Here is a 41,306-nt window from a genome sequence, read left to right on the forward strand (position 1 = left end):
GAGCGGGAATTTCTCCGGCTTCAACACTCTGTTGCGCTTTGAGTAATGCCGCCAGTAAATCGTTACCTTCACCATTTTGTTGTGTTACCACAGTGTCGTTTGGCTTTAGCACCTTGCTGGCAGCTGACAACGATTTTTGACTGACTTGAGATCCATTGTAGGGCATAGCCCTTGCAACAGGCAGCGCGACTTTACCTGCAAGTGTTACGCTGGTGTCATTCGCCTGAAACTGATCATTCGACGCTGGTTGACGATTTAGCTGCGAACTCCCTTCGCGCAGTTCAGGTGCCACTGCCTGCTTTGAGTTAGCCAAGTTTTGTTGCATCAGCATTTGGCTCAACAACCAAGCCACAGCAACTGTTAATAATAACAATAGCGTGAATATTGCGGCACGTTTAGCGACTTTATGTTCATGACTAACAGTCTGATACTGTGCGCGAGGTGTCAATACAACATCATGTTGTATACCTTGTGATTGCTGTTTACCTCGTGTCACGGCATCGAGTAAAATTGACATTAATATAACCTCTTAGATTGACCCAAACGCGGCCCAACATCACTTAAGTAGAGATTTAATTGCACCAGTGTTTGTGCGCCAGCTATCCCGTCTGCAGTTAACCCATGTTGACGCTGAAATGCCTTTAAATTTTTCTCTAACTGGCTGTCAAACTCATACACTAATCGAGGTGATGACTCAGTCACTATGGCTAAACTATTTTCCAACCACTGCAGTTGCGCTTGATTGGCCGATTTTCCAATTTCACTCACTTGATTGTTAGGCGCTTGCCACAGTATTTCAAAGGTTCCGCTAAAATGTCGAGTAAACCAATCACGCTTAACCCATAGCTGCTGCTCATTAAGTTGCAGTAGCATCTGCTCACCTTGTCTTGCGACCACGGTGCCATAAAATGCTTGTTGCTGACCGTCCACAAGATAAACCACCGCAGGAAAGTTTAACCTTACGATAGAGTTCCAATTACCTTGCTGCTGATAACACGCTAAGCCTTGTTGTTTCGCTGATTGGCAGGCTGACAAGCCGATATAAGGTGTTTTATCCCAAAGCCCTAAGATACTGGCATAAGCGCTATCGATGTCGCGACTTTGCGCAATCGCGTTTCTCAGTACTTGCTGGCTGCTGTTCAATTTAGCTGCCGCGGTATTCACCGGCTTCATGTCGTCATTTGCACTTCTATCAGCCACAGCTGCAACCGTTTGGCTGTTAATAGCTGAATTCGTTGGTTCGCCAGATTGCTGGCTAAAAAGGTAAAGCGCTGCCGAAAAGGTCAATAGGATTGATGCTGCTAAGCCCATTGGCAGCCAGATGTTTTTCTTTTCTGCTTCTTCGCCGAACACTTCCCGTGACGCCATATTGATCATCTTGCTATCAATAGGCACTTTAGATTGTGCGTAACTGGCCATTAAGGCACGCTCGCACAACAGGTTAATCAGCCTTGGAATGCCATCACTGTACTTATGTAACGCCTTAATGGCACTTTTATCGAATAAAGGTTCATGTCGACCTGCCACTTGCAGTCGATGCTGAACATAGAGTACGACCTCTTCGCGTGTTAGCGGTAATAGATGGTAACGTGCCGTTATTCGCTGCGCTAACTGACGTAACTCTTGACGTCTAAGGAGCTGCTGTAACTCTGGCTGACCAATTAAAATCACCTGCAATAACTTCTTGGTATCGGTTTCTAAATTTGTCAGCAACCTCAACTGTTCCAGCACTTCAGCTCTAAGGTGCTGCGCCTCATCAATAATCAGTACCGTATTGCGGCCATTACTATGATTAGTTAGTAGAAATGAACTAATCCGATCCGTCAATTGTTTAAGGCTGGGTGATTCACCGTAAGTTATTGCTAACTCATCACATAAGGTCGCCAGCAACTCTAACTCAGTCAAAGACGGGTTGAGAATAAAAGCGGTGTCGGTGTTATCTGGCAGTTGATTAAGTAAGCAACGGGACACCGTGGTTTTCCCGGTACCCACCTCACCCGTCAGCAACACAAACCCCCCCGTTTCGCCTAATCCATAGGTTAGATGTGCTAACGCTTCTCTATGGCGATCGCTTAGAAACAGGTAATGTGGGTTTGGCGCTATAGAGAAAGGGTTATCATTCAACCCAAAAAAAGCCTTATACATGCTGCTTTTAATCCTTGTTAGAAGGGCTTAACAGCCTATTGAGCTATTATTCACCCTGCTATTTAGTAAACGTATGAATGACTGAAACATCGCAGCTTGAGTGCAGCTAACCTATCAGTTTAACGCTCTACGTTTTGACAAAAATCTAGAAATTACACTCACGTTAAAGCCAAGCTGATCAGTTGTCAAAACTTGCTACAATTTAAACCGCTAAAGTAAGAGGTCTAACGGCTTAATTCCTTGTGATTTTTGGCCGTAAACATCGATTTATCCATGCTAAACTAGTACGAATGTCCATAAGTGAGCTTTGTTGTGAAAATCTACCTCGTTGGCGGCGCTGTCCGCGATAATTTACTCAACCTACCGATAAAAGATCGTGACTATATGGTTGTAGGTTCCACGCCGGAGCAGATGCTAGCCCAAGGTTACAAGCAAGTCGGCAAGGACTTTCCAGTATTTCTGCATCCACGCACACAACAAGAGTACGCCCTTGCTCGAACCGAGCGAAAAACGGCGGCGGGATATGGCGGCTTTAGCGTCGATGCTGCGCCTAATGTAACGTTAGAACAAGACTTACTGCGCCGAGATCTGACCATAAATGCAATCGCCCAAGATGATGATGGCAAGTTATATGATCCGTATTTGGGTATTGCCGATATTAATAGTCGGCTCCTAAGGCATGTGTCTGAGGCATTTGTAGAAGATCCACTGCGCGTACTACGGGTTGCCCGCTTCGCCGCTCGTTTTCATGCTCTGGGTTTTACCATTGCAGAGGAGACTCTGGCGTTAATGGCTGAAATAAGCCAAAGTGGTGAACTCGAAGCCTTAACACCAGAGCGAGTCTATATAGAGCTAGATAAAGCGTTATCGAGCGATGCTCCGCAGGTATTTTTTAGCGTGCTAAAAGAGTGCGGAGCTCTAAGGATACTGTTTCCAGAGATTGATGCGCTGTTTGGTGTGCCCCAACCTAAGCAGTGGCACCCTGAAATCGACACAGGCATCCATACGTTAATGGTACTTGAGCAAGCGGCCAAGTTGTCTAATGACAATGCCGTAAGGTTTGCTGCGCTGGTACATGATTTAGGTAAGGCGTTAAGCCCTAAAGAGTCGTTACCGAAACATCATGGTCACGGCCAAAAAGGCTTGCCTCTAATCAAAGCGCTCTGTCATCGCTTTAGAGTGCCAAATGACTACCGGGATTTGGCACTACTGGTTAGCGACCAACATCAAAACATCCACAATGCGATGGAGCTACGGGCTGACACCATTGTTAAGTTGTTCGACAAAGCTGACTTTTGGCGTAAACCGCAACGCATAGAGCAGTTATTGCTCAGTTGTGAAGCTGATGCCCGAGGTCGTACAGGTCTTGAGCTAAATGACTACCCTCAGGCGAACTACATACTGCAGTGCTTTAATGCCGCATCAACTGTCGCGGTAAAGGCCATAATTGATGACGGTTTTACAGGCGCAGAGATTAGAGAACAGCTGACAATTAAACGCATTGCAGCAGTGCAAAATATTAAAAATAGTCGCCAAAGTTAAGCTGAAACTCAAAAACTAATCGTTGATTTGTATATCCCCAGCTTACCTGAATTCTGCATCTTCAGGTAAGCTGGGGATAACTAGTCTAATATTAAATTTGTGCTACATAGCATTAAAATTGTACTTAGCTTGCAATTGAGCAAATATTCGCTAAGGTATTCAGACCTTAGCGTTAAAATGCGTAGCAAATTTTTTTGTCTATGACATAATTAACTTGTTCAGTTGTCCTGTGCAGCTGTGCTGACTAAATCCAACCTATATAAAGGGAATTCCCGATGAATAAAAAAGTACTTTTGATTGCTGGTGTAGCAATGACTGCCCTTCTAGGTGGTTGTGCAAACACTACTGCTCTTGAAGAAAGCGTTGCAAACCTAGGTAACAAAGTTGACCAGCTTTCTGCTGAAGTTAGCTCTCTAAAATCAGATCACGGCAAAATATCTGCTGACATCAATGATGCAAAAGCAGCAGCTATGGACGCACAAGCAGAAGCTAAGCGTGCTAACGACCGTATCGACAACGTAGCCTCTTCTTACAAGAAGTAATTACGTTTAGGCATTAGCTTAGTCATTAAGCTGATCCCCAAGGCTTGGTTTCAAGGTAACTTGACCAAGCCTTAAATTTATCTGCGCTAAACTACTGTCTCTCAATAGTCTTAATCTCATTTAATCTTTCACTTTTTAGCAACCATAAAAAAGCGCCCAACATGGACGCCTTAATCAATGAGCTAACTTTTTATCGTTAACGCTAGATTTGAATATTCGTTGGAATGCCACTTTGAGTCAGTAACGCATCATTGGCTTTGCTGTAATCGACATCACCTTGACCAATAAACTCTACCAACTCACGATTCATCTCAATCAATCGACTGCTTTGCTCTTCAGATTCAGACAATGGCGAGTGAACTTCAATTAATTGTTGTCCGTCAGGTTCAGCTGAGGTTTTGACGGTTTGGTTAATGATAGTGACAGCTTCACCATACTTAACTTTATTAAATAACCATTCAATATCATCCGGATTAAGGCGAATACAGCCAGCACTCACACGCATGCCAACGCCGAAGTCTTTATTGGTACCGTGAATAAGATAGCTTCCGTCACCATAAGACAGCTGAATCGCAAATTTGCCTAGCGGATTATCAGGACCTGCAAGAACCACTCTTGGTAACTCTTCGCCGCGCTCTTCTAAATGCTCTTTTCGAATGCTTGCTGGCGGCGTCCAGCTTGGATTTGGGATGCGAGATTTAATCTTGGTCACCATCTCCGGTGTCTCTCGACCAATCCTTCCTATTCCTACCGGAAAAACATGGACTTCCTGACCGTTTTTTGGAAAGTAATACAGTCTCAGTTCTGCCAAATTAATCACCACCCCTTTATGAGGTACATCCGGTAGCAACATTTGCGTAGGGATCAATAAGCGGCTTCCAGGCGTTGGTAAGAAAGGGTCAACACCAGGGTTAGATTCCATTAACTCCAAAATACCAATGTTGTACTGTTTAGAGATAGTTTGGAAATAGTCGCCTTTTTTAACCAAATGCTCTTGTAAGTCACCAACCAAACGACTGCCGCCTTGAGGGATTTGATAAACATTAGCAAATGAAAATAGCGGCGAAGCAGCTAAGATGAACAACAGCAATATACGCATCATCAGTATTTAGAGTTCCATTGGAGTGAATATACCCATCTTACCTGAAGATGCACTATTTTCTAGTCATCAAGTTAATCACAAAGTCTATCTCTAGTGAGTCAAACTTGGCATTTTGGATATGATGCCGCACATTGTCATTTGCGCGCCAGGCATAGGGCGTCATCTCAAGCAGTGCGATGGCTTGCTCTCCTGAGACATTAACACTGACCGATAGGCGTTCGCTGTTTAATAGCTCAAGCTCTTTCGGTAGATTATGACTGACAGGCTTCTCACTGAGATCTGGGTAGATAAACTCTCTTATCTGCCATAAGTGTCTAGGGCCTGCTGCAACCTGCAACAAAATCCCCTCCTGCTTAAGCACCCGAGTAAGCTCCTTTCCCTTAAGAGGCTTGTCGATTAAGGTGATAAGATCAAAGCTTTCATCCTTTATCGGCAGATGTTTTAAATTTGAAACGATATAAGTTGGGCCGGTTTGTGACTTTGCTGCCGCGAAGATGGCATTTTCCGCCTCTGAGATCCCTGTTTGCTCCAGAGCTGTTTCAGGTCGTTGCTCGGCTAAGATATCCTTAACCGTTCTTAAAAAATAACCTTCACCACAATCATAATCTAACTGCGATAATGTAGCTTCTGCAGCAAATTGAGGCAGGTTAGCAATCATCTCAGCCAGCTTCTCTGCCAGCGACACATAGATACCTGACTCAAGCACGTAGCGCTTAGCACGCATAACCGCTCGAGAGTCTATTTTTGGTTTTTTTACCTGCCCAAAGAGCCAATAGCCTTGCTCATTTTTGTCAAAGTGGTGCTTGTTTTCACAATGCAGGCCTTTTGACTCTTCGTGCACCATTAACGGTGATTGGCAAGTTGGACAAAGATAAATACTGTTCATGACACGCTCGCTGTTAACATATATAAGTAATTCGAATTCACTTTAAAAGAAGATAAAGCCACACAACACCGCCCCTAACACTAGACGGTAAATAACAAACGGCGTCATGCCCATTTTGCTGATGATTTTCAAAAAATAGTGGATGCAAACATAGGCTGCGGCAAATGACACTATAATGCCTAACCCTAGTGCTTGATAGTCGATAGCCTGGCCACTGGAAATAAGATCCTTAGTCACTAAAATTGCCGCACCTAGGCTCACCGGTACCGACATTAAAAATGAAAATCTTGCCGCAGCTTCTCGGCTTAAACCAAGCATCAACGCTGCCGTAATAGTGGCACCTGATCGTGATGTACCAGGGATCAGCGCCATCGCCTGTGCTACACCAATAATAAGTGCTTTCTTCCAACCCACTTGAAACTCATTAAAGCCTTGGCGCTGCATTTTATCAGCCCACCAAAGTAGTAAACCAAAAATGATCGTCGTTGCCGCTATCACTTCGATATTACGCAGATGAGTTGCAATAAAGTCTTTTGCCGTAAAGCCAACAATCACCGCAGGAATGGTGGCTAAGATAATCCACCAAGACAACTTACTCTCTTCGGTTTGCTTGCCGCTGACAATACTGCCAATCCACGCCTTAAACATGGAAAGTAGCTCTTTACGAAAATACATAACCACAGCCAGCAGCGAGCCGGTATTGACTGCGACATCAAACGACAAGCCTTGATCTTGCCAATCCAACAATTGAGCAGGCAAAATTAGGTGTGCTGAGCTTGAAATGGGTAAAAACTCGGTGAGGCCCTGGATCAGCGCCAATATAATCACCTGAAAAGTGTCCATAACTATCCTATATCTAACAGCGCTTTATGCTGACCAGTCGAACTCAATAGGCCATAAATTTTGTTGAGTCTTGTCATAACTATCCCAGAGGGTTTGATATGACTCGTTTGTCACCGGGTGAGTTAGCTGCGGAGCAATTTCAGCCAGCGGCCAAAGCACAAATGCGTTGTACAGAATCTCTGCACGTGGCAAGGCTATTGGTGCCTGACAAACCACATCATCATAAAGCAGCAAGTCGAGATCTAATGTTCTCGCGGCAAATTTCTTAGCCCCTTTAACACGGCCATGGTCTTGTTCGATCTGCTTAAACCTCGCAACAACAGCCTCGATTGGCAACGTCGTGTTAGCTGCCACCACCATATTAAGAAAATTAGTACCGTCAAAGCCTACCGCTTCGCTTTCAAAAACTGACGAAAGTAGCAGCTCATCGAAATGGCAATCCAGATCAATTAAGGCCGCCTTAAGATAACGAATAGGCTCAATGTTGCTGCCTAGACTAATGTAAACCCTAGCCATCTATGCATGACCTCTTTCGATTTCAACACCCACGGCTACCGCCGTAGGTACCGCGCCAGGCTTCATCACTTTCACTTTCACCCACAGCACGTTAAATTCTGTCATAACGCAATGTGCGACGCGCTCAGCAACCGTCTCAATAAGCTCGATGGGCTTTTCCGTGATCAAAGCTGTGAGCCGATTCGACACGGTTTCATAGCACAACGCATTTTCATAAGCGTCACTCGCAGCGGCTAAGCGATTATCCCAAGCCATATCTAAATCCAGTAACAAGGTTTGATGGATCTGCTTTTCCCACTCATAGATCCCAATGACGGTTTCTATTTTAAGTCCTCTAATCAGTACTTTATCCATGATTCCTCCAAAACCTTAATATTTGCCACTGAGGTCTGATAAGCTAAAGCGAACAAAAAGGATATAATCCGTCGCAAAGCTAAGATATTACTCTATGGCTCTTTCGAACGAGAGAAAATCCAAGTAGGATAATTTCCCGTAAACAAAGAATTTATTAAAACAGCAGCTTTATATGCAAGGTAGCGAATAAAGCGTTCAGAAGCTGTTTTTTGTGCTCCAATTAGCTCACAAATATACAAGCCAGTGAGCTGAGTCTAAAGAGCATTTTTTTGTGTGGCGCGATAATACCCTAAGACGGATAAGGAAACCAATTTGACCACAACAGTACTAACAATAATGATGATAGTGGGTGCCTATTTGGCAGGCTCAATATCGAGTGCTGTACTCGTGTGTAAAATGCGCGGTTTGCCAGACCCCAGAACCGCAGGTTCAGGTAACCCCGGCGCCACCAATGTACTGCGCATCGGCGGCGCCAGTTCAGCCATACTGGTACTTTTCTTCGACATGCTTAAAGGCGCGCTTCCTGCTTATCTCGCGTTTAGATTAGGGGTAGATCCTATCGCGCTCGGGCTTATCGCTATTGCTGCCTGCCTAGGTCACATCTTTCCCATCTTTTTCGGATTTAAAGGCGGCAAAGGTGTTGCGACGGCATTTGGCGCTATGGCCCCCATTGGTCACTTTCTTGCACTTTCCTTGATGCTGACATGGGCGGTAATAGTGCTAATCACCCGCTACTCCTCTTTTGCGGCTATTTGCACAGCATTACTCGCGCCAATATACACCTGGTGGCTCGACGATAGATTTACCATTCCTGTGGCGATGCTATCGACACTGATCGTTATCCGTCATAAAGACAATATTAAACGCTTACTAAAAGGTGAAGAATCTAAAGTGTCACGCAAGCGCCGCAATAAAACCTCTTAAGCGAGGCATAACTTTACATAAGCCAGCACTAAAAAAGACATAAAAAACGGCGCTTAAAAGCGCCGTCATTATCAACCAAGCGAGATCAATCGACAGGCTCTAAGGTGTCTAAAGGCCATCTAGGTTGACCTTTAACGCTTAAGTCGTCAGTTTGACCCGCCTTTAAACGCTGTAAGCCCGCATATGCGATCATCGCGCCATTATCAGTACAGAACTCACCCCGAGGGTAATACACCCTACCACCGAGGTTCTGCATCATCTCAGCGAGGGAGGCACGCAAGCGAGTATTCGCGCTAACACCACCCGCTATCACCAAACGTTGGTAACCCGTTTGCTTTAATGCACGCTTACATTTAATCGCCAAGGTGTCGACAACGGCTTCTTCGAAGGCGCAGGCGATATTGGCACGGGTTTGGTCATCTTTGGGCTCTGCTGCAATCGTATTAGCGGCAAATGTTTTCAGACCAGAAAAACTAAAATTAAGCCCAGGTTTATCAGTCATCGGTCTTGGAAAGCGATAGCTCTTTGCAATGCCTTTAGCGGCCAGTTTTGCCAATCTAGGCCCACCGGGATAGTCGAGCCCTAACAGTTTGGCTGTTTTGTCGAATGCTTCACCTGCAGCGTCATCAACAGACTCGCCTAATACCTCGTAGCGACCAATGCCTTCAACACCAACCAGCATCGAGTGTCCACCGGAAACCAACAACGCAAGGAAGGGGAATTCTGGCACGTCATCTTCTAACATCGGCGCTAATAAGTGCCCCTCCATGTGATGCACCCCAATGGCAGGTTTATCCCAAGAGAAAGCTAACGCACGACCAACACACGCCCCAACCAGCAGAGCGCCAATAAGCCCAGGGCCTTTGGTATAAGCGATACCGTCGATATCTTCAATCGTCATATCGGCATCAGCCAATGCTTGGCGAATTAACGGTACGATTTTACGAACATGGTCCCGAGACGCCAACTCAGGCACGACGCCGCCGTAGTCTGCATGCAGTTTCACCTGACTATAAAGGGTATGTGACAGTAGCCCTTTCTCATCATCATAAACTGCTATTCCTGTTTCATCACAAGATGTCTCTATTCCTAAAACCCGCATTTTATCTCATCTTTACTTCATACAATTGCCGCCAATTCTACCTGCTGTGCTTTAATTACTCCATAGCCCGATAACGTTCTAAGTGCATTATTGCCAATTAGACCTCATTCTGTTCGCTATAAGGGGTTTACAACTGGGGCCGAGTCGGTATAGAATTCCGCACCATTTTTAAATTATCTGAGTCAAGTAATTGTCTCAATGCAACCGACACCTAAGGGGTGATGGCTAATGCCAATTATTAAAGTACGTGAAAACGAACCATTCGACGTAGCTCTACGTCGTTTCAAGCGCTCTTGTGAAAAAGCTGGTATCTTAGCTGACGTTCGTGCTCGTGAGTTCTACGAGAAGCCAACGACTGCACGTAAACGTGCTAAAGCCGCTGCTATCAAGCGTCTTGCTAAGAAGCTTTCTCGCGAAAACGCACGTCGCGTACGTTTATACTAATCTCATTATGAGCCTAATTGATCAGCTAAAAGAACAGATGAAAGACGCCATGCGTGCCAAACTAAAGGTACGCTTGGGGACTATTCGTATGGCACTAGCCGCCGTCAAACAAATTGAAGTGGATACCCGCGAATCTTTGAATGACGACCAAGCTATAGCGGTCTTAACCAAAATGGTTAAACAGCGTCGTGATTCTCTTGCTCAATATGAAGCAGCAGGCCGTGACGATCTAGCGCAAAAAGAAGCAGAAGAGATTCAAGTACTTGAAGACTTCCTGCCTCAGCCTCTTACTGAAGAGGAAATTGTTGCGTTAGTTGATGCAAGCATCTCAGAGATGAGCGCATCCTCCATGGCGGACATGGGTAAAGTGATGGGATCATTAAAACCGAAGGTAATGGGCAGAGCAGATATGGCGGCAATTGGCGCTATGATCCGTGCAAAACTCAAGTAGTTTTAGTTTTAATGATGAATGAGCCGTGCTTTTGCGCGGCTTGTTTGTTTTCGTTTTTCTCTATTTTAACTTCACGTAATTAAAGGTGGCATTTAACAACACTAATGGCGATACCTCGTGATTTTATCAATGAGCTAGTAGCTCGCACCGACATTGTCGACTTAATCGACCCTAAAGTGCCCCTAAAGAAGGCGGGTAAAAATCACTCTGCCTGTTGTCCTTTTCATAGCGAAAAATCTCCCTCTTTCACCGTTAGCAGAGACAAGCAGTTTTATCATTGTTTTGGCTGCGGCGCACACGGAAATGTTATTGATTTTGTCATGGAATATGACCGACTCGACTTCGTGGATGCGATTGAAGAACTCGCCGGACAGTTAGGGCTTGAAGTTCCTCAGGAACAAGGTACTGGTAAGCCTCGCGATCAAGAGTTAAGTCGCGATTTATACCAACTGATGGAGGAATCGAGTTTATTCTTCCAAAGTCAGCTAAGACAACACAATGACAAACAAAAAGTGCTCGATTATTTATCCCATCGAGGACTTTCAAAAGACGTGGTCGAACACTTTAATATTGGCTTTGCTCCCGATGGTTGGGATGGCCTATTAAGCCGCTATCGTCAGAATCAAGATTCACAGAACAAACTGCTTACTGCCGGTATGGTCATTGAAAATGACAGTGGTAAGCGATATGACCGATTCCGCGACCGATTAATGTTCCCCATCAGGGATAGACGCGGACGAGTCATCGGCTTTGGTGGCCGAGTTTTAGGAGAAGGTACGCCAAAGTACTTGAATTCTCCTGAAACGCCCATATTTCATAAGGGCAATGAGCTCTATGGATTATATGAGCTAAAGCAGCGTCACCGTGATCCACAACAAGTACTCATTGTTGAAGGCTATATGGACGTGGTCGCACTGGCGCAATTTGACGTTGATTATGCCGTAGCCTCATTGGGCACGTCGACAACAGCGGAACAATTTCAGTTATTGTTGCGTAGTGCAAAAGAAGTGATCTGTTGTTACGACGGCGATAAAGCGGGTAAAGAGGCGGCTTGGCGTGCGCTTGAAACGGCTTTACCACTATTGAAACCTGGTAATAAGGTTCGCTTCATGTTCCTGCCTGAAGGCGAAGATCCTGACACGCTAATCAGACAAATTGGTAAAGAACAGTTCGAAGAAAATATTGGTCAAGCCATGGCACTGCCCGAGTTTATGTTTGAAAACTTGGCGAAAAAATTTGGCAAAGAAGACAAAAGTGTTTTGGCTAAAAATGCCATTACACTTATCGAAAAAGTGCAAGACACAGTATTACAAAGTCTACTGCTTGAAGATTTGGCACACAAGCTGAGAATGAACGGTGCTGACGAGCTTAGACGGAAATTTAACTTTTCGACTAAGACGGCCGATAAACCTAAACAGCACAAAGCGTTGAAAGGACGTGGCACCCCAATGAGATTAGCCATCGCATTGTTGGTACAACATCCACGCTTAGGTGAGAAATTACCAGAGCAACCAGCGCTAAAACATATACAAATGGCTGGCATTGACTTGCTAACCCTTGTATTAGATTTAACTCGCGGCAAAGTCATGAGCAGCGCACAACTACTTGAACAGTTCAGGGGCGATAATAAATTCAGCACCCTAAGAAAACTGACCCAATGGGAACATCAAGTGGCGGACGAAAACTTGCTCCGAGAGTTAAAAGGTACACTCGTGTGGCTAAATAACCAGTATATTGAGCAACGTTATCAACAGCTGAGTTTAAAGCAGAACCACACGAAAGAAGAACGGTTGCAGCTTAAAAAGCTAATCGCAGTGATCCAAAAGCAAGCTTAAAGGCGATTTTCGCCTCAAAAGTAAACACTTGGACTAGCACAGCGTAGAACCGAAGGCTATAATTAACGACTTGCGTGGCTGTTTTTTGCCCGTCGTTTTAACTGTTTCCCAACTTGGATGATATCTATGGATCATACTCCGCAGTCGCAACTTAAATTGTTGCTTGCCAAAGGTAAAGAGCAAGGTTATTTAACCTATGCAGAAGTGAACGATCACCTACCTGCTGACATGGTCGACGCAGACCAGATCGAAGATATTATCCAGATGATCAATGACATGGGTATTCGAGTCTATGAACAGGCTCCGGATGCTGATGAAATCATGATGTCTGAAGACAGCACCGATGATGATGCTGCCGAAGAAGCTGCTGCCGCACTGGCAACAGTAGAAGCTGAATTAGGTCGTACTACCGATCCAGTACGTATGTACATGCGTGAAATGGGTACTGTTGAACTACTGACCCGTGAAGGCGAGATTGTAATCGCTAAGCGTATTGAAGAGGGGATCAACACGGTTCAGGCGTCGGTCGCCGAATACCCGCAAGCCATTTCGATGATCCTTGATCAATTTGATCGTTATGAAGCGGAAGAAGTTAGACTCTCTGACATCATATCTGGTTTTATCGATCCAAACGCTGTAGATGTTGCTCCAGCAGCAACTCACGTCGGTTCAGCTCTGTCTCAAACAGAATTAGAAAATGCTGATAACAAAGACGACGAAGATGAAGAAGAGGAAGGTCCAAAAGGTCCCGATCCTGAAGAAGCTAAAGAGAAATTCACCACGCTTCGTCTAGCTCATGAAAGAGCATTAGAGATCATCTCGATAAAAGGTCGTAGCCACCCAGAGTCGACTGTCGCACTATTTGAAATCGGTGAAATCTTTAAAGAATTCCGCTTAATGCCTAAGCAGTTTGACCGCTTAGTGAAAAGCATGCGTGCAATGATGGACAAAGTCCGTGTTCAAGAACGTTTGATCATGAAGCTTTGTGTTGAACAAGCAAAAATGCCAAAGAAAAACTTCGTTAAGGCTTATACCAGCAACGAAAGCAGCATTGAGTGGTTCAACGAAGAGCTCGCATCTGGCAAGTCATATGCTGAAGGCTTAAAAGTCGTCTCGTTTGACGTGCAACGTTGTCGTTCAAAGCTTGATGCCATTGAGAAAGAAACGGGTCTGGCTATTGGTGCGATAAAAGATATTAACCGTCGTATGTCAATCGGTGAAGCGAAAGCTCGTCGTGCGAAGAAAGAGATGGTTGAAGCGAACTTACGTCTAGTGATCTCCATCGCTAAGAAGTACACCAACCGTGGTCTACAGTTCTTGGATCTTATTCAAGAAGGTAATATCGGTTTGATGAAAGCGGTTGATAAGTTTGAATACCGTCGTGGTTATAAGTTCTCAACTTATGCAACATGGTGGATCCGTCAGGCTATTACTCGCTCAATTGCTGACCAAGCAAGAACCATCCGTATTCCTGTACATATGATTGAGACGATCAACAAGCTAAACCGTATCTCTCGTCAAATGCTACAAGAGATGGGTCGTGAGCCTTCTCCTGAGGAGCTTGCTGAGCGCATGTTAATGCCTGAAGATAAGATCCGTAAGGTACTTAAGATTGCTAAAGAGCCTATCTCCATGGAAACACCGATTGGTGACGATGAAGATTCGCACTTAGGTGACTTTATTGAGGATACGACTCTTGAGTTGCCATTGGACTCAGCCACAGGTGAAAGCCTGCGTAATGCAACACACGAAGTACTTGCTGGCCTAACGGCTCGTGAAGCTAAAGTACTGCGTATGCGTTTCGGTATCGACATGAACACCGACCACACGTTGGAAGAAGTGGGTAAGCAGTTTGATGTAACCCGTGAACGTATTCGTCAGATTGAAGCGAAAGCGCTACGAAAGTTGCGTCACCCTTCTCGTTCAGAGATTTTGAAGTCGTTCTTAGACGAGTAGCCTTAAGCTAAGGACTAATAGTCTTAAACTTAGGACGAGTAGCCTTAAGCTAAAGATTCAAAGCCTGATTAAAAAGCTGCCAATTGGCAGCTTTTTTTGTATCAATTCAATCGAATCGGCTGGATATTGATTAACAGATAAGCAGTTGAACGATTAGAGGTGAATTCTACGAAAAACTCAGGTGACAAGCGCTTTTAAACCTCGTATACTTCTTTTCGCTTTCGGTAGTGACGACTATCTTAAGTCGGCCCCTTAGCTCAGTTGGTTAGAGCATACGACTCATAATCGTCAGGTCCCCAGTTCGAGTCTGGGAGGGGCCACCAATTTTGATAAGCCGCTTGAATTTATTCAAGCGGCTTTTTCATGTCTGGAATTCCTAGCGACGTTAACGCAGTTAAGCCAAAGAACATAATCGTCATCAACTCATGCAGTTCGAGTCCTAGACAAACCACCAATTAAAACAAAAAAGCCTACCTTGTGTAGGCTTTTTTGTGCCTCAAATTTAATACTTATAATTGTCTCAGCTCCTAAGTGATAGGTGAACATAATTGTCATCAATTCTCATAGTTCGAGTCTGGGAGGGGCTACTAACTTTGATAGGCAGCTTAAAGACATTCAAGTGGCTTTTTCATGTCTATAATTTAGAGGTTTATAATTTAGAGACCTGTAAACCCTAAAACCAATTCGAACTGATTTCTGAACTTTCGCCCACCATTCCTGTCTTCAGGAATGGCGATCTTAGTAAGATTAAAGCGAGGAGACCGAATGTTTAAATCCCCCCAGAGATAATGCGGCTATATGCCCTATTTTCAGCCCCTTACCTTAACATTCAATTTAAATGCAGCTTAGCTGATGACCCAGTTCACAAAACAGGGCTAAGCAGGATGCGATAAGCTATTTTTAAAGTAACATCAAAGCAATAGATAAGCTTTAACGAATATTCAGCTTGACGATGTAACAACGCCAAGTTATTTCTACTAACGTAATTCATGGCTAAAATTAGTTGGCACTTCAAGCTTACGACGGCAAACACTAACCAATTACATATAATGAGGTAACACCCGATGCACATATTCAATAAAGTACTACTCGCTGCAACTTTTAGCATGGTAGCGGTGACAGGTATGGCACAGGCAAGTGATCTAAAATGCAAGGTAACCGGTGGTGACAACATCACCATGACTAATATTGAAATTCTACGTTCAAATGAGTCGATAGTTAAGATTGATGGCGGCTACAAGTCGGCTGTTCTAAGTAACATCTATCGCATCGATGGGGTTGATGGTAAGGACATTAGCGAAACGCCTACCTATCTATATTACAGCCAGTACCCGTTAGCCGACCATGCATTACGTGCAACGGTACAAGTTTACGGCGAGCCAGCGGTTGTAGGCCTTTGTACTGTTACTGATGAAATGTAAACGGTAACCTTATTGGTTAGATTCATATCGCCACGTAAGGCAAACAAGATTTATTGGCGTATTATGAGTGAGTAAGGCATCAAACTTCATTTGATGTTTTACGGCTCAACACAAGATGATGTTATGCCGAGTATCTCTAGCTGCCGAGCTTTCTCCTAGAGCCATGTTTTATACCATTCATATAGGCGTGATCCGCTATTGCTAACATGGCCAGATCTTCGTCAGTATCTCCGTAGGCAAAAACCTCAGCATAATCGCTTAATGTAAACTGGTTTTGCACCTTGGTTGCTTTCATCTCACAGCTACAATCACCGGAGATATAAAACCCGCTGTAGCGTCCCCTCTTAACCGACATCTCACTGCAGATTAGCGTTATTCCCATTGATTCACACCAAGGTCGTAGATAGAGATCTAACGAGGCCGATACCAATACCACATCAGCACCCTCGGCTTGGTGCCGTTTTAGCGCAGCGATCATTTCAGGGCGGATAGAGAGCGGAATAACATTGAGTGCGTACTGTTTACCAAGAGTGGTTATAACCGCTTTATCTCTGCCCACAAAAGCACAATAGCTCACTAATGGTCTTAGCTTTCTCGCGGGGATGATCCGTAACCGATAAAGTGCATACAAAGGAGAAAGGAAAATAGAACCGAGTACCAGACGCACAGGGCTAGCTGAGTAAAGGATAAAACGCGTGTACATGTCATGGCGGGTTAGCGTGCCATCAAAATCAAATAGGGCAAGTTTCAAGCAGTACTCCTTTCATATACAGTCCGCGTTGCAAGAGTTCTACATGTTAACAGCAGAAGCCAGTTTAAGGGTTAGTATAAGAGGTAATAAAAAGGGCTGCCATGGCAGCCCTTTATCACATAGAGGTTGCGCTATGACTCGGCGGCAACTTTACGTTTTTGGTGGGCTAAAAACAGTCCAATAAGACAGATCACGCCCACGGCAATACCCGCTGGCTGACTCATCGATTGAGGCAAGCCTAAACCAATCCCTGCCGTCATAATGTATGACACCGTGATACTCGTTCCCACAGTCGCTGGTAAGCTCACGATCCAGTGGAATGTTCCGCGGTCAAACAAATACTTAGTCGCTAACCACAGCACACTGGTAGATAGCAGCATATTGGAGAATGCGAAATAGCGCCAAATCAGTGAGAAATCAATTTTAGTCATAAAATATGCAATGATTAAAATTGGAATCGCTAAAAGCAGACGGTTACGCATACTTTGTGGGATCTTAAATGCATCTGTAATGGTTAAACGTAATGAACGGAATGCGGTATCACCCGAAGTAATTGGGAATATCGCCACCGCAATAATCGCCATAATACCACCTGCTGCACCGAGGTAAGTTGTAGCCACTTGATTCACCACAAGACCAGGGCCACCAGCATCAAGAATACTCTTAAGCTCTACATAGCCACCTGGGAACGCCGCGATACCCGCCAACGCCCAAACACAAGCCACAATACCTTCAGACATCATCGCACCATAGTAAACCGGGCGAACATACTTCTCATTGGTTAAACAGCGCGCCATGATCGGGGCTTGGGTTGAATGAAAGCCACTAATTGCACCACAAGTAATCGTCACAAATAGCAGCGGCCACACAGGTAAACCATCAGGATTAGGCGCTAATAGATCATTGTTATAATGGCTATGGTCGAAGTAAGCAAAAATATCACCGATCTCAGGTAGCTGCGGCGCACTCATTAACAGTGCCACGGCAATAGAGAGAGTCATCACAATCATCAATAAACCGAAGAATGGATAGAGCTTGGTGATGATTTTATCGATAGGTAGCATAGTCGCCAAAAAGTAGTAACCTAAAATGGCCAACACCCAAAAGGTATTATTGGCAAGAATAGTCCCTTCAAAGTAATCCAAACTACTTAACAGCCCTGCCGGGCTCATGATAAATACAACACCAACAAAGAATAACAGCATAGCGGTAAAGACGAGCATGACGCCTTTGAAGTAAATATTAAAATAATGCCCTGCAATTTCAGGAAGACTTTTACCGTCCTCTTTAATGCTTAAAACACCAGAGAAATAGTCATGTACAGCACCGCCAATGATATTACCCAGTACTATCCATACCAGTGCTATCGGTCCATACAATGCGCCTAAGATAGGCCCAAATATGGGTCCTACACCGGCAACATTCAGGAATTGAATAAGGTAAGCTTTAACAGGGTGAACTTTGACGTAATCCACTCCATCGTCAAAACGAGCTTGAGGCGTTTGAGCTTTAGGGTCTATCCCTGCTTGGCGCTCTACAAACGGGCTGTAGAACTTGTAAGCGAGCACTAACAGCGCAATACAAATAAAGAAAATAAGCATTTTTTATTAATCCATTTTTTGTAGGGTAATTATTGTGATTAAAGTGTCAGGCACATCCTATAGTGCGGTCAAGTAACAAAGTGTTATACCTAGGTCGGGTTCGCATTTTCCATTTTTTAACATAGAATATTAAATTTGCTATTTAGATAATGAAATACCTAAATCTAAAAATAATCACACTCGCCATTTAATTACAGGCGTTAAATAAGTGATTATCTCTGAGGTAAAAAGACTCAATCGATAAAATTTCACATCACATTAAGCAAATCATTCCTACGCTCGTCTAAATAGGATAGATTTAGACAACAAATCTAACTAGATAATGAGCAAGCACATGAAACAAAAGAGCATATTAGTAAAGAGCTACTTTGCAAAAATCGAGACTGATAAGCGTGAAGAGATGTGGGCTGCTAAACCTAAAACCTCTGAATGGGAATACTCAAACTGCAAGATCGACTCAGAAAGGTTGAATAACGACCTGCAACAAGCGATTGAAAGCCTAAATCAACAGGGTTATCGCGTTATGCAAATCACCTCGATAACCTCAGGTGATTATCACTTTAGCGATCACGTCAGTGATAACCATCTGCTTGGCAGTGGTGTCACGACCGAAGGTGGTTATGGTTATGGGTTTTCCTATACCGACAGCTTGGTTATTTTAGCTGAACAAACACAGCAACAGCCATCACAGGAAACGGAGCCTGAGTTAGATCAAATCGTAATATCTGACGCGGTCATTATTGTGGACTAATGACAATCAAGATCCCGCTACGGCTATACATTGTTGAATAAAATCTCTAACGTTAAGGTGATTATCACCTGATTAATACGTTCAGACTCTGCATTTTCTTTACTCCAGTTATATTCCGGTGTCACTGAAAAAAATAGCCAATCTCGGGCAAAATTCTGTCTGTAAGTTAGTCCGACATTGGCGTTCTTGATGTAGTAATAGGATTCATCGACACTGTGTATTGCCCCTTGATAACTGATCGCCTGCTTGCTGCTGATATATTGATAAAGCTGGACGCTCGATCCTAGCTCCCAGCCAATACCACGAGATTCGTATTGAGCGGCGCCACTGCAGCGGATTAAGAAAGTTTCATTAAATGAATGTTCTATATCCAGTTCACTAGACTCTCCGGTGACCTTTTTATCTTGATATAGCTTTTGGGTGAAACGAGTAATGGTGCTTGCTGATAATGGATAGGTGTAGCGCCAGCGAGCCTCAATTTTAGGATTAAAGCTAGCTTGAATATTAAAGCTGCTACGTCCTTTAGCATACCAGTCATAACGAAGGCCCACTTCCGCTTCTCTTTCTGTATTTGGCCCCTTAGAGGGAGCAAATGGATCGTCTTCATCCGACGTTTCTAATACCAATTTGAGACGTTTATTGACACCGGGTAAGTTTAAACGTGCACTAAAATTGGCTCGGTAACTAAAGTCCTCCTTCTGGTAAAAAGAGAAGTCATTAAACCAGCGAATAATGGTGCCGGCTCTCGCATCATCTTCAACTCTTTCATCGACAAAAAAACTATCAAACCAAATTGCGGGCTGGCAAAACTTAGTGTTGAGGTAATCAAAGGCGCGATCAATAGCATGATCATTTTGCGATAGGCTAAAACAGCGATCTTGTTGAGCGGCGCTCGTACTGCTGTCTATAGCACTCTCAGCAGTCGAGCTTTGTGTTATATCCGAGGCCTCGGTTTTACTGTTAGCTTTTACGGACGTGTCATACTCTAACAATGGTTTATCAGCAGCAAAAACGGGAGCTAATAAGATAAAGCTCGTAATAGAGAGAAGAGGGATTGAATTAAACTTCAATGACAAACACCATTCAACAATACTCTCAATAAAAACACCTGTATCAATAGTAACCTGCTTACAACTTGGCTACACTAATTCAACTCCTTGTAGCGGCATCGACTCTCTGATATTGAATATTTAATCCTATAAACCTTGCAGCTTAATTTGGCTGTGCTCCAACAATACATTGCAACTTTAAAGCAACGAAAAAAAGCAGGAACAAAATAACCATCCTGCTCTGAAGGGAGCACAAGCAGCTAACTAGATTGATCCTATACCCATCCTACTTGAAGATGGGTATATACCTCAGTATGGAAATACTAGCAGCTGCAAATCTATTACTTATTAATATTTAGCCTGCAGAGTTAACCAGAGCTTGTCGGTATCATTTGAAAAGCCATATCCTGCATCTGCGCCACTAAAGCTAGCGTACTTAACACCAACACTATAATGCTTCGCAAACGGATAAGTAGCGGCTACGCCCCACTCTTTACCCATGTCGATATCGCCAAAGTCTGAATCAAACTTATGATATTTAGCTAGTAGTTTTAAACCTGCAACTTTTGCCGTTAAAATAACATGGGCATCAACAAGACCATTTTCCCAGTTACCTTTACCGCCGAATAGGAACTTATCAGTCCAACCGTTAAAAGCATGTAGGGTCGCTAACGGTGTGATGAAACCAGCCTTGCCGTCGTCAGAACCAAGTACTTCGTAGCCCGCTTTAAAACCGAAGCTCGCTAAATTAATACCCGCGGCTAATTTATAGTAAGAAGCACTATAACTAACAGTGTTGTCGGCAGCTTCAGATTGCTGTGCAAACTCCGCTTCATAAGTTAATTTAAGTGCGTCCAGTTTCACATCACCCGTTGCACGAATACCATAGGTATCGGTGGAGAACGCTGCAACGTCTTGATTATCAATTAAATAGCCATAACCGCTGATTTTTGCAAAGTCTAAGCCTGAGTAATTAATGTTTACCAGGTTGGTTTCATTCTCATGATCCTCCTTACCAGAGCCTTCTGGGAAGATACGGTTAACGGTAGCAACATAAGCGTAGTAAGCCGTTAGCCCTTCAATTGCGGTATTTTTTACTGAAAATGCATCATAAGTTTGCTCATTCTGACGGAAACCTACACCACCGACAAAACGCTGATTATCGAGAAGAATACGTTGACGGCCAAACTTAGCCAGTGTTTCGGCTGGACCTTTGTAACCGATAAACCCTTGGTTTATCTGTGTGTAAGCATAATCGGCAATAAGTGACTCATTATCCGTAGAACGAACATCATCAATCTCAGCAACCGCAAACAGGTTATAGATATCGCCAGTTTGGTAGTTTAATCGTGTACGTAAGGTGGTTTGATTCTGTTGGTCAATGTTGGCAACATCAACGTCTTCAAATCGAAGACGGAACTGAACTTTAACTTTTGAGTCATCAATAAAGGCTTTTTTTAGTGGGTCAACCGTGTCGGCTGTGGCGGCGGTAGAAGCTAAACTTGCAAGTACGGCTAATGCTAGGGCATTGACTTTCATTTATTTTAATCCTTTAGTTTCATCATTCTCAAGAGACGTTATAAAACTGATATCAATTTGAAAACGTGATCCAGAACAATGTTACTAAATGATTGCATAATTGCGTTGGTAATTGTGAGCAAGATCATCACCACATACTAATTTAGGGGTACCTATAAGTAGGTATAATCTTTATTTACCTAAATTTATATGACTAATAAAAATAAATATTATGGCAAATAAAAACTAGCTCCCATATAAAAACACAGCGTAAAGTATGCCTGCACTCATTAAAAACAGCCATGCTGTGTAAGTCATTTTCGATTATAAATTACCGAACTTACCATTGCCGCAGAGGAACATAAACTAGAGCGTCAACGCCTAGAAGCACTGCGAGCTGTAAACACTGCTGACGCAAAAGCAAAAGCACTTAAAAATAACCCACTGATTGTAAAGTTAACCGAAACGCAAGCGTGAGTTGGCAAACTGCCAAGTACCGTGATGAGTAACGGTGTAATGCCCATTATGGATATTAGAGACCAAGCTAAATCTTCTGCTTTAGCTATCCTCAAGTAATACTCATTTTTAGCTTAAAATGGCTTTGGTTGCGATTAAACACATTATCAATTTTTCATTGATAATAATTCAAAACTTAAGCTGTTTTTATTTTTAATGGTTAGCGTTAATATGCAGCCCATAGAAAGCACGCATCGAATGCGCAGCCGAAAACAAAAGTTTAGCTTTGAACACAGGAGTTCAGCATGGCCAATCTCACTATCGTCGCTAACATCATCGCCAAAGTAGACAGCATTGAATTAGTCAAAGCCGAGTTAATCAAGCTTATTGACATTACCCGCGCTGAAGCAGGCTGCATCAACTATGACTTGCACCAAGATAATGAAAACCCAGCCCACTTTGTGTTTTATGAAAACTGGCAATCATCTGAACAATTAACAGCACATCTGGCAAATAGTCATTTAGCTGATTACATCGCTGCCACAGAGGGCTGTATCGAGCTATTTAGCATAAATGAAATGACAGAAATTGGCTGATATATCCATCCAACCTGAAGATGCAGGATGGGTATATACGTTTTTAATCCCAACTTACAAACAATTTTAATGGGCTAGTTCAATACCACTAGCGCCATAAGGAAACTGACATGACTCACCCTATCATTACCGATTTAGCAAACCGTTACACAGCCAAAAAATACGATAGCTCAAAGAGCGTTCCACAAACTGATCTTGATGTTATTTATGAAGCAATGCGTTTATCAGCCTCTTCAATTAACTCTCAACCATGGAAGTTCATCGTTATTGAAACGGATGCAGCAAAGCAGCGCATGCATGACACCTTTGCCAATAAATTTCAGTTTAACCAACCCCATATAAAGTCAGCGTCACACATCATCTTATTCGCACACAACCCAAGCTACACCCGTGAAGACTACGCTAAAGTGGTTGATAAGGGGATTGAAGATGGTCGCACCAAACCTGAAGAGAGAGAGCAGGCGTTTGGCGGTTTTGCCTTTGTATCACTCAACACTGACGACCAGGGCAACAATGCGGCTTGGACAAAATCACAAACCTACTTAGCATTAGGTAACACACTGCATGTTCTCGCTCGTCTTGGTATAGATTCAACAACAATGGAAGGTGTTGATAGCGAACTTATCGGTGAAATATTCAAAGATGAATTAGGTGGTTTTGTCTGTGAAGTGGCCTTAGCCATCGGTTATCACCATACAGATGAAGACTATAATGCTAACTTGCCAAAATCACGCCTAAGCCCAGCAGCTGTGATGACGGTGATTTAAGCTCTACAAGAGCGCCCCATGACCCAAAAATAACACCGCTGCTGATTACTATTAGCAGCGGTTTTTTACGCCTAAAAAACAACTTTCTGCAGCAAAGCTCTCTGATATCAATCCCCTCTTCAATATTAGACATTCAAACTGCTAGCGACATCACGCGCCTTTACACTTCTTTAATTGAACTTACTAGTGAGATTGATTACCATTCGCACCTTTAAAGTTTGCTTGCTTTTTTGGTACACAAATCAGATATAAATCAATCTGTTCCTAATAACCAAAGGTAAGCTGATAGCCATAGATGTCTTGAGCGTATTGTTTGCTCAGACCGATTTGAGAGCACAATAATGAATGTCGTTTCAGCGTTAAAATGGTTCCACAATTGGATTGGTTTTTTGATTAGTATCACGATGCTAATTGTATTAACAACTGGTGTTTATCTTGGCAGTATGGATATGCTTAAACGCCTCGATAGTAAAGGCCAGCAGTATGCTCCTTTATCCATTGAGCAAAAAGCGCAGGTCACAGCCAGCTTATTTGAACGCTATCCAGAGATAAGCACCGTTCGCTTCCCAACAGAACATACTCCGTATATTCAAGCAGCGGCCAGAGGCACTAGTATCGCGCTAGATCCTGAGTTAAATGAACTTTCAGTACGCAAATTCTCTGAACTACCTATGTACAGTACTATTTTTTGGCTGCATAGAAACTTCCTACTCGGTGACTTTGGTAAATACCTTAATGCCTGGGCCTCATTGATTGGCGCCGCTATTACTCTAGTGGGTATTTACCTCTGGTGGCGCGTGCGTAAAGGATTTCGCTTAAAACACAGCATTCCCAAAAATAGTCGCTCAAGCAGCTTACTTAAGAGCCATATTCAACTTGGTCTGTTTATATCCATTCCACTGTTCATCTTGTGCCTGAGTGGTTTCTTAATCACTTATAAGAGCTTATGGACTGGCGCATTAAAATCTGCACCGCAAACAGCAATGAGCTTCCCACTGGGTCAAGCAAGAGATTGGCAAAGTCAGTTACAAACCGCGCAAACACTATGGCCAGACTCACAATTGGTCGCCATTAGTAAAGCTCGTGGCAAAAAGCCCAAAGCAGGTGAGCAACCAGCAGCAGTTAACTATAGCTATCGGTTTGATAGCCATACTGATGTGTGGTTACGAGAAGCAGATCGTATGACGATGAACTTTGAAAACGGCACCATTAAAGACGCGTTAAAGCATAGCGACAGACCACTTTCTGCCAGGGTGGCCAGCTTTGTGAGACCACTGCACGATGCGCTAAATATGCCCTTTAGTTATGTCGTCTTCATCACGTCTATATCGATCATTGGCAGCATGGCATTAATGTTTAGTGCGCTCACATTCTACCGCCGTATATTTCGTAAGTAGGCGCTAGAGTATTCATTATTCGCACAGGGCGGCTAATTCAGCTTCCCTGCTGCGGAACATCTGCCTTTGCAAACCGCTAGCCACTAAACGCTCTCCTCCACCAGTCCTCTCACTCTAAACTTTGCTAACAATTACATGGTTGACATTTTATGCCACTGCTAGAAGATGGATCCGTTAAAAAATTATAATAACTTCAGCAAGGAAGAGCATAAAATAATGAAAAAATCACTCATTGCTATTGCCCTAGCCACTGCCTTTTTGGGCGGCTGCGGCACTTCGGATGTTAACAACAGCAACGACACTACAGTCACTAAAACCGCAACAGCCCAAGCCGAACTCGGCAGCTTTGGCGTTGATTTATCTGCGCGAAATGAAGCCGTTAAACCCGGTGATGACTTCTTCATGTACGCCAGCGGCACTTGGTATGACAACTATATAATGCCCGCAGACAAGACCCGTTATGGTGCATTCACCGGTCTTGCTGAGCGCAGTGAAACACAAGTGAAAGAGATCATCGATGATATTGCCAGTCGTAGCGATCTAAATGCTGAAGAGCAATTAATTGCCGACTTTTACCAGTCATACATGGATACAGATACCATCAACAAGTTGGGCATCACCCCAATTCAAGGCACTCTTGATCAGATCTCAGCGATCAAAACAACAGATGATCTTACCAAGGTGTTTGGTCAAGCATGGCTTACAGGGGCGACCTCTCCTATCTCAGGTGGGATGTGGTTTAACCGCCTCGACCCAAATCAATATGAGATGTCTCTTGGTGCTGGCGGCCTAGGTTTACCCGACCGTTCATATTACCTTGAAGACAGCGAGCGTTTTGTCAAAATCCGTAGTGCCTACGTTAAACACATAGTAGAGATGCTGGCATTTGCAGGCGTTAAAGATGGCGAAGCGCGTGCACAAGCCATTGTTGCACTTGAGACTAAGATGGCTGAAGGCCAATGGCCACGAGAAAAGCGTCGTAACCGCGATCTCACCTTAAACCAAGTTAAGCGCAGTGACTTAACCACACAATACCCTGGCTTTGATTGGGATCTGTACTTTAGCCAAACCGGTTATGGCGTTCCTCAGTTAAATATCTCACAGCCTGAGCCGGTAAAAACCATGATCGACTTAGTCAATAGTGAGTCACTCAAGGTTTGGCAAGATTACCTAACCTTGCACACCATAAGCAATAACGCTGATGTCTTGTCAGAAGATATTTATGCCGCTAACTTTGCCTTTTATGGCAAAGAGTTAAGCGGACAGGAAGAGCCTCGTCCTCGTTGGAAACGCGCGGTATCAGAGATGTCTGGCACACAGTCATTGGGCTTTGCCATCGGCAAGGTGTATGTGAAGCGCTACTTCCCTGAATCATCTAAGCAAAAGATGTCAGTACTTGTTGAGAACTTGCGTACCGCTATGGGCCAACGTATTGATGATCTCGACTGGATGGGCGCAGAAACGAAAGTCAACGCTCATGCAAAACTGGCCGCTTTTAACCCTAAAATTGGTTACCCTGATGTTTGGCAAGAGTTTGATGGTTTAGCGCTCACAAAGACCGATCTCGTGGGTAATCTTCACAACCTACGCCAGTACTTTAAAGCCGACAGTGTGGCTAAAGAGTTGAAGAAAACCGATCGTAATCGCTGGGGCATGACACCCCAACGCGTTAACGCCTATTACAATAGCTCGTTTAACGAAATTGTATTTCCAGCCGCGATTCTACAACCACCCTTTTTCGATCCTAATGCCGATGCTGCGGTAAACTATGGCGGTATTGGTGCGGTTATCGGCCATGAAATGGGCCACGGTTTTGATGATCAAGGCTCAAAATCTGACGCTAACGGTATTCAGCGAAACTGGTGGACTGATGCTGATCGCGCCGCATTTGACGCTAAAGCCGATCAGCTAGCAGCTCAGTACAATAAGTACGAGCCGATCCCTGAAAACTTCGTTAACGGTCGCAACAGCCTAGGTGAAAACATTGGTGATGTGGGGGGTCTATCGATGGCTTACCATGCATACAAGCTCAGCCTTAACGGTAAAGAAGCACCTGTGATTGATGGCGTTACTGGCGATCAACGTTTCTTCCTTGCCTGGGCACAAGTCTGGAAAGAGAAACGCACCGAGCAAAGCATGCTCAATCAGCTTCGTGCAGGAACACATGCTCCGGGCCGTTACCGTGCCCAAGCACCGCGTAACCACGATGCTTGGTACAAGGCCTTTGATGTTAAACCAGGTGATGCGCTTTATTTAGCAGAAGATGAGCGGGTACGTATTTGGTAACGTTACCAAATAGCTAACGCAGTTTAAGCTACTTTACATTAATGCAGGTCAGTTCTGACCTGCATTTTTTATAAACGTTTTAAAAGCGGGAAGCGTTTAATGCTTACCTTTTACGCCAGTGCGAACCATCTCTTTTCCCGTTGCGAAAATTTCATCCGTTATCCAGCGCGCATGCAGTAATTTTTGGTTACTATCAAAAACGGCAACAAAGTGACGACCGTCTGCGTTGTTGGTGGCCATTCCGATCCCTTCTACCCCCACTAAACCTAATCCACCATTTTCTACTGACAGCAAAAACTGCTCTAGTTTAGCTAAGCTATCGATAACATTCTGTTCTTCACTCATCTTTATACTCTCTTGATTTTTGCGCAGACAACGGAGCTCAATATCCATATATACACTGCAATATTGTGACTATTTTAGCGCTACTAACACTGAATTTGAACTGAGTTAGCTAAGAATGGCGACTGAGTTTGAAGTAAAGCTGCCGAGCTACTTGATTTTATTCCGATTTAGAGCTTTAGTTTCTTCACAAACTAGTGTTTTTACCTGTTATTTTTAGCTGCTTTTTTTGTTTAACTGAACGTCTATAAAACTAAAGGGTTACGTTATGAAACTTCAATCTCTATCTTTGCTTGTTATGCTAGCACTCTCCTCTGCTCCAGCTTTAGCGTTGAGTTGCCAGTCAAATGACGATGTCCTAACCTCATGGGCACAAAGCGAGCGTCGCAGCGCAATTGAAGCTTTTGTAAAGGAGGTCACTAACCCGAAGAGCTCGCAGTATGTCGCCGCAAAAGATCGCATTGCGGTATTTGATAACGACGGTACCTTATGGTCAGAGAAACCTATGTATTACCAGTTGGTATTTACCATTGAACAGGTTAAAGGGCTGGCAAAAAATCATCCTGAATGGAAGACCCAAACGCCTTTTAAATGGGTACTCGAAGACGATATGGAGTCACTAATGAAAGCTGACCACCATGCATTACTCGAGCTACTGCAGGCGACCCATTCAGGGGTCACTGTTGAGGCGTTTCAACAGATAGTGCACACCTGGGTAACCAAGAGTAAAGATCAGCGCTTTAACCGTAACTACATTGATTTGACCTACCAACCGATGAAAGAGATGTTGGCTTACTTAAAAGAAAATGGTTTTAGCAACTATATCGTTTCCGGAGGCGGTACTGATTTCATGCGGGCATGGACAGAGCAAGCTTATGGCATACCTCCAGAGAATGTCATTGGCAGTAGCTTTGGCTATGACATGGTAAAACTCGACGGTAATACCCTGCTAGTGAAAAATGGCACGCTAGTGTCTAGCAATGATAAGCAGGTAAAGGTCGAAAATATTCAGCGTATTATTGGTAAAAAGCCAATACTCGCGGTTGGTAACTCCGACGGAGACCATGCCATGTTGCAGTGGAGTACCAGCCAAAATAACCCGAGTATGGCGATGATAGTGCATCATACCGATAGCGAACGTGAATGGCAGTATGACCGGGACTCATCGGTCGGCCGTTTAGACAAGGCATTAGATGAAGCTAAACAAAAAGACAATTGGCATTTGATTGATATGAAAAATGACTGGTGTACCATCTACAGTCCAGCGAAATAATACGCCGTAACTAATTATCGCCGTGACTTTGCAATCGTCGAACCAATATACGAATGTTGCTAATGTAACTAATGTAACTAATGTAACTAATGCAAAAACTAAAAGGGCTTGATTAATCGGGCCTTCTTTTTGCTCCGCTATACCGTATCACTCAATCTCTGTCGCAAAGCTTGCCACATTGATAGCCCCGCTCTGCTAGTTAGGCTAAGTTAGACGATGTGATACTTTCTCATTACCAATTTTTCTATCTACAAAGGTTTTATTCGCCATAATAAGCCCCATATCGATAGCTACTAGCGGTTAAAAAGACAGGGAAATAGATGAGCAAGCAATATACTCCAGCAACAGTTTGGACAATGGACAGTGAGAATGGCGGCGAATGGGCAAGCATCAATCGTCCTGACTCCGGCGCCAGACATGAGCAAGCACTTCCTGCAGGCAAACATCCAATACAGCTGCACTCCTTAGCAACGCCTAATGGCCAGAAAGTCACCATCATGTTGGAGGAGTTACTCGCAAAAGGGGTATCTGCAGCCGAGTACGACGCTTACTTGATTAACATTAGTGACAGCGAGCAATTCTCATCGGGCTTTGTCGATATCAACCCCAACTCCAAAATCCCCGCATTAGTCGATGATTCTGGTAACACCCCGATCAGAGTATTTGAGTCGGGCAATATTTTACTCTACCTTGCGGAAAAATTTGGCTACTTCCTCCCAAGTGATATTGCTGCACGCACTGAGACGATGAACTGGCTGTTTTGGCTGCAAGGCTCTGCGCCCTATCTTGGTGGTGGCTTTGGCCATTTTTATGCCTATGCCCCTGAAAAATTTGAATACCCAATCAACCGCTTTACTATGGAAGCTAAGCGCCAGTTAGATGTGCTTGATAAGCAATTGGCAAATAATGAATACATAGCGGGTAAGGAGTACAGCATCGCTGATATGGCAATTTGGCCTTGGTACGGCAACCTAGTGCTGGGTAAACTTTATGATGCGGCCGAGTTCCTTGACGTCGCAAGCTACCCTCACGTACAACGCTGGGCTAAGCAGGTAAGTGAACGCCAAGCGGTACAAAGAGGTCGAATCGTCAACAGATCTTGGGGTGAAGAGTGGGAACAACTCACTGAGCGTCACAGCGCTGCAGACATAGATGAAGTATTAAAAAAGCAGCCTTAATACTTAGCTTAAAATGGGCTCGCTAGTCAGCTCCACTGCGGCAGTTATCTTTAACAACTGCCGCTACGCCCAAACCACTTCAAGATGCAGGATTCAGCAGGAATGAATTAACAACAACTACTCCTTGAAGATCCACCACAACCGCTATCTTTTGCAGCATTACCGCCACCGAGATAGTTATTTTCGCTTAAATAAAACCTGGTAAAGTTCTCTTCAAACTTTTGGTGAACTGACTTTTCAGCGATACCGGACGCCATCACGTTATCAGCCCATATTTGCAGTAGCGGAAAACCAGCGAACAGCTCAGTCCCGGTATGCTTTTGTACCAAGGCTGTGCGATGGAATAGAGGCAACCAAGCCATATCAATATTGCCCAATACATCGGCACAGAAGTATTGAGTCGCGGTGTGATCTTTAAGAAATACTTCCACTTTGGCAAACGCCTTATGCATAAAGACTTGGCGCTCTTCAAAGATGTTCTTGTTACCACTTTGCATGTGGCTGCACTGCTTAAGGTAAAGCTTAGTCCCCTGATACACCCATGCCCTTTGTCTAGCACGGCACACAGACTGATTAACTTCCGGCCTTAGTAATGGGTACTCTTCATCTAGATATTCCGCTATCGCGTCGGACTCAGAGAGCGCGATGTTATCTTCTGTCATTAGAATTGGCACCTGGCCATTCGGGGCGATATCTAAAAACCATTGCGGCTTGTCTTTAAGACTGATGTATTCAATCTCATATGGCACGCCTTTAGCTTCCATCAAACCGGTAATACGCTGCACAAACGGGCAAATAATATAACTAACAACTTTCAACATTGGCTGATCCTTTTCTATCTCGTTAATAGGTTTTGCTTATAAGACGCTTAGGGACTGAAAAAGACGAAAGATAAGTCAAAAAATAGATCTGCCGCAGTGATCACCGGTTTTTAATGGGCGCTACATCCAACTTTATTCAATTCCCCCTAAAAGCCACTTCGGACGAGGTTTGTTAAGTGCTAGGCTTGCACTACATTTATCAACTAGCGGCCACTTCAGTTAATTTGATTAATGACCACCAGCTCTATCTCCGCGGCTCTTCTCCGCTTATGTATTTGACTCTAATTGCGACAGGACCTTATGAAAAAGCTGTTACTAGCTTGCCTTTTCCCGGCATATCTCTTTGCTCAACCCACTGAACATCATTCAATTAAAACTCTCCCCACCGGTGGTGACATAGCGTATTTATCTGAGAAAGAGCAAGCCGTTCAGCGTGCTAATGATTATAAAAAAGCTATCGATGACATAGATGAAAATTTAGATCACTGTACAAGCCAATGTGCACCGTTAGAGCAACAAAAAGATCAGTACCAAAAAGCATTAAAAGAGCACTCCACTAAAAATGGTTTGCCGCTATTTTCCATTTTGGGCGGGCCGGGCTATATGCCAGAAACCGGACTAATGCTCGCCGCTGGCGCCCTGTATTCATTTTCAACCAATAGGGCGCAACAAGAGTTACAGCGCTCCAGTGTCACATTAGTCGCCATTGGCAACCAGCTAGATGATGGCGTTGGCCTAGGTTTACGCTCCAAACAAAACCTGTTTTTTGATGACAATGCCATGCGCTATCTAGGTAAGTTCACCATGGGTAAGCAAAACGAATATTACTGGGGCATTGGTTATAACGCCGGAGAGGCACAACAATCGTCCGATGATCTATTGTATGAGTACAGCTTTATCAATTACGAAGGCAATTTAACCTTTGAAACCGATTACGGTTTCTATATTGGCCCGGCGTTAAGGATAAAATACTATGAGCCGAATCAAGATTCATTGCCGCAAACGGCGATAGATGACCCTAACTTTCAAGAATTTAAGGACAAGTCTTTTTCCCTTGGGTTAGGCATAGTACTCGAAAAGGACACCCGAGATTTTTCTGTGAATGCATGGAAGGGGCATTTCCTCAGTTTTGAATATACCGTTTACTCTCAAAAAATTGGCAGCGATAATGACTATCAAAAATTAGCGCTAAACTACCGTTACTATTACTCATTTTCCGTTGGCCGCGTACTCGCTTTTTACAATGCGTATCAATGGAGTCAAGGCGACGTTCCCTACTATGACATGCCAACCTTAGGCGGGCAGGACTCCCTAAGAGGTGTTTATAGAGGCCATTACCGCGACAAAAATACCATCGAACATAGCGTTGAGTATCGACATACATTTAAAGATAGTAATGGTGAACTGACGAGACACGGTATGACGGTGTTTACTGGGATAGGTTCTATCGCAGACAGCCCTAATCAACTCTATGAAGATATCATTTTCAGCTATGGCCTAGGGTATCGCTATGAGCTACAACCGAGAATGAATGTCAGGGTCGATTACGGTCGAAATGCAACGGAGAGCGGGTTCTATTTGACCTTCAATGAAGCATTTTAACAAGAACAGGCGCTAAAGATCCGAGCGCTGAAGTGGAAGATGCGTACCGCAGCTGGATTCAAATCGGTGGCCGAGGCAGAAACCATCATAGTCGGTGTCGAATGATGGCAAGTGTTTTCACCATTAAAAAACTGGGGTATAGGATCAAACTAGGTGGTTATTTTGATTTATTAATCTCGGCCTCGCGGCTAACCAAAATAAAGGTCAGATACATTTTTGTCGGCAGTGACAGCACCATGCCTAGCGCAATACACATTGCACTGATGATAATCCCTGTTACGCCCATCGCTTCTATCGACTCGCTAAAATTATGCAAGTAAATACCGAGTAGGATCAACAACAGGCCCATAAATATGCATATTTTTAAAATCAATATCAGCTTTGCATCCGTCACATCTAGCCTCCTCAAAATTAAGTATTATTCCATACACTAATATTGAATCTATTTGACTTGCAGCATGTTGACCAAGATCAAAGTTGAAAAGCTGAGTCTAACCCTTTAACAGATGAACGTTCAATATTAGCCAACGCAAACATCGCTGTTGCAACGGCAGTAATCGTCGCTAAGAAGCGGCAGTCTATGTAGCACAAAGCACATATTGCCACAGTCGAGTCGGCCATCGAGATTTTCATCTTATTAGCAGGAAAAACCATCACTTAGTTAGTTTTTAATCTTGTCAAATGGAGGAGCCAGAATCGCTAATCACATTGGCTTTGATTTAGATCAATGAGCGCCTACGCCTTTTCAGGTCTCATAAGGGTGAGCTGAGTCACAAATACAGAACGCCACAACACCGCAAGGCTCACACATTCGATGACTTTATGTCTTTTCATAATAAATGAAATGTAAAATTTAGAGGTGCCTGATGGAACTACTCCCAAATTGTTATACTGATCTTTGCGTCAATGGAAAATGGTTTCACTACGATCATGGTGCAAGCTCAGTATTCATGCTAAATGGCAGCAAGCCACTCTCATTCGAACTCAATTCACTTCCTAAAACGGAAGATGAGCTGGAAACACATTTAAGCCATATATCCACGAATCTGATTTAAGCTAAAGCCTCCATTCTATGGAACATATATGGGCCGTATGCGGCCCAATTCAGCTAAAGTCATTCGCTATAACGGCGTATGTTTAATTCGCTTTTACCAGTGCCCTTCAACAAACACTAGGGCGGAAGCTGCCGTCAGAAGGTAATTAAAGTTCAAGTCGTTTAGTTTGGTAAATGTTGGCATTAATCTGCTGGTTTTGACCATATAAAAGTTGCTCATTTGCGATGTCAAAACGCTCAATGTCTGTATCAACCAATGTCATCAATACATTAGAATCTTCAAAATAAGCTAGAATTTTACCGCTACCATCATCGCGTTCAAACCACACCCACAGATCGCCTCTTCTCTTTAAATTGAAATGCCGACCACTAATCAACCTATTTACCGGTATCTTTTTTTCGATGACAGGACTTTTGTACTCGCCAAAGTACAGTTGGTTTTTTTGATCAAGCCATAAAGTGTTGTCCGAAATGGGGTGATATTGAACAAACTGCCATCTAGCGTCTTCAGCTAAAGATTGGCGGTTTTTTATTTGATAAGAGTAAACCCGCCATTGTCCATTTTCTCTAATACTATAGGCGACTTCCGATGGGGATTTAAATGAAACACCGCGGATCTCTGTTTGTGGAATATCAAGTACTTCAAATTGCCCTGTTGACTGATCGATTAAATGGAGCTCATTTAACGTTAACGCCAATATATATTGCCCCTCTGGAGCCCAGATTAAATCAATATAATGACGACTGTCATTGAAGTGAGTGAGTTTCTTTCGCCTCGTTTTGTCGATATCAGTTAACCAAATTTCTTCACTTCCAGTCGCTAGACTTACATAAGCTATTTGACTACTGTGATAAGAAAATGAAGCTAACCGCTCATCTACAGAGTTATTCGCAACCACCTTCTTTTTATTCGTAACAATATCAGCTATGTACACGTTCTCATTATTGCGACCTGAAGAGAACAGATAATCGCGACCATTGGAATGTCTACGAGGATGGCTTATTTGCTGGCTACCTGAATGGATAACGCGTTGGTCTTTGCCACTTAAGCTATAGCTGAGTAATTGATGCGCCGGATGCTCCCCCATGAGTACAACCCGATCACCATCATGATCCCAGATACCACAACAAATATAAGCATCTTGCTTAAATAATAACGACAGCGTATTACTGGCTAAATCGAGAGAATAGAACCCCTCCCATTGCTGTTCATCTGGGGAGGAGATGAGTAACTTGTTCTCGGTTGGGTGTAGGTCAAACTGGCTGTTGCCGCCTAAGAACAGTTCAGGTTGATTTAGTCTCTTTGTTTTTGCTGCTGTAAGGTTAATTTCAAACAAAGAATAGGGAGCCGAGCCACCTTCACTTTCACTGTAGATCAATCGACTATTATCATGGGTAAAAGCAATTTTTCCATAGCTACCCGCGGGGCAATCATGAATGAGACGCGGTGCGCCGAGCTCCAAGCCATTAATACTGCGCAGGTAGTATTGGCATAGCTGCGGTGTCGCCACCAAATATACTATCCATTGGCCATCAGCGCTCCAATCTGCGGGACCGACTCCCAAATTGTCCCCGTGAGAAATTTCAATCACCTGCTCTTTGACCACATCTTTTATCATTAGGTGCATGCGGTCTTGTTTTGCAGACATGTAGGCAACACGTGTTCCATCAGGTGAAAATTTGGCAAATAGCTCATCACCAACATCAGTTGTCAACGCTTTGGCGTAGGTTGAGTACGTAGGCGGATGCTGCATAAAGCCGGTAACAAAATAGGCCCCCACAGCCGCGAGGATGCACAGAGCAACTAACAACCATGGCTTTATCGATGGAGCGGAAAACATCTTTGAAGGAGCGGCACCTATAACCTCATCAGCCTTAATGGGCTGCGTTGCCATTACAAATTCATGCTCTCGTCCCATTGACTCTGGCGTTTGGGTTTGCTCTAAAATGGGGAGCACTGCTGCAATGAACTTATAGCCTTTTTTAGGAAACGTGGCAATAAAGCGAGGCTGCCTAACATCATCAGCAAACGCTTTTCGCAGCTTAGTGATCAATTTACTCACCGCATTGTCACTTACAATACGGCCTAACCACACTTGTTCAATCAGCTGATCTTTACTGATAATTTGATCCGTATGTAGGCAAAAATAGCGTAATAACTCCACCATCATAGGCTCTAATTGCACTGTTTTCTTGGCAGCGATTAACGTTTGCCGTTGATCACAAAAGACGAACTGTGCGATTTGCCAACGCATTTAGACACTCATAAAAAAGGAAATTAGCTGGAAAATAACACGCCAGCGCGCCTTGGTCATCAAAAGTCATCAAAAGTCACACGTTTTTCACTACTAATCCGTCATTTTGCATAACAATACCCTCACATAAAGAAAACGGTATACATCAAGCAATTTAAGGATAAATTATGGACAGGGTACATCATGACTCTAGGCTGCACGGCTCTGCTTTTACACTATTAATCTATATGGTGCTGTTGACAGCTTTTTCATTAAGCATCAGTCCGCTACAGGCAAGTGAGAAGCCAGCAACATACACAACACCAACATTATTGACGTTAGCGTCAATGAATAACCGTGACGATGCATTGGATCTATTAACGCAAGTAAAATTTCAGCAGCAGCTTGCTCAACTGGCTAAACAACTTTCCACAGACGTAATACTGCAACAGAATATGTTCAATAAAGTAGGGTTACTTTCAGTGCTAGAAAAGCATCACAAGCTGCTCGAAGTCGTAGCGAAAAATAGCAATGCTATCACCTACTCGCATTATACTTTACATAGTCAAACTCAATTAGATATTGCGCATTCAGAGAGGCTTCAATTTGCCAAATCCTTAACTAAAACGCTTCGCCATAGTTTTGCCAATATGGATGATGAAGCACTATTCCAAATGAGTAGCGCTTTGGGCTGGTCGGTGTCAGGGGCACAAGACTATGTTTACAATGTATTTAAGCGCTATAAAGACTTACCGACCTTAAATACCGATCAAGCAATTGATTTAATTGTTAATAGTCACATTTATCAGGTTCTATCACAAGTCATCCCGGTTAGCCAAACCTTGTTACAAATAGAAAATAACAGACGCTATACCATCTTACCCAACATCTTGATAAAAGGTGCTAACGGGGTGGAACTATCCGCAACCGTGGTCAGAAAGAAAAATGTAGCAACAAAGCGTACCAGTGCACTGCAATTTACGATTTATGCAGACGAAGCTGCGCATATAAAAACCGCCATTCATGCGGCTTCACACGGATATATTGGCATTATAGTCAACTCTAGAGGCAAGCGATCAAGCTCGAATGAAATTGTTCCTTGGGAACATGACGGCAAAGATGCAACACTTGCCATTGACTGGATAGCTAAACAGCCTTGGAGTGACGGTAACGTTGTGATGTACGGTGGCAGTTATAATGGGTTTACCCAATGGGCAGCGGCAAAGCATATGCCCCCAGCCCTTAAAGCCATCGCCCCTTATACGGCAGCGAGCCCAATAACCGGATTACCCTACGAAAACAACGTGGTATTAACAGGTAACTACCAATGGGCTTTTCACGTTACCAATAACAAGACCATGGATAATTCCGTCTATAGCAATTGGCAGCAATCGGAACAACTGCTAACGACACTGTTTGAGAGTGGCCAGGCTATCTCAGAACTAGATAAAATTGATGGCAAACCTAATCCATGGTTTAACAAGTGGTTAAAGCATCCAAGCTTTGATGCTTACTATCAAGCTATGGTGCCCTTCCAAACTGAGTACGCCAACATCAATATCCCTGTTTTAAGTATCACAGGATATTTTGACGGTGGACAGATATCGTCAATCGACTATCTAAAACGGCATTACAAATACAATAAGAATGCAGATCATACATTACTCATTGGCCCCTATAATCACGGCACAGCACAAGGTATTCCGCGCTCACATCACAGCAACTATCAACTCGATGACGTTGCACTGGAAAAAGACACTGAAGAGATCGTATTTCAATGGTTCGACCATCTGCTTTTTCAAAAAAAGAAACCACGGCTTTTACAGGACAAGATTAACTATCAACTAATGGGCAGTAACTCTTGGCGCCACAGCGCTTCATTTGCCGAACTCAATAAACAAGCTGTAACCTATCACCTAACAACTTCAATCAATAGCGATGGCCACTATTTACTGTCAACTCAAGCCGAAATTAGTGACAATTTTGTAGCACAAGAAGTTGATATGGCAGATAGAACGACCCAGCATAACCTAGCCCCATGGCCTGTAATTCAAGCTCAGCTTAATGAGCCTAACGGGCTCATCTTTATCACTGACGCCTTTAAGACCCCCCAAGAGCTGGCCGGAGCAATCACTGGAGAGTTTAAAATTGCAGTCAATAAAAAGGATGTCGATATTGGTTATAATTTTTATGAGATGGATAAGAGCGGCAACGTATTCCATTTGAATAATTATCGCAGCCGAGCAAGTTATGCTCAAGATATGAGTCAGCGCCAATTATTAACGCCAAATACTAAAACCATCATTCCAATTGTTAATGCCCGCATGACTGCAAAACTACTCGAGGCAGGCAGTCGATTGATCATAGTGTTAAACGTAAATAAGAATACTGATGCTCAAGTGAATATGGGGTCAGGAAAAGAAGTGAATATAGAAACGATTGCCGATGCAGGCGAAAAACTCAATATAAAATGGTTTAACGATAGCGAAATCAATATCCCCTTAAAGCCATGGCACCCTTAACCGCACCAGTAAGCCAGTAAGCTTACCGGCATTACTGGCTATCTGAAACAGCTATCACGCTGCCGACAGTTTCCTTAGCAGCGAAAAAGCCTGCTTAGCATTTTCATCGGTCACCACAAAGCCTGTCATGTTGTTTTGAGCATCAAAAGCTTCTGCCGTCACGCCACCCTTATCAAAACCCACTCTCCATGAGGAATCAGTATTAAACTTACCACCCACTTGGATTGGATATGACGGCGTTTTTACTTTTACCATCATTGGCGGGAAGCTCAACTGCGATGATTGCCCTAATAGCTGCTTTGCCAGTGCATTGGCACTGAGTATTATAGGCTGAAGAAAAGCCATCAGCTTGCCATTGATCTCGGCGCAGTCCCCTAAGGCATACACATTATCGGCCGATGCTTTAAGTTGCGCATCAACCACAATGCCATGTTTAATCTCAATTCCTGCTTGCTGCGCTAACTGCGTGTTAGGACGCAAACCAGCAGCTGAAATAACGCAATCAACATCAAACACTTTACCTGCCTTGGTGGTCACCATAAACGCTTGTTCAGACGCAGATGGCGCTATTGTGGTCACGTAGTCATTGAGTTCGAGTGTCATTCCACCATCGCGCAACGGCTGCTCCAACTTCAAGGCGACAAAGTCTGGTGCGACATTGGCAAGCAAGCGGCTATTAGGCTCAACAACTATCACCTCTTTGCCACTGGTTTGCAGATCCATCGCCAGTTCAACACCAATCAGCCCACCACCCATAATGAGTATACGAGCAGCCTGTTTTAACGCTTGCTGCGAGCGACGATATTCAGACAAACTATTCAAGGTGATAATGCTTGCTGCACCATCTCCTTTAACCGGAGGAACAAAGGCATTAGCTCCTGTGGCAAAAATTAGTTTTGAGTATTCATAGCGTTCGCCATTGGCATAAAGGCACTGCGCCTGCGTATCCACCCGCTCTACCCGTGTATTGGCCAGTAGCTCAACCTGATACTGCGCGGCAAAGTCAGCGCCTGATTGCAGAATTAGCGCGTCTGCATCTTGCTGTTTTGAAAATACATGGCTCAAATCGGGCTTATTATAATCATCGCCATCATCCGCCGTAAAAACCTGAATAGCGAGAGTCGTATCTTGCCTACGGATGTTCTTTATCAATTGATATGCGGCAAAACCACTACCAATAATTACCATCGGTGCTGTCATTCCTGCTTCCTCTACTACGTCAACTAAACGTTATGCTCAACAAACACATCTTTGCCTAAGTTACACTCAGGGCAAAGGAAATAATCAGGGAGATCAGACCATAGCGTTCCAGGCTCAACATCTTGGTTTGGTTCTCCTTTTGCAGGATCATAAACCCAATTACACACGGTACAGATCATGCACTGACAAGCAGAAGAATGAGCTGCAACATTGTCATTAGTAGAATCGACTGGTACAGCTTGCTCAACAACGGCAGTATCTGCCAGCGCCGGCGTCGTTGCCACTTTCTTTGCTATCACTTTAATGGGATTAATCGCTGGAGTATCCGTTAATGGATGCAAGGCCCACTGCTTAGCAATTTGACGGCCATGCTCACGACACTCGCGCATCGCGTTACCATCTGGACGCCATTTGGTTTTCAAGCCAATCGCGGTTTCAAAACCGGCGTCCATTAGGCGAGTGTTAATACGATCGACGGCGCCACCGTTCCAACCATAACTGCCAAATGCAGCCGCTTTTTTGCCTCTAAATCTGAGTCCAGTGATCTCTTCCAGCATGGCAGCAATTTTCGGCATCATCACATTGTTCATCGTCGACGAACCTACCAAGACACCTTTTGAGCGGAAGGTATGCGACAGGATCTCGTTCTTATCATGCTTAGAAACATTAAACACCTTAACCGCAACAGCAGGATCGACGTCGTGTATGCCTTGGGCAATGGCATCGGCCATCATGCGAGTATTGTTCGACATTGAGTCGTAGAAGATAGTGATTTTGTCCTCTTGGTAGCTATCGGCCCACTCGAGATATTGGTGAATGATCTGGGTTGGGTTATCACGCCATACAACACCGTGAGCGGTCGCAATCATATCCACCGGTAAATTGAAGCTTAAAACTTCGTGGATCTTAGCCGTGACAAGGCTGCTAAAAGGCGTAAGGATGTTTGCGTAATAGCGCAAGCACTGCTCTTTAAGCTCGTTTTGATCGACTTCATCGTTAAACAGATGCTCGTCGCAGTAATGCTGACCAAAGGCATCATTACTGAATAGAACCGCGTCTTCCGTCATGTAGGTCATCATGCTGTCAGGCCAATGCAACATTGGCGCTTCGATGAAAATAAGTTGCTTACCGTTACCAATATCCACACTGTCACCGGTTTTAACTATTTTGAAATTCCACTCTGGGTGATGGTGATGACCCACAATAGAATCAACCGCCGCTTCGGTACAATAAATCGGCGTACCCGGAATTTTCGCCATCAATTCAGATAAAGCGCCAGAGTGATCTTCTTCCGCGTGGTTCATTACAATAAAGTCGATGCTGTTGAGATCAATTTCCATCTCTAGGTTTTGCACAAACTGATGACTAAAGCGGTGATCAACGGTATCTATCAATACCGTCTTTTCTTCACGAATGAGGTAGCTGTTGTAGCTTGTGCCTCTGGTCATTTTATATTCTGTACCATGGAAGTCCTGAACTTCCCAATCTCGTTGACCGACCCAATGAATGTTGTTTTTTACATGAATTGTCATTAGCTACACCCTAAAAATATCAAATAAGTTTTAATTTCTAAGCTGTGTATAGCACTAACCATGCCAAAAATGTAAATAACTGAAACTAAACAGTAAAGATAGAAACACCTTTAAGGCGACTGTCAATATGACAGTGAATAATAGTGTCTTAAAAACACCGCGACTGTCATAAAGACAGCTCACATAATAGTCATTATGACTTATACCAATTACATTAAAGGTATGATCTAATAAGTCACCATTAATAAACCGTAAAACTTATGAAGTTCCCTGATTTTGCATCACTCGCTAAAAATGAAAAAGTAGCACGTAA

At 43.7% G+C, this 41,306-nt stretch carries 36 protein-coding genes and 1 tRNA gene (1 of these 37 only partly in view); 18 read left to right on the forward strand and 19 right to left on the reverse strand.

Features of this window, described 5'->3' with window-relative positions; translation table 11 throughout:
- Both L2755_RS07170 and L2755_RS07175 read right to left on the reverse strand, forming a co-directional pair.
- Positions 1-517 carry the 5' portion of a general secretion pathway protein GspB gene (locus tag L2755_RS07170; protein ID WP_248980003.1) on the reverse strand. 506 nt of this gene lie to the left of the window's left edge, so 517 of the gene's 1,023 nt are visible here — the first part of the coding sequence; the start codon lies at positions 515-517; its stop codon lies off the left edge, out of view.
- On the reverse strand, positions 517-2,145 hold the full coding sequence (locus tag L2755_RS07175) for an ExeA family protein (RefSeq protein ID WP_248980004.1): 1,629 nt from the start codon (positions 2,143-2,145) through the stop codon (positions 517-519). Before L2755_RS07175 ends, L2755_RS07170 begins: the two co-directional genes overlap by 1 nt.
- 312 nt (positions 2,146-2,457) lie before the next feature.
- Between L2755_RS07175 and L2755_RS07180 the strand changes: the two genes are divergently transcribed.
- Both L2755_RS07180 and L2755_RS07185 read left to right on the forward strand, forming a co-directional pair.
- The gene (locus L2755_RS07180; protein ID WP_248980005.1) at positions 2,458-3,687 is read left to right on the forward strand and encodes a multifunctional CCA addition/repair protein; all 1,230 of its coding nucleotides are present in this window, start codon (positions 2,458-2,460) and stop codon (positions 3,685-3,687) included.
- 275 nt (positions 3,688-3,962) lie between these two features.
- Positions 3,963-4,229 (forward strand): Lpp/OprI family alanine-zipper lipoprotein, encoded by a 267-nt coding sequence (locus L2755_RS07185; RefSeq protein WP_248980006.1) that lies wholly within the window; start codon positions 3,963-3,965, stop codon positions 4,227-4,229.
- Positions 4,230-4,431: 202 nt separating this feature from the next.
- On the opposite strand, the gene L2755_RS07190 is transcribed toward L2755_RS07185, so the two are convergent.
- From L2755_RS07190 to folB, 5 genes are read right to left on the reverse strand one after another with little or no spacing between them, the layout of a single operon-like run.
- Positions 4,432-5,331, reverse strand: coding sequence for a L,D-transpeptidase family protein (locus tag L2755_RS07190; RefSeq protein WP_248980007.1), 900 nt, complete (start codon positions 5,329-5,331; stop codon positions 4,432-4,434).
- A gap of 52 nt (positions 5,332-5,383) precedes the next feature.
- Complete coding sequence (locus L2755_RS07195) at positions 5,384-6,217, reverse strand: putative RNA methyltransferase (RefSeq protein ID WP_248980008.1); 834 nt, start codon at positions 6,215-6,217, stop codon at positions 5,384-5,386.
- A gap of 42 nt (positions 6,218-6,259) precedes the next feature.
- A complete protein-coding gene (locus tag L2755_RS07200; protein ID WP_248980009.1) occupies positions 6,260-7,060 on the reverse strand; it encodes an undecaprenyl-diphosphate phosphatase in 801 nt (266 codons plus the stop codon).
- Positions 7,061-7,084: 24 nt separating this feature from the next.
- On the reverse strand, positions 7,085-7,576 hold the full coding sequence (gene folK, locus L2755_RS07205) for a 2-amino-4-hydroxy-6-hydroxymethyldihydropteridine diphosphokinase (protein ID WP_248980010.1): 492 nt from the start codon (positions 7,574-7,576) through the stop codon (positions 7,085-7,087).
- Positions 7,577-7,930, reverse strand: a complete 354-nt coding sequence (gene folB / locus L2755_RS07210; protein WP_248980011.1) for a dihydroneopterin aldolase — start codon at positions 7,928-7,930, stop codon at positions 7,577-7,579.
- A gap of 312 nt (positions 7,931-8,242) precedes the next feature.
- Here folB and plsY point away from each other — a divergent pair, with 312 nt between their 5' ends.
- Positions 8,243-8,854, forward strand: coding sequence for a glycerol-3-phosphate 1-O-acyltransferase PlsY (gene plsY / locus L2755_RS07215; RefSeq protein WP_283102745.1), 612 nt, complete (start codon positions 8,243-8,245; stop codon positions 8,852-8,854).
- An 85-nt stretch (positions 8,855-8,939) separates the two neighbouring features.
- On the opposite strand, the gene tsaD is transcribed toward plsY, so the two are convergent.
- On the reverse strand, positions 8,940-9,956 hold the full coding sequence (gene tsaD, locus L2755_RS07220) for a tRNA (adenosine(37)-N6)-threonylcarbamoyltransferase complex transferase subunit TsaD (protein WP_248980012.1): 1,017 nt from the start codon (positions 9,954-9,956) through the stop codon (positions 8,940-8,942).
- 228 nt (positions 9,957-10,184) lie between these two features.
- On the opposite strand from tsaD, the gene rpsU reads away from it, so the two are divergent.
- The 6 genes from rpsU (at position 10,185) to L2755_RS07250 (ending at position 16,063) form a co-directional block, all read left to right on the forward strand.
- On the forward strand, positions 10,185-10,400 hold the full coding sequence (gene rpsU / locus L2755_RS07225; protein WP_020911290.1) for a 30S ribosomal protein S21: 216 nt from the start codon (positions 10,185-10,187) through the stop codon (positions 10,398-10,400).
- Positions 10,401-10,407: 7 nt separating this feature from the next.
- Positions 10,408-10,851 carry a GatB/YqeY domain-containing protein gene (locus tag L2755_RS07230; RefSeq protein WP_248980013.1) on the forward strand — a complete coding sequence of 148 codons (444 nt, stop codon included), beginning with the start codon at positions 10,408-10,410 and terminating at the stop codon, positions 10,849-10,851.
- A 104-nt stretch (positions 10,852-10,955) separates the two neighbouring features.
- Positions 10,956-12,686, forward strand: a complete 1,731-nt coding sequence (gene dnaG / locus L2755_RS07235) for a DNA primase (protein ID WP_248980014.1) — start codon at positions 10,956-10,958, stop codon at positions 12,684-12,686.
- 126 nt (positions 12,687-12,812) lie between these two features.
- Entirely contained in the window at positions 12,813-14,642 is a 1,830-nt protein-coding gene (gene rpoD / locus L2755_RS07240) for an RNA polymerase sigma factor RpoD (RefSeq protein WP_248980015.1), read from the forward strand.
- A 246-nt stretch (positions 14,643-14,888) separates the two neighbouring features.
- Positions 14,889-14,965: transfer RNA gene (locus L2755_RS07245), tRNA-Ile, on the forward strand.
- Positions 14,966-15,706: 741 nt separating this feature from the next.
- Positions 15,707-16,063, forward strand: coding sequence for a hypothetical protein (locus tag L2755_RS07250; protein ID WP_248980016.1), 357 nt, complete (start codon positions 15,707-15,709; stop codon positions 16,061-16,063).
- A gap of 136 nt (positions 16,064-16,199) precedes the next feature.
- On the opposite strand, the gene L2755_RS07255 is transcribed toward L2755_RS07250, so the two are convergent.
- Both L2755_RS07255 and L2755_RS07260 read right to left on the reverse strand, forming a co-directional pair.
- Positions 16,200-16,814: an HAD-IB family hydrolase gene (locus L2755_RS07255; RefSeq protein WP_248980017.1), complete on the reverse strand. Its 615-nt coding sequence runs from the start codon at positions 16,812-16,814 to the stop codon at positions 16,200-16,202.
- 131 nt (positions 16,815-16,945) lie between these two features.
- On the reverse strand, positions 16,946-18,415 hold the full coding sequence (locus tag L2755_RS07260) for a carbon starvation CstA family protein (RefSeq protein WP_248980018.1): 1,470 nt from the start codon (positions 18,413-18,415) through the stop codon (positions 16,946-16,948).
- A 334-nt stretch (positions 18,416-18,749) separates the two neighbouring features.
- Here L2755_RS07260 and L2755_RS07265 point away from each other — a divergent pair, with 334 nt between their 5' ends.
- Entirely contained in the window at positions 18,750-19,166 is a 417-nt protein-coding gene (locus tag L2755_RS07265; RefSeq protein ID WP_248980019.1) for a hypothetical protein, read from the forward strand.
- Between the two features lie 23 nt (positions 19,167-19,189).
- Here the strand turns inward: L2755_RS07265 and L2755_RS07270 are convergent, their stop codons facing one another.
- On the reverse strand, positions 19,190-20,236 hold the full coding sequence (locus L2755_RS07270) for a hypothetical protein (RefSeq protein WP_248980020.1): 1,047 nt from the start codon (positions 20,234-20,236) through the stop codon (positions 19,190-19,192).
- Positions 20,237-20,563: 327 nt separating this feature from the next.
- The gene (locus tag L2755_RS07275) at positions 20,564-21,754 is read right to left on the reverse strand and encodes an alginate export family protein (RefSeq protein ID WP_248980021.1); all 1,191 of its coding nucleotides are present in this window, start codon (positions 21,752-21,754) and stop codon (positions 20,564-20,566) included.
- 740 nt (positions 21,755-22,494) lie between these two features.
- Here L2755_RS07275 and L2755_RS07280 point away from each other — a divergent pair.
- The 4 genes from L2755_RS07280 to L2755_RS07295 all read left to right on the forward strand — a co-directional run bounded on the left by L2755_RS07280 (position 22,495) and on the right by L2755_RS07295 (position 27,235).
- A complete protein-coding gene (locus tag L2755_RS07280; RefSeq protein ID WP_248980022.1) occupies positions 22,495-22,785 on the forward strand; it encodes a putative quinol monooxygenase in 291 nt (96 codons plus the stop codon).
- A 110-nt stretch (positions 22,786-22,895) separates the two neighbouring features.
- A complete protein-coding gene (locus tag L2755_RS07285; RefSeq protein WP_248980023.1) occupies positions 22,896-23,552 on the forward strand; it encodes a nitroreductase family protein in 657 nt (218 codons plus the stop codon).
- 341 nt (positions 23,553-23,893) lie between these two features.
- Positions 23,894-24,949 (forward strand): PepSY-associated TM helix domain-containing protein, encoded by a 1,056-nt coding sequence (locus L2755_RS07290; RefSeq protein ID WP_283102746.1) that lies wholly within the window; start codon positions 23,894-23,896, stop codon positions 24,947-24,949.
- A 216-nt stretch (positions 24,950-25,165) separates the two neighbouring features.
- Positions 25,166-27,235, forward strand: coding sequence for a M13 family metallopeptidase (locus L2755_RS07295; RefSeq protein ID WP_248980025.1), 2,070 nt, complete (start codon positions 25,166-25,168; stop codon positions 27,233-27,235).
- 96 nt (positions 27,236-27,331) lie between these two features.
- Here the strand turns inward: L2755_RS07295 and L2755_RS07300 are convergent, their stop codons facing one another.
- Entirely contained in the window at positions 27,332-27,580 is a 249-nt protein-coding gene (locus tag L2755_RS07300) for a hypothetical protein (protein WP_248980026.1), read from the reverse strand.
- 265 nt (positions 27,581-27,845) lie between these two features.
- On the opposite strand from L2755_RS07300, the gene L2755_RS07305 reads away from it, so the two are divergent.
- Both L2755_RS07305 and yghU read left to right on the forward strand, forming a co-directional pair.
- Positions 27,846-28,850 (forward strand): HAD family hydrolase, encoded by a 1,005-nt coding sequence (locus L2755_RS07305; RefSeq protein WP_248980027.1) that lies wholly within the window; start codon positions 27,846-27,848, stop codon positions 28,848-28,850.
- Positions 28,851-29,170: 320 nt separating this feature from the next.
- Entirely contained in the window at positions 29,171-30,028 is an 858-nt protein-coding gene (yghU, locus tag L2755_RS07310) for a glutathione-dependent disulfide-bond oxidoreductase (RefSeq protein WP_248980028.1), read from the forward strand.
- Between the two features lie 107 nt (positions 30,029-30,135).
- Here the strand turns inward: yghU and L2755_RS07315 are convergent, their stop codons facing one another.
- Positions 30,136-30,849, reverse strand: a complete 714-nt coding sequence (locus L2755_RS07315; protein WP_248980029.1) for a glutathione S-transferase family protein — start codon at positions 30,847-30,849, stop codon at positions 30,136-30,138.
- Positions 30,850-31,149: 300 nt separating this feature from the next.
- Between L2755_RS07315 and L2755_RS07320 the strand changes: the two genes are divergently transcribed.
- Complete coding sequence (locus L2755_RS07320) at positions 31,150-32,451, forward strand: BamA/TamA family outer membrane protein (protein ID WP_248980030.1); 1,302 nt, start codon at positions 31,150-31,152, stop codon at positions 32,449-32,451.
- Positions 32,452-32,608: 157 nt separating this feature from the next.
- Here L2755_RS07320 and L2755_RS07325 read toward each other — a convergent pair whose 3' ends face one another.
- From L2755_RS07325 to L2755_RS07340, 3 genes are all read right to left on the reverse strand, one after another.
- Complete coding sequence (locus L2755_RS07325) at positions 32,609-32,845, reverse strand: hypothetical protein (protein WP_248980031.1); 237 nt, start codon at positions 32,843-32,845, stop codon at positions 32,609-32,611.
- 77 nt (positions 32,846-32,922) lie between these two features.
- Positions 32,923-33,072: a hypothetical protein gene (locus L2755_RS07330; RefSeq protein WP_248980032.1), complete on the reverse strand. Its 150-nt coding sequence runs from the start codon at positions 33,070-33,072 to the stop codon at positions 32,923-32,925.
- 579 nt (positions 33,073-33,651) lie between these two features.
- Positions 33,652-35,760: a winged helix-turn-helix domain-containing protein gene (locus L2755_RS07340; protein ID WP_248980034.1), complete on the reverse strand. Its 2,109-nt coding sequence runs from the start codon at positions 35,758-35,760 to the stop codon at positions 33,652-33,654.
- Positions 35,761-35,927: 167 nt separating this feature from the next.
- Between L2755_RS07340 and L2755_RS07345 the strand changes: the two genes are divergently transcribed.
- Complete coding sequence (locus L2755_RS07345) at positions 35,928-38,261, forward strand: CocE/NonD family hydrolase (RefSeq protein WP_248980035.1); 2,334 nt, start codon at positions 35,928-35,930, stop codon at positions 38,259-38,261.
- 54 nt (positions 38,262-38,315) lie between these two features.
- Here L2755_RS07345 and norW read toward each other — a convergent pair whose 3' ends face one another.
- Positions 38,316-39,461, reverse strand: a complete 1,146-nt coding sequence (gene norW / locus L2755_RS07350) for an NADH:flavorubredoxin reductase NorW (protein WP_248980036.1) — start codon at positions 39,459-39,461, stop codon at positions 38,316-38,318.
- Between the two features lie 23 nt (positions 39,462-39,484).
- Complete coding sequence (gene norV / locus L2755_RS07355) at positions 39,485-40,993, reverse strand: anaerobic nitric oxide reductase flavorubredoxin (RefSeq protein ID WP_248980037.1); 1,509 nt, start codon at positions 40,991-40,993, stop codon at positions 39,485-39,487.
- Positions 40,994-41,306 lie beyond the last annotated feature (313 nt).

Origin of the sequence: Shewanella abyssi (assembly GCF_023284025.1) — a bacterium.
Classification (GTDB): Bacteria; Pseudomonadota; Gammaproteobacteria; order Enterobacterales; family Shewanellaceae; genus Shewanella; species Shewanella abyssi.

Coding starts and splice junctions, on each gene's coding strand:
- L2755_RS07175 (WP_248980004.1), bottom strand. CDS start 2,145: ATGTATAAGGCTTTTTTTGGGTTGAATGATAACCCTTTCTCTATAGCG.
- L2755_RS07185 (WP_248980006.1), top strand. CDS start 3,963: ATGAATAAAAAAGTACTTTTGATTGCTGGTGTAGCAATGACTGCCCTT.
- L2755_RS07190 (WP_248980007.1), bottom strand. CDS start 5,331: ATGATGCGTATATTGCTGTTGTTCATCTTAGCTGCTTCGCCGCTATTT.
- L2755_RS07195 (WP_248980008.1), bottom strand. CDS start 6,217: ATGAACAGTATTTATCTTTGTCCAACTTGCCAATCACCGTTAATGGTG.
- L2755_RS07200 (WP_248980009.1), bottom strand. CDS start 7,060: ATGGACACTTTTCAGGTGATTATATTGGCGCTGATCCAGGGCCTCACC.
- folK (WP_248980010.1), bottom strand. CDS start 7,576: ATGGCTAGGGTTTACATTAGTCTAGGCAGCAACATTGAGCCTATTCGT.
- folB (WP_248980011.1), bottom strand. CDS start 7,930: ATGGATAAAGTACTGATTAGAGGACTTAAAATAGAAACCGTCATTGGG.
- tsaD (WP_248980012.1), bottom strand. CDS start 9,956: ATGCGGGTTTTAGGAATAGAGACATCTTGTGATGAAACAGGAATAGCA.
- rpsU (WP_020911290.1), top strand. CDS start 10,185: ATGCCAATTATTAAAGTACGTGAAAACGAACCATTCGACGTAGCTCTA.
- L2755_RS07230 (WP_248980013.1), top strand. CDS start 10,408: ATGAGCCTAATTGATCAGCTAAAAGAACAGATGAAAGACGCCATGCGT.
- dnaG (WP_248980014.1), top strand. CDS start 10,956: ATGGCGATACCTCGTGATTTTATCAATGAGCTAGTAGCTCGCACCGAC.
- rpoD (WP_248980015.1), top strand. CDS start 12,813: ATGGATCATACTCCGCAGTCGCAACTTAAATTGTTGCTTGCCAAAGGT.
- L2755_RS07250 (WP_248980016.1), top strand. CDS start 15,707: ATGCACATATTCAATAAAGTACTACTCGCTGCAACTTTTAGCATGGTA.
- L2755_RS07260 (WP_248980018.1), bottom strand. CDS start 18,415: ATGCTTATTTTCTTTATTTGTATTGCGCTGTTAGTGCTCGCTTACAAG.
- L2755_RS07265 (WP_248980019.1), top strand. CDS start 18,750: ATGAAACAAAAGAGCATATTAGTAAAGAGCTACTTTGCAAAAATCGAG.
- L2755_RS07275 (WP_248980021.1), bottom strand. CDS start 21,754: ATGAAAGTCAATGCCCTAGCATTAGCCGTACTTGCAAGTTTAGCTTCT.
- L2755_RS07280 (WP_248980022.1), top strand. CDS start 22,495: ATGGCCAATCTCACTATCGTCGCTAACATCATCGCCAAAGTAGACAGC.
- L2755_RS07285 (WP_248980023.1), top strand. CDS start 22,896: ATGACTCACCCTATCATTACCGATTTAGCAAACCGTTACACAGCCAAA.
- L2755_RS07290 (WP_283102746.1), top strand. CDS start 23,894: ATGAATGTCGTTTCAGCGTTAAAATGGTTCCACAATTGGATTGGTTTT.
- L2755_RS07295 (WP_248980025.1), top strand. CDS start 25,166: ATGAAAAAATCACTCATTGCTATTGCCCTAGCCACTGCCTTTTTGGGC.
- L2755_RS07300 (WP_248980026.1), bottom strand. CDS start 27,580: ATGAGTGAAGAACAGAATGTTATCGATAGCTTAGCTAAACTAGAGCAG.
- L2755_RS07305 (WP_248980027.1), top strand. CDS start 27,846: ATGAAACTTCAATCTCTATCTTTGCTTGTTATGCTAGCACTCTCCTCT.
- yghU (WP_248980028.1), top strand. CDS start 29,171: ATGAGCAAGCAATATACTCCAGCAACAGTTTGGACAATGGACAGTGAG.
- L2755_RS07315 (WP_248980029.1), bottom strand. CDS start 30,849: ATGTTGAAAGTTGTTAGTTATATTATTTGCCCGTTTGTGCAGCGTATT.
- L2755_RS07320 (WP_248980030.1), top strand. CDS start 31,150: ATGAAAAAGCTGTTACTAGCTTGCCTTTTCCCGGCATATCTCTTTGCT.
- L2755_RS07330 (WP_248980032.1), bottom strand. CDS start 33,072: ATGGCCGACTCGACTGTGGCAATATGTGCTTTGTGCTACATAGACTGC.
- L2755_RS07340 (WP_248980034.1), bottom strand. CDS start 35,760: ATGCGTTGGCAAATCGCACAGTTCGTCTTTTGTGATCAACGGCAAACG.
- L2755_RS07345 (WP_248980035.1), top strand. CDS start 35,928: ATGGACAGGGTACATCATGACTCTAGGCTGCACGGCTCTGCTTTTACA.
- norW (WP_248980036.1), bottom strand. CDS start 39,461: ATGACAGCACCGATGGTAATTATTGGTAGTGGTTTTGCCGCATATCAA.
- norV (WP_248980037.1), bottom strand. CDS start 40,993: ATGACAATTCATGTAAAAAACAACATTCATTGGGTCGGTCAACGAGAT.